The organism is Amycolatopsis sp. NPDC001319, from assembly GCF_042896185.1.
GTDB lineage: Bacteria > Actinomycetota > Actinomycetes > Mycobacteriales > Pseudonocardiaceae > Amycolatopsis.
The window spans coordinates 334,729-389,323 of the sequence record NZ_JBIAWY010000002.1; the positions used below are offsets into that span (position 1 = coordinate 334,729).

Here is a 54,595-nt window from a genome sequence, read left to right on the forward strand (position 1 = left end):
GCGAAGGAGGATTGAGAGGAGGCCGGCCGGCACGTGGTGTCCGGCCGGCCCGTTGTGCTGCCCGGTGTCCGGGCGGTGCGGGCACACCCCGCCGCCTGCCCGCACCGCCCGGAGGTCAGGGGGTCACGGGTGCCGCAGCAGGGCGGCAAACCCGCCCGCCAGGTCGAGTCGTTCGTCCATCACCACGACGTCGGCGCCGACGGCTACAGCGGCGTACGGGAGGGCCTCGTCGGCGCGGTGTGGTGCGGTTTCGGTCGCGCCGAGAGCGGCCAGCCGCGGCGCGGCGACGCCGACCTGGGTGGGCTCGGGGCCGGTCAGGACCTCGGCGTCGCCGGGGTCGCCGACGAGCAGGGTGGCGACGTTGGACTCGGACAGCGCCGCGGTGACGGCCTCCAGGCCGCTGACGGCGAGGCCGGATCCGCGGCCGGTCTCGGCGCGGAAGCGGTCGGCGAGGTCGTCCAGCTCGCGAAGGTGGCGGCCGGCCAGCAGTTCGTGGACGTGCTCGTCCAGCTCGGCGCGGTCGGCGCCGGCCGCGCGGCCCCCGGCGCCGGTCTCCTCGGCGATCGCGCGCACGGGCTCCGGCAGCAGGCCCAGCAGCTCGGCGCGGGCCTGCACCTCGCCGGCCAGCACGACCAGGCGGGCATCGGTGCGTTCGACCGTCTTGGCCACGGCCGTCGCGACGTCCTCGAGGTTGTGCCGCACGGCTTCCTCCGTGCGGTGCTGCAGGTCCCGGTGCGCCGAGCCGCCGGTGCGGGCCTTGTGCACGTCGTCCTCGGCGCCCTGCACGGTGTCGTCGCGCACCGTGCCGCCGCGGTGGTGCACCTCGACGTCCGCGCCGTGGCGGTCGACGAGCACCACCACGTACTCGGGCGCGTCGTCGGCGTGGGTCACCACCGGCAGGAAGTACGGCAGGTCCGAATACCGCGCCTCCTGCGCGGTGGGCGGCGCGGCGAGCCGGCGGTCGGCCACGATCTCGCCGTGCGCGGCGATCAGGCTCCGGCCGGCCGGCCCGACGGGCGGGGGAGCGGCTTCGACCGCGGCGACGATCGCGTCGACCGTCTCCGGATCGGCGTCCTGTTCGGACAGCGCCGCCTTGATCTCCCTGAGCCGCAGCTCGAGCTGTTTTGCTGCGTCCTCCGTGTCGTGCGACTGGTCGAAGTGGACCGAGGCGAACGGTCCGGTCGTGGTCGTCAGGGGACGCAGGTCGTGGGTGTCCACAAGGGACTCCTTTCTGGTGCGCGGAATCAGGTGCGCGTCGGCAGGAGCTCCTGGACCTTTGTCTTGAGGCCCTGGGCGACGAGGTGCCACGCGTCCGGGTCACCCCTGAGCACCGCTTCGGTCATGGACTTGATCTGCTCGAACGTGGCGTGCGGCGGGATCGGCGGGACCTCCGGATCGCAGCGCACGTCGAGCACGGTGGGGACGTCGGCGTCGAGCGCCGTCGTCCAGGCGTCGCCGAGCCGCTCGGGGTCGTCGACCGCGATGCCGCCCAGCCCGATGCCGCGGGCGAAGTCCGCATAGGACACTTCGGGCAGCGACTGCGAGGGCTCGAACTTGGGCGCGCCGCCCATCGCCCGCAGCTCCCAGGTGACCTGGTTGAGGTCACCGTTGTGGAAGACGCAGATCACGCAGCGCTGGTCGGGCCAGAGCTCGCGGTAGCGCGCGAGGGTGAGCAGCTCGGCCATGCCGTTCATCTGCATGGCCCCGTCGCCCACGAGCGCGACGACCGGGCGGTCGGGGTGTGCGAACTTGGCGCCGATCGCGTACGGCACGCTCGGGCCCATCGTCGCCAGCGTCCCCGAGAGCGAGCCGCGCATCCTGCCGCGCATGCGCAGGTTGCGGGCGTACCAGTTGGCGGTCGAGCCGGCGTCGGCGGTGACGATGGCGTCTTCCGGGATCCGCTCGGAGAGCTCGTGGACGATCCGCATCGGGTTGATCGGGTCCGCCGCCAGCATGGCCTGGCGGGTGACGGTGTCCGTCCAGTCGGCCACGTTCTTCTCGATCCGCTCCCGCCACCCGCGTTCGGTCTTGCGTTCCAGCAACGGGATGAGCTGTGCCAACGTGGACTTGGCGTCGCCGAGGAGGGTGACCTCGGTGGGGTAGCGCAGGCCCAGGAAGCGCGCGTCGAGGTCGATCTGCACGGCACGTGCCTGGCCGAACGGCGGCAGGAACTGGCTGTACGGGAAGCCGGAGCCGATGATCAGCAGCGTGTCGCAGTCGTTCATGAGCTCGTAGCTCGGACGCGTGCCCAGCAGGCCGATCGCGCCGGTGACGTACGGCAAGTCGTCGGGCAGCACGTCCTTGCCCAGCAACGCTTTCGCCACTCCGGCGCCCGTCAGCTCGGCGACCTCGCGGACCTCGGTCACGGCGTTGCGCGCACCCTGGCCGACCAGGATCGCGACCTTCTCACCGGCGTTGAGGACCTCCGCCGCCCGCGTCAGCTCCTCGGCCGGCGGCACGACCTTCGCGCGCGGGTGGCCGGGCGGGCTGGAGGGCACGTGCTTGAACGCGTGCTCGGGCGGCGAGTACGGCAGTTCCTGGACGTCCGCCGGGATGATCAGGGCCGTGGGGGCGCGCTGCGCGAGCGCGGTGCGGATGGCGCGGTCGAGCGCGTTGGGCAGCTGCTCGGGCACGTTGACCTCGACGAGGTACTCGCTCGCGACGTCCTTGAACAGCGACTGTAGGTCGACTTCCTGCTGGTAGCTGCCGCCCATCGCGCTGCGCGCGGTCTGGCCGACGATCGCCACCACGGGCACGTGGTCGAGCTTGGCGTCGTAGAGGCCGTTGAGCAGGTGGATCGCGCCGGGCCCGGAGGTCGCCGCGCACACGCCGACGCGCCCGCTGAACTTCGCGTAGCCGACGGCCTCGAACGCCGCCATCTCCTCGTGTCGTGCCTGCACGAACCGCGGCTCGTTCCCGGCGGTGCCGAACGCGGTGACGAGGCCGTTGATGCCGTCCCCGGGATAGCCGAACACCTGCTCGACGTCCCATTCGCGCAGCCTCTGCACCACGTAGTCCGCAACGGTTGTGGTCATGCCGCCCGGGTACCGCCGGGCGGCGGCGGGCAAACATCCGTGGCGCGCCTGAACGACAACGCGCCGGTCAGTGTTCGTCGTGCGAGCGCCGGCGCAGGATGAGCCGCAGCACGACGATCAGGCCGAGCACGCTCGCGAACACCGGCACCGGGTTGGCGCGCACGGTTTCGGCGCCCTGGCGGAACTTCTTGGCCGTCGGTTCGCCGACGACCGTGCCGACCTTCGCCTCGGCCTGGTCGAGCCGGTCGTCGAGGCCCTGCTTGATCTTCGGGCGCACGTCGAGCTTCTGCTCGAGGGTCTCCAGCGTCTGCGCCAGCTCGGCGCGCGTGGCGTCGCGGTCGATGCGGACCTCGTCCGGGGTCTCGGGGAACTCGCGGTTCACGAGCGCACCTCCTGCCGCACGACCTCGACGTCCTCGCGGACGCCTTCGATGGCTTCCCGCGGCACCGGCGGTGTCGCGTTCTTGATCTGCGTGCGCCCGACCAGCGCCGAAATGCCAGCGACCACGAACAACACACCCGCGACGACCAGCGCCGACGCCCATCCCGGCAGCACCAGCGCGAGCGCCATGATCGCGGCGGCCACCAGCGCCCCCGCACCGAACAACGCGACGAGCCCCGCGGCGCCGAACAACCCGGCACCCACACCCATCCTCGTGCTCTTTTGCTTCAGCTCCAGAACCCCGAGCCGGACCTCGTCGCGCACCAGCCGTTTCACCTGGTCGCCGAGGTCGGCGACGAGTTCGCCGAACGAGCGTTCCTTCGGTGGAATCGGCTGCACCTCTTCGGTCACCACCGCACCTCCATCGTCACGTCACGGTCCGGCGCGGGCCGCCGGGTGGTCCCCGGGTTCCCGCTCCCGCGTCGGCTCAACCTTCGGCGGGCGCGGTTCGCTTCGGCCACTGTCCACTTCGGCCGGTCGGCGGGGCGAGCGCCGGATCAGCCGACGACGACGGTGTGCTCGCCGGCCGCCACGAGCTCGCCGATCACCGGGTAGCCCGGGACCTCGCCGGCGATCAGGAGGCCGCCCGAGGTCTGGGCGTCGGCCAGGAGCAAGGCCTCGTCCTCGGGGATACGGGAAAGGTCGGTGTGGGGGCGGACCCAGTCGAGGTTGCGGCGCGTCCCGCCGCTGACGTGGCCGGCGGCGAGGGCCTCGCGGGCGCCGTCGAGGTAGGGGACGGCGGCCGGGTCGAGGCGGGCGGTGACGTGGCTGGCGCGGGCGAGCTTGTGCAGGTGGCCGAGCAGCCCGAAGCCGGTGACGTCGGTCGCGCAGGTGGCGCCGGCGGCCAGGGCGGCGCGGGAGGCGTCGGCGTTGAGCGTGGTCATGGTGGCGATGGCGTGGTCGAAGCGTTCACCGGTGGCCTTGTGGCGCGAGTTGAGCACGCCGATGCCGAGCGGTTTCGTGAGGGTGAGGGGCACGCCCGGGCGGCCGGAGTCGTTGCGCAGCAGGCGGTCCGGGTCGGCGATGCCGGTCACGGCGAGGCCGTACTTCGGCTCGGGGTCGTCGACGCTGTGCCCGCCCGCGAGGTGGCAGCCGGCCGGTCCGCAGACGTCGAGGCCGCCGCGCAGGACCTCCGTGGCGAGCTCGAACGGCAGCACTCCGCGCGGCCAGCAGAGCAGGTTCACGGCGACCACGGGGGTGCCGCCCATCGCGTACACGTCGGACAGGGCGTTGGCGGCGGCGATGCGGCCCCAGTCGTACGGGTCGTCGACGACGGGGGTGAAAAAGTCGGTCGTGGCGATGAGGGCCGTGCCGCCGGAGATGCGCACGGCGGCCGCGTCGTCGCCGTCGTCGAGGCCGACCAGCAGCTCGCCGGGCGGGTCGACGGGCGACTTGCCGGTCAGGCCGCGGACCACGTCCTCGAGCTCGCCGGGCGGGATCTTGCACGCACAACCGCCGCCGTGCGCGTACTGCGTCAGCCGGTGTTCCACGCGCCCCATCGTGCCCGGGCTGCGGACGCGGCGCGACCTTGGCAGGATGGCGGGATGCTCCAGGGAGGCGTCTCCGGCCTGGTGGCCGGCGCGGTCTTCAAAACCGTCGGGCGGCAGACGCTGTCGCCGGCGGGTTCGATTCCCGTCCGCCTCCGCCGGGAGCGCCGCGGGTGACCGATCCGCGCCGGGCCGTGCCCCGCACCGACGCGCTGCTCGCCGACCCCCGCATCGCGAAGGCCGCCGAGCCGCTCGGTCGTGAGCTGGTGAAGTCCGTCGTGACCGCCGCGCAACAACGGATCCGCGAAGGCCTGATCCCGCCCGAGACGATCGTGGACGACGTCCTCGCCCACTTGCCCGGGCACGCCACTTCGCTGCGGCCCGTCGTCAACGCCACCGGCGTTGTCGTGCACACCAACCTCGGCCGGGCGCCGTTGTCACCGGCGGCGGTGGACGCGGTCGCCGCGGCCGCGGGAGCCACGGACGTCGAGTTCGACCTCGCCACGGGCCGGCGCGCCCGCCGGGGCCGCGGTGCGCTCGCGGCCCTGGCCGACGCCGTCCCGGCCGCCGGCGGCGTGCACGTGGTGAACAACAACGCCGCCGCGCTGCTGCTGTGCGCCCTCGCGCTCGCGCCGGGCCGCGAGATCGTGGTCAGCCGCGGTGAGCTGGTCGAGATCGGCGACGGCTTCCGGATCCCCGACCTGCTGGCCTCGACCGGCTCGCGGCTGCGCGAGGTCGGGACGACGAACCGCACGCACCTCGCCGACTACGCCGCCGCGCTCGGCCCCGGAACCGGATTCGTGCTCAAGGTCCACCCGTCCAACTACCGCGTCACCGGCTTCACGGCGGAAGCCTCCGTGGCGGACCTGGCCGGGCTCGGGGTGCCGCTGGTCGTGGACATCGGCTCGGGGCTGCTCGCGCCGCACCCGCTGCTGCCGGACGAACCCGACGCGGCCACGGTCCTGGCCCAGGGCGCGCACCTGGTGACCGCGAGTGGCGACAAGCTCCTCGGCGGCCCGCAGGCCGGCCTCCTGCTCGGCGACGCGGCGCTGGTGGAGCGGCTGCGCCGGCACCCGGCGGCGCGGGCGCTGCGCGTGGACAAGCTGACGCTGGCGGCACTCGAGGCGACCTTGCGCGGCCCGCTGCCCCCGGTGCGGGAAGCGCTGCGGATCCCGCTGCCGGAGTTGCGCGGCCGTGCGGAGGAGCTGTGCGCGACGCTGCGTGCGGCCGGAGTCGACGCCGAGGTCGTCGAGTCGACCGTTGCCGTCGGGGGCGGGGGCGCGCCCGGGGTCGAGCTGCCGAGCGTGGCCGTCGCGTTGCCCGCGCCCTACGCCGAGGCGCTGCGGGCCGGGCAGCCACCCGTCGTCGGCCGCGTGGTCCGCGACCGCTGCCTGCTGGACCTGCGGACCGTCCCGCCCGGCGACGACGCCACGATCGCGGCCGCGGTGCTGGGGTCCGGGTGATCCGGTGCGGGTGATCGCCACCGCCGGCCACGTGGACCACGGCAAGTCCACGCTGGTGCGGCGGCTCACCGGGATGGAACCCGACCGCTGGGCCGAGGAACGCCGCCGCGGCCTCACGATCGACCTCGGCTTCGCGTGGACGCGCCTCGGCGAGGAGGACGTGGCGTTCGTCGACGTGCCCGGCCACGAGCGGTTCGTGCCCACCATGCTCGCGGGCGCCGGGCCGGCGCCCGCCGTGGCGTTCGTGGTCGCGGCCGACGAGGGCTGGAAACCGCAGTCGGCCGAGCACCTGGCCGCGCTCGACGCGTTCGGCGTGGACCGCGGGCTGCTCGTGGTGACCAAGGCGGACCGCGCCGACCCCGGGCCCGCCACGGCGTCCGCGCTGCACGAGATCTCCGCGACGTCGCTGGGTGCGGTGCCCTCGGTCGCGGTCAGCGGCACGACCGGCGCCGGGTTCGCCGAGCTGAGGGCCGCGCTGGGTGCGCTCGTCGCCGGGTTGCCCGCCCCGGACACCGGCGCGGACGTGCGCCTGTGGCTCGACCGGGCGTTCACGATCCGCGGCGCGGGCACCGTCGTGACCGGGACCCTCGCGGCGGGCACCATCACGACCGGTGACGAGCTGGACCTCGGAGGTGCCACCGTCACGGTCAGGGGGATCGAAGCGCTGGGGGAGCCCCGCGACCGGGTCACCGGCGTCGCGCGGGTGGCGCTGAACCTCCGCGGGGTCGCCCGCGAACAGGCCCGGCGCGGCCACGCCCTGCTCACACCCGGGGCGTGGCTGACGACGAGCGAGGTGGACGTCCGCCTGCGCGGCACCCGGTCCGCGGACCTGCACCAGTCGCTGGTGCTGCACCTGGGCACCGCGGCCGTCGCGGCCCGGGTCCGTCCACTCGGGACGGACACCGCACGGCTGACGCTGCGGACTCCGCTGCCCCTGCGCGTCGGCGACCGGGGCTTGGTCCGCGACCCGGGCGCCCACCTCATCCCGGCCGGGGTCGAAGTGCTCGACGTCCGGCCGCCCGAGCTGAGGCGCCGGGGCGCCGCCCGCGCGCGAGGAGACGAGCTGACGCGCGAGCCGGCGCCGGCCCACCTGGCACGGCGCGGTTTCGTCAAGGCGGCGGAGTTCCGCGCGATGGGCTTCGCGCCGACCGGCGAGCACGCGGGCGAGTGGCTGGTGGATCCCGGCCGGTTCGCCCACCTCAAGGCGCTGGTCCGGGAGGAGGTCGCCGCCTGGACCCACGACCACCCCGTCGCCGCGGGTATGCCCGAAGAGACGCTCCGGCAAAGGCTGGAGCTGCCCGCGCCGGAGCTCCTGCCGCCGCTGCTCACCGGTCTGGAAACCCGCGCCGGGCTGGTGCGGCTGCCCGGCACCGGCCTCGAACCGCGCGTCGCCGAGGCCGTCGCCGAACTGGACAAGGAGTTCGCCGAACACCCCTTCCGCGCCCCTGAGACCGATCATCTCCGTGAGCTGGGGCTGGGCCGGCGAGAACTGGCCGCCGCCGTCCGCCACGGCCGCCTCACGGTGCTGGCCGAGGGCGTCTACGTCGCGCCGGGCACGGAGGAACGGGCGGCGGAGGTCCTGGCCGGCGTCGCCCGGCCGTTCACGGTCGCCGACGCCCGCCGCGCCCTCGACACGACCCGCCGCGTGATGGTGCCGTTGCTCGAACACCTCGACGCGGCGGGCGTCACCGAGCCCCTCGGCGACGGCACCCGCCGGCTGCGGTGACCGGGTCCGGCCGCCGGGAGCAGCGGCCCCCGCACGGGTGAGTGACCTGCGCCGGGCGCGCGAAGGCATTAGGTTGGCGGGCATGGGTGTCCGGCGGTGGATCGAGGGCTGGCCCGTGTACCGGCAGCTGACCGGTCCCGACCGGCTGGCTCGTGGTGCCGCGGCGAAGTCGAGCGGCTCCGAGGCCTGGCACGCGCGCACCCAGGACGCGGACCGCGTCGTGAAGTCGGTGTGCCCGTACTGCGCGGTCGGCTGCGGGCAGAAGGTCTACGTCAAGGACGAGCGCGTCACCCAGATCGAGGGCGACCCCGACTCGCCCATCTCACGGGGCCGGCTGTGCCCCAAGGGCTCGGCCAGCAAACAGCTCGTGACGAGCCCCAACCGGGTCACCGAAGTGCTCTACCGGCGCCCGTACGGCACCGGCTGGGAGCGCCTGCCGCTCGACGAGGCGATGGAGATGATCGCCGAGCGGGTCCTGCGCACGCGCGCCGAGACGTGGGAGGAATCCGACGCAAAGGGCGTGCCGCTCAAGCGCACCCTCGGGTTGGCCAGCCTCGGCGGCGCGACGCTGGACAACGAAGAGAACTACCTGATGAAGAAGCTCTACACCGCGCTCGGCGCGATCCAGATCGAGAACCAGGCCCGTATTTGACACTCCGCCACGGTTCCCGGTCTGGGGACCTCCTTCGGTCGTGGAGGCGCCACGACGTTCCAGCAGGACCTGGTCAACGCCGACTGCATCGTGATCCAGGGCTCCAACATGGCGGAGGCCCACCCCGTGGGGTTCCAGTGGGTGATGGAGGCGAAGGCCCGCGGGGCGAAGATCATCCACGTCGACCCGCGCTTCACGCGCACTAGCGCGGTCGCGCACACCCACGCGGCGCTGCGCGCGGGCTCGGACATCGCGTTCCTCGGCGGCCTGATCAAGTACGTCCTGGACCACGAGCTCGACTTCCGCGAGTACGTGCTGGCGTACACCAACGCCGCCGCGATCCTGCGTGAGGACTTCCGCGACACCGAGGACCTCGACGGGGTCTTCTCCGGCTATGACCCCGAGGGCAAGCAGTACGACGTGTCCACCTGGGCCTACGAGGGTGTCGACACCCTCCCGGCTGCCGGCAGCGGCGAGGCCGAGCTGCCGGGCGAGCAGCACCACGGCGGGGAGGGCCACCAGAAGGCCGCGCGGGCCGAGTCCTACGGCAGCGGTGGCGCCGCGGTGGGCGGGAAACCGCACCTGGACGAGACACTGCAGCACCCGCGGTGCGTCTACCAGGTCCTCAAGCGCCACTTCTCGCGGTACACACCGGAGGTCGTGGCGGACATCTGCGGCATCCCGGTGCGGCAGTTCCTGGAGATCGCCGAAGCGGTCACGGAGAACTCGGGCCGCGAGCGCACCACGGCGTGGGTCTACTCGGTGGGCTGGACGCAGCACACGGTCGGCGCGCAGTACATCCGCACCGCGTCGATCCTGCAGACGCTGCTGGGCAACATCGGCCGACCCGGCGGCGGCATCCTGGCGCTGCGCGGGCACGCGAGCATCCAGGGCTCCACCGACATCCCGACGCTGTACAACATCCTGCCCGGATACCTGCCGATGCCCCACGCGCACCAGCACTTCAGCCTCGACGACTACGTGGCCACCGACGCCGGCGCCACCGGCTTCTGGGGCAACATGGACGCCTACATGGTGAGCCTGCTCAAGGCGTACTGGGGCGACGCCGCCCAGCCGCACAACGACTTCCGCTTCGCCCACCTGCCGCGCCTGACCGGCGACCACGGCACGTACGCCACGGTGCGCAACCAGATCGAGGGCACGTGCAAGGGCTACTTCCTCGTCGGCGAGAACCCCGCCGTCGGTTCGGCCAACGGGAAGATGCAGCGACTGGGGCTGGCGAACCTCGACTGGCTCGTGGTGCGCGACCTGCAGATGATCGAGTCGGCGACGTTCTGGAAGGACGGGCCGGAGATCGAGACGGGGGAGCTGGCGAGCACGGAGATCGGCACCGAGGTGTTCTTCCTGCCCGCCGCCGCCCACACCGAGAAGGACGGCAGCTTCACCAACACGCAGCGGCTGCTGCAGTGGCACCACAAAGCCGTTGAACCGCCGGGAGAAGCGCGCAGCGACCTGTGGTTCTACTACCACCTGGGCCGGCTCATCCGGGAGAAGCTGGCCGGCAGCAGGGATCCGCGGGACCTGCCGGTGCAGGAGCTGACCTGGAGCTACCCGACCGAAGGGCCGCTCGACGACCCGTCGGCCGAGTCGGTGCTGGCCGAGATCAACGGCCACGGCCCCGAAGGCCCGCTGTCGGCGTACACGCAGCTCAAGGACGACGGGTCCACCTCCTGCGGCTGCTGGATCTACTGCGGCGTGCGCGCCGGCGGCCACAACCACGCCGCGAACCGGAAACCCGGGTCCGAACAGGACTGGGTGGCCGCCGAATGGGCGTGGGCGTGGCCGGCGAACCGGCGCATCCTCTACAACCGCGCGTCGGCCGATCCGGCCGGGAAACCGTGGAGCGAGCGCAAGAAGTACCTCTACTGGGACGAGGACCAGGGCCGCTGGGCCGGACCCGACGTCGCCGACTTCGAGCCGACCAAACGCCCGGACTACGTGCCGCCCGAGGGCGCCAAGAGGCAGGACGCCATCGGCGGTGCCGACCCGTTCATCATGCAGACCGACGGGCGCGCCTGGCTCTACGTGCCCGCCGGGCTCGCCGACGGTCCGCTGCCCACGCACTACGAGCCGTTCGAGTCCCCTGTGGACAATCCGCTGTACGCCCAGCAGGACAACCCGGCGCGCCAGACGCTGGTCACGCCGTCGAACCCGTACAACCCCGCCCGCAGCACGGTGTTCCCCTACGTGTTCACGACCTACCGGCTCACCGAGCACCACACCGCGGGCGGGATGAGCCGCACGCTGCCGTACCTGGCGGAGCTGCAGCCGGAGTTCTTCTGCGAGGTCTCGCCGGAGCTCGCGGCCGAGCGCGGGCTGGAGAACGGGGGCTGGGCGACGATCGTCTCGGCCCGCACGGCGATCGAGGCGCGGGTGCTGGTCACGGCGCGGATGAAACCGCTCAAGGTGCGCGGCCGCACGATCCACCAGGTCGGACTGCCCTACCACTGGGGCCCGAACGGGCTTTCCCGTGGTGACGCGGCCAACGACCTGCTCAGCGTGGTGATGGACCCGAACGTGCACATCCAGGAGGCGAAGGCGGCCACGTGCGACATCGTGCCCGGCCGGCGCCCGCGAGGCCCGGCGTTGCCGGCCTTCGTGCAGGAATACCGCAGGAGGGCGGATGGCTGAGTACGGCACGCAACCGCGGATGGGATTCTTCACCGACACGTCGGTGTGCATCGGCTGCAAGGCGTGCGAGGTGGCGTGCAAGGAGTGGAACGACGTGCCCGGCCGGGACCTCGATCTGCTCGGCACGTCGTACGACAACACCGGCGATCTCGGGGCGAACGCGTGGCGGCACGTCGCTTTCGTGGAGCAGGTGGTGCCGGCGGCGCCGCCCGCGGTGGATCTCGGGATGCCGACGGTGGGCGCGCCGGTGCAGGACGGCGAAGAACCCGGCGTGCGCTGGCTGATGTCGAGCGACGTGTGCAAGCACTGCACCCACGCCGGTTGCCTCGACGTCTGCCCTACCGGGGCGTTGTTCCGCACCGAGTTCGACACCGTCGTGGTGCAGCAGGACATCTGCAACGGCTGCGGCTACTGCGTGCCCGCCTGCCCGTACGGCGTGATCGAGCGGCGCGAGAGCGACGGCCGCGCGTTCAAGTGCACCCTCTGCTACGACCGTCTCGGCGCCGGCCTGGAGCCGGCGTGCGCCAAGGCGTGTCCCACGGACTCCATCCAGTTCGGCGTGCTCGACGAGCTGCGCGAACGCGCCGACGAGCGGGTGCGGGACCTGCACGGCTCCGGCGTGCCCGAGGCCCGGCTCTACGGCCGCGACCCGGACGACGGCGTCGGCGGCGACGGCGCGTTTTTCCTGCTGCTGGACGAACCGGAGGTCTACGGCTTCCCGCCGGACCCCGTCGTGCCGACGAAACACCTGCCGCAGATGTGGAAACGCACGGCGGCCGCGGCGCTCGGCGTGGCGGGCACGCTCGTCGTCTCGTTCCTGGGGCGGCGTCGATGAGCCCGCGCCGCGAACCGACGATGGTCGACCCGGTCGAGTTCACCTCGTACTACGGGCGGCCGATCCTCAAGGAACCGGCGTGGAAGCAGCCGGACGTGCCGCTGTACCTGTTCCTGGGCGGGGCTGCGGGCTCGTCCGCGACGATGGCGAGCCTGGCGACGCTCACGGGGCGGCCGGGCCTCGCGCGCGTCGGCCGCCTGGTCGCGGCGGCCGGCGCGAGCGCGAGTGTCGTCGCGCTGGTCCACGACCTCGGCCGGCCGGCGCGGTTCCTGCACATGCTCAGGGTGCTCAAGCCGACGTCGCCGCTTTCGGTGGGTTCGTGGATCCTGGCGCCGTTCTCGGGGCTGGCCGCGGTGTCGGCCGGCTCGGCGGAGACCGGCCTGCTGCGTCCGGTCGGCAAGCTCGCCGGCGCCGCGGCGGGCGTGCTGGGGCCGGCGATGTGCACCTACACCGCGGTGCTGCTCGCCGACACCGCCACGCCGTCGTGGCACGAGGCGCGGCGGCACCTGCCGGTGCTGTTCGCGGGCAGCGCGATGACGAGCGGCGCGGGGGCCGCGTTGCTGGCGGCACCCCGGGACGAGCTCGGGCCGGTGGTGCGCGCGGGTCTCGTCGGAGCGGCGGCCGAGCTCGCGGTGGCGCGGCACCTGGAACACGGCCTCGGGATCGTGTCGGAGCCGTACCGGACCGGCCGGGCGGGCAAGCTGATGAAGGCGGCCCGTGGCCTGACGGCCGCGGGTGCCGCGTTGTCCCTCGCGGCCCGGCGCAGCCGAGCGGCGGCGGTGGCGAGCGGTGCGGCCTACCTCGCGGCCGGCCTGTGCACGCGGTTCGGCGTCTACCAGGCCGGGGTCGCGTCGGCGCAGGACCCGAAGTACGTCGTGATCCCGCAACGCGAACGGCTGGCGGAGACGCGCGGCGACTGACCGGTGATTGGCACGCGATCGCGGCCGCCCTCCTCCATTCGGGTGACCCACTTGGCCGTAGTCGCATCGCCTGGCCTGGCGATATGCCCGGGTGGGCGTGCTGCACTTCCCGGCCGGCGTAGACCGTCCCGGCCCCGCACCCATAAGACCTCCACGTGACGACGGCCATGCGCCCCGAGCACGACGGATTCATCATGAAAAGCGACGACATTCTTTCAGCGGATCCAGAGCTGTCGGCGGCCCAACGGGCAGCCGAGGCGCGCTCCACCCTTGTCGAGGCGGCTGGGCGGCTGCGACACGCGATCGATGCGGGCCAGGTGCCGGCGCGCAGCGCGGCGGCACAGCTCGCGGCATATTAGGACACCTTGATGGGGCAGGTCGCCGTCCCTGGGGCCCCCGGCAGCATGGAGCCGCCTTCTGAGCAGGACTACTCAGGTCAAGCTTGAGTAGGCTCTCACGCTGCGGGTAGGTAGGCGGCCCTGGCTGTGCCGAGGTTGTGGAATCCGCTGCTCCTGGTCCCGTAGCCTGTGACGGAACGATCACGGGGAGGGGTCGCAAGTGGGCTTCACGGCGGTAGTCGACACACTGCGGGCGGCGGGCAAATCCGCTGGTGAGAATTTGGTCGGCCTGCGGAGCGCGGACTGCGCGGAACCGGTGGGGCAGGTGGCCGGGGCGGTGCCGGGCGGGCAAGCGGCGGCGGCTGGCCGGTTCCGCGAGGCCTGGGCCGCGACGTTCACCGAGCGGTGTGCGGAGGCTCAGCGATTCGCTGAGGGACTGATCACCGCAGCTGATCGGTACCAGCACGGCGACCAGGCGGCGGCCGGAGTGTTCCCGGCCGCCGCGCCGCCGATGCGGGGGCCGCGCTGATGGTGTCGCTGGCTGACATCCGACAGTGGAACCCGGGCGCGCTGGATGAAATTTTCTCAGTCCTGCAGATCCGGACCCAAATCCTGGTCCATTCCGGGGATGATTACGGCAAGACACTGCCGGTCGAGGGGTGGAGCGGACCCGCAGCCGATAACGCCGCTGCTCAGCACGATGCCCTGATGCGTGGTCTGGACACGATCGCCGCTGGTGTGTCCATCCTGGGAAAGACGGTCGGCCAGGCCTCCGACGCGATCACTGGCGTTCGGCACGCGTTGGCCGATGTTGAGGAACTGGCCCGCAAGTACGGCTACGAGATCACCGACGCCGGGGGCATCGTCGACACCTTCGCGGGCCGACAGGTGCCGCCTGCCCTGCACCCGGAAGACCGGGAACGGGTGCATGCGCAACTGACGGACGACGTCGCGCAGATCCTGCGCACTGCGAACGACATCGACGCTGATCTGGCGTCGGTGCTGGATCGGGCAGCGGCAGGCCAGTTCGGCACCGGTGACGAATCCACCGTCACCGCTGCCGCCGCCGACGGGGTGAAAGACCCCGGCCTCACCCTGCCCGAGCCGCCACCGAACGCGACCCCATCGCAAAACGCCGCGTGGTGGGCGACCCTGTCCAACGCCGGCCGGGACATCCTGATCCGGGACCGCCCCGGCGCGATCGGCGCGATGGACGGACTGCCTGCCACCGATCGGGACCGTGCGAACCGGGTCGTGCTCAACCGAGACTATGCCGACCTGCAACACCAACGCGCCTACCTGCTCGGCATCAACCCCGCTAACTCCGGACAGGCCATCGTCGCCATCGGCAATCCCGACACCGCCGTCAACGTCGCTACATATGTTCCCGGCACCACCGCCGGACTCAACGACGGCATGTCCACGGATATTTACCGATCAGATTCGATGATGCATATGGCGACCCAAATGGGGTCGCCGTCTACATCGGTGATCACCTGGGTGGGGTATGACGCACCGCAGAGCATCATCCCGGACGCGGCCAGCACCAGTTTCGCCGACAAAGCCGAACCCTCGCTCCGGAACTTCCAAGACGGGCTCGGGGCCGCGCACCAGGGGCCGATGAACGCCACCGTTATCGGCCACAGCTACGGAACCACCGTCGTCGGGCAAACCGCCCGCGACCTCGGCCTGCCCGCCAGCAACGTCGTCATGGTCGCCAGCCCCGGCGTCGGCGTCGAACATGCCAACCAACTCCACCTCGACGGCACGCCACAAGACCAGGTCGGACAACACATCTACTCGACCAAAGCACCCACCGACCCCATCCCTATCGCCACCAACTTCGACAACCCCATGGCAGACGGAATCGACCCCCTCGGACCCGACCCCGCCACCGGATGGTTCGGCGGACAGCGATTCGATTCCAACCCCAGCAACCCTCTCACCTCCCACAGTGACTACTGGAACAGAGACTCAGACTCACTCGCCGCCATGGGCAACATCATCGCCGGGAACAAACCATGATGAATATGACCGTGCGAAAATCTTCACGGTGGTTCTTGTTCGCGGTCTTTGGAGTGTTGCTGTTCACTACGATTTCCTGCGGAGGCGCACCCATGCAACCGACCCTGTCGGCCGAGCAAGCCCAGCAAAGCGTGCTGAATTATGTGCATGCAGCAGCGGCGGCCTCCTTTCCCCTGGGATATAAGCTAACTGAGCTGCCGCTCCAGCCGATGCCATGCACGGACAATTTCGATCATGAGACCGGCCAGTTCAGCGTCGGAATAACCTACTGGGTTGACGGGCCGGATCGTGCGCACAATAACGACTACTATAGGAAGCTTATGAAATGGTGGGCCGACAACGGTTGGTCAGTCCACACCGACACCTGGCTAAACAAGCATTTCGTCAACGCGAGTAGCAAAGACGGCTATCTTATGAGCCTTACCGCCACGACGACTGGGAACGTCCTCGGTCGCCTGAGTATCGGAGCCAGCTCTCCCTGCGTATGGCCTCACGGAACGCCTGAACCTAAATCCTGACATCCCAAAATAGCGTCTACTTGAAAAGTATCGATCGCATTGCTGGATGGTCCGCAGTGTGCGTCCGCAAGCGTCCTGACCAGGTGGGCGGCAGCCAGGCGGTGGTTACGTCTTCATTACAACTGACCTCGGGCACGGGCTGGAACAGCAGCGACGCCCGGCCGGGCGCCTTGAGCTCGACGTAGGTGAGCCCGTGGTGGTCGGTCCAGCGTTCGGTGGCCGGGTAGTCCAGGGCCTCGCGCCAGAACTCGGCGAGTGCCTCGGCGTTGCGGCAGTCGATGGCGACGGCGATCAGCCGGCTGCTCACGGGTGCCTCCCTCGTCAGGAGAACGGTCCACAGTGGACGCGCCGATCCCGTCGGCAGGGGGCTGCCGACGGGATCGGGCCCGGGCCGACAGTCAGCGGCCCAGGGCTTTCTGAAGTTCCTTCTTCGTCATGTTCGAGCGGCCCTTGATGTTGCGCTGCTTGGCCTCGTTGTAGAGCTGGTCCTTGGTCGGCCCGCCCGGCCCGAGGCCGCGGCCGCTGCGTTCCCCGCCGCGCTGCTGCGGGCTCTTGTCCCGGAGCGAGGTCTTGCTGGCGGAGCGGGACTCGCCGGAACGGGCGCGGTTCTTGTTCACGGTGCGGGCGGCGATCTCCTGCGCCCGGGAGGTACTGGCGCCGCGGTCCTGCTGCTCCGACTTGATGTGCTCGTACTGACGCTCGCGCTTGTCGCTCCAAGTTTCCTGAGGCACGGCTCCTCCTCCTTCGCTCGTGAGCGGCGGATACCCGTTGCGGTGCGGGCCCAACCCGTCAGGAGCCCGACTGCGGGTCGGTGTCGTCGTGCGGGTCCCCCGAGGTGCCCTGTTCGCCGCGGACGGTCTCGCGCTGCTCCTCGGCGGACTCGCCGTAGGGGTCGTCGCGTCCTTCGGGCTTGTCGGGGTCGCTCATGGTGAATCCTCCTCGCGCTCGCCGGAATCCGCCGCTCCGGAACCGCCGCCTCCCGGACGCGAGTCGCGGGCTTCCTGGGCGGCGTCCTTGGCCTCGCTGATCGCGTGGCGCACTTCTTCGAGCTGCTCGTCCATCTGCTTCTCGTCGGCAGTCATGGGTGGCTCCCTTCCTGGGCGCCGGTTACCACCGCGGGCGGGTGGCGAAACCGGGTCAGCCCTGCGGCGGGGGAGCGACGTCACCGCGCCACGTGCCGGTTTCGCGGCCGTCGCGGTGCTCGATGAACGTCTTGAACCGCTGCATGTCCTCCTTGACCCGCCGGTCGAGGATGCCGAGCTTGTCGGCCGCGGTCTCGGCGAAACCGTCGGGGTCGAGCTCCATCTGGGCGGTCACCCGGGTGGTCCGGTCGTCGAGCCGGTGGAACGTGATCACGCCCGCGTGCGTCGGCCCGGAGTCCGACGCCCACGCCACGCGCTCGTCGGGGTGCTGCTCGGTGATCGTCGCGTCGAACTCCCGCGTGACCCCGCCCAGCGCGATCTTCCAGTGCGTGTGCGTGTCGTCGAGCTGGCGCACTTCCTCCACGCCGTCCATGAAGCGCGGGAACGACTCGAACTGCGTCCACTGGTTGTACGCCGCGGAAACCGGCGCGTGCACGTCGACGAACTCGGTGATGGTGCTCATGGGACTCCCTTCGTCTTGTTCGGTCCTTCGCGGCCTACCCGGTGCGCGAGGATCGAAACGAACGCGCGGGGCTGCTCCCGGACGGCACCCTCGCCGGCACCGACGCGGAAGCACAAGCGCGGCAGATCTTCGCGAACATCGAGGCGCTGCTCGCCGCGCACGGGGCGCGCCCCGAGCACCTGGTGAAGCTCCTGACGTTCGTCGCGGGCACCGAACACCTCGCCGGCTACCGGGCGGCCAGGCAGAGGCCTTCGCGCACTGGTTCCCGGCGGGTGACTTCCCGGCCCAATCCCTGGTGGTCGTGGCGGCACTGGCCGGCCCGGACTACGCAGCCGAAGTGGAGGCGATCGCCGCTGTGCCAGTGGCCTAGGGCCATGGCCTGCGGGTTGTTCAGATTCGGGCCCGCCGGCTTCCTTTGTGGGTTCACTCTTTCGAGTGTTACGTCGGAAGCCTGTGCGTCACAGTTCGATTTGTGGTCTGATGTGCCTCGCTATCCGGTATGACGCAGTGGGGGACGGATGAAAAGCGTGGTTTGGTGGTCGATCGGGCTGCTGTTCGGGCTGGGGCTGGTGGCGCTCGGCCTGTTCGGCAGCGGGGAGCCGAGCACCAAGGTGGTGTGCGGCGGCGAGGAGATGCGGCCGGGGGAGACCTGTGAAACGACCCAGTACGGCCTGAAGTCCAGCAAGACCTACGAGGAGAAGCTGCAGGAGTCGGTCGACAGCGCGAAGTCCTTCGAGGGCGGTGGCCGGTGGGTCACGTTCGGGATCGGCGCGGGGATCGCGGCCTTGTGCGGCTGGCGGCTGGTGGTCGCGGTGCGGCGACGGGCCGGCCGGGGATCCGGCCCGGTTTCCGAGCCCGGGCACCAGCCGGGCTTCGCGCCGCCGCCGGGATTCCCTCCGGCTCCGGTGTTTCCGCAGTCTCCGCCGCAGGGATACCAGCAGCAGCCTGGATTCCACCAGCAGCCCGAGTACCACCAGCAGCCGGGATTCGCGTCACCGCAAGGGTTTCAGCAACCTCCGCCGCCGGAATACCAGCAGCCGCGTCCGCCGTATCAGCAGTAGCGGGTCAGGCCGTCGTGGGCAGGAAGTCCTGCAGGGCTTCGGCCAAGCGGTCCGGCTGGTCTTCCGGGATGAGAGTCCACGAGTCGGCGATTTCGACGAGCCGCCCGGCCGGGAAGAGTTCCGCCAGGCGGCGGCCGTGGGAGGTGGGCATCATGCGGTCTTCCGGGGCCCACACGACGAGGACCGGCCGGTCGAAGTCCGAGAGGCGGGCGGTCCAGCGCAGCAGCACGTCGCGGCGCGGGGTGGAGACGGCGAACTTGGCGAGGTCGCGGCGGATGGCGCGGTCGCGGGTGGCCGGGGCGAACCAGTCGTCGAGCACGATGTCGGGGATGCCGTGATTGGCGAGGCCGCCATACGTCTTTTCGTTGTGGCGGAGAAACTTCGTGCGCAGCAGGCGCATGAGGAGCCAGACGCCGCCGGGCAGTTTGGCCAGCCGGGCCAGTGGCCGGGCGGGTGGTGGCGGGAAGTTGTCGAACGCCTCGCACGCGACGAGCACCAGCCGGCCGACGCGGCCGGCGCGGCCTTCGGACACGAGGAACTGCGGGCCGCCCCAGTCGTTGAGGACGAGGGTGACGTCGGTGAGGCCGAGGCGCTCCAGGAACTCGCCGAGCAGCAGCGCCTGGCCGAACTGCGAGAGGTCCGCGTCGCGGTGCATCGGAGTGCGGTGGGCGCCGAGGTGGAGCGTCGGCAGCACGCAGCGATAGCCGGTCAACCGGGGCACGACCTTGCGCCACTGCGTTTCGTTCATCGGAAAGCCGTGCGTGAACACGACCACCGGCCCGGGGCCGCCGGTGTCGACGTAGTCGATCGGCCCGGCGGACAGTTCGAGCGTCGGCATGGCACCTCCCGCTAGAGCGATCGCTCTAGTCAGGCTAGGGGCGCGCCGCGGTCCTGTCGAGCGCGGGCGCCTCGCCGATCTGCTCCTCGTCGGCCGCCTTCAGCACGGCGTCCAGGAGGCCGGGAAACCGCTGGTCCAGGGCCCCGCGACGGAGGGTGACGAAACAGCGGGTGCCGTCTTCGCGGGTTTCGGTGACGCCGGCGCCGCGGAGGGTCTTGAGGTGGTGGCTGAGCGTGGATTTGGCGACGGGCGCGCGCAGGTCGCCCCACTTGCGTTCGGCGCCGTCGGCGAGCTGGCGCACCAGGCCGAGGCGGACGGAGTCGCTCAATGCGGTGAGCACCTCCGCCAGCTTCATGTCCTCGGGCGCCGGCGGGGGCGTCGGGTGCCTCATGCGGATCCGTTCGTCGGGGGCGGGCCGACCGTCATTCTACGACGGCCGAACAACGTGCTACGTTCGACGTTCGCAGAACATCGAATGAAGGAGCGAGCCGTGGACCCGACGTCGAGCGACCTGTCCGGACGCGTCGTGATCGTCACCGGCGCCGGATCGGGCATCGGCCGGGCGAGTGCGGAGGCGTTCGCGGACGCGGGCGCGAAAGTCCTCGTCGTCGGCCGGCGTGCCGATGCCCTAGCCGAGACCGCCGCCCGGCACCCGGCGATCGAGGTCCACGCGGCCGACCTGGCGCGACCCGGGGCCGCGGAGTCCGTTGTGGACTCGGCGCTGCGGCACTGGGGCCGGCTCGACGTGCTGGTCAACAACGCCGGCATCTTCACCGGGATGCCGCTGGCCGACACCACCGCCGAGGGTGTCGAGCGCCTGTTCGCCGTCAACGTCGTCGCGCCGAGCCTGCTCGCGCGGGCCGCGCTGAAGCCGTTGCGGGAAAGCCGGGGCGCGATCGTCAACGTCTCCAGCACCTTCGGCCACCGCCCGCTGGCCGGCGCGGCCCACTACGGCGCTTCGAAAGCAGCCGTCGAATCCCTCACCCGCAGCTGGGCGCTCGAGCTGGCGCCCGAAGGAGTGCGCGTGAACGCCGTCGCCCCGGGACCGACGGAGAGCGAGGCGCTCGTGTCGGCGGGCCTGTCGCCGGAGGAAGTCGACCGCGTCAAGGCCGACGAGGCCCAGCGCATCCCGCTGGGCCGCCGCGGTCGTCCCGCCGACGTCGCCGCGTGGATCGTCCGGCTGGCCGACCCGCACGCGGCGTGGCTCACCGGCCAGGTCCTCGCCGTGGACGGCGGGCTGGCCCTGGCCGCCTGAGTTCACCCAGTCCGAAGAGCCCGACGGCTCCGGCCGGATGGTCGCGGCACCCGGCCGGGGACGTCGCCGCTTCAGGATCTAGCGCGTCGCGTACAGCGCCCGCTCGAAGTTCTCGTAGAGCTTGATGAACGGCGGCGGCACGAACGGCAGCGACTGGCTGTAGATCGCGCCGGTCACGCGGTTCACCGGGTCGACCCAGAAGAACGAGTTGCACAGCCCGGCCCACGTCCCGCTGCCCGCCGCGCGCATGCCCGGCCGCTGCTCGCTGTTGAGCACCAGCCCCAGGCCCCACTTGTGACCCGGCCCCGCGGCGAAGTCGTACGACGACGTCGGGTCCGCGGTCGGGATGCGCGCCGGGAAGTCCAGGTCGCCGATCTGGTTGGTGAACGCGGCGTCCACAGTGGAGCGTTCCAGCACCTTCGTGCCGTCGAGCGTGCCGCCGCCCAGCAGCATCCGCTGGAACTTGAGGTAGTCGCGCGGCGTGGAGTACAGGCCGTGGCCGCCCGCCCAGTACTCGGGCTGCTCGGGGATGTTGATGTCGGTGGCCACCCACTTGCCGTCCTCGCCCAGGACGTGGATCGGGGCCAGGTTGTCGCGCTGCGAGCCGCTCGGGGCGAACGACGTCTCGGTCATCCCCAGCGGTCCGGTGATGTGCTCCTTGAAGAACACGTCGAGCGTCACGCCCGCGACGGCCTCGACCACCTGGCCCAGCCAGTCGGTGTTGGTGCCGTACTCGACCTTGGTCCCGGGGTCGGCGACCATCGGGGCGGTCAGCACGATCTTCTGGCCCGACAGCACGTTGGGGATGCCGGTGGCCTTCTCCCACTTCACGATGTCGTCGTTCCAGAACCAGTAGCTCAGGCCCGAGGTGTGCGTCATGAGCTGCCGCACGGTGGCCTGCGAGGCCGGCGCCCGCAGCTTCGGCTGGTCGCCGTCGAAGCCTTCGAGCACCTTCATCTCGGCGAACTCGGGCCGGTACCGCTCGACCGGGGCGTCGAGGTCGAGCTGCCCTTGGTCGGCCAGCTTCAACGCGGCGGTGGTCGTGACCATCTTGGTCATCGACATGATGCGGAAGTGCGTGTCCGCGGACGCCGGGCCGGCACTGCCGGCGGCGCGCGGGCCGGCGGCGCCTTCGTAGATGATGCCGTTGTCGTCGGCGGCGATGGCCACGACGTTGGGCACGTCGCCGGCGTCGACGGCGTCGCTCAGGATCTTGTCGATCGGGGCGGTCGAACTCATCGTTGAGTCCCTTTCGGATGTGTGGGTGGGTTGTGCTCGGCCCGGCGCAGGCGCCGGCCCCATTCCCGGGCTTTCGCCGCGAGAGTGGCTGCGAGGAGAGTCAGTGCGCCCGGCGGCTTCTTCGCCGTCGTGCGCACCCCGGACACCGCGGTCTCCTCCACGGCCGCGGCGAACTGTTCGAACATGCGCCGGCTGACGTCGCCGGCCAGCGCCCGGCCGAACTGCGCGATCCGGCCGGTCAGGTACACCTGCGCGGTCGCCCGCAGCCGCGTGCCGGCTTCGGTTTCCTCTGCGACGAGCAGGATATCGGCCTGGGTGCGCCCGCCGCCGGCGTCCTCGCCCTGGCCGATCACCCGCAGGCGGTGGGCCTCCGCGTCGCGTTCGGTGACCTGCGCGAGCCCCGCGAACGACAGCCGGATCGGCCCGACGGCGACCCGCGCCCGGCCGCGGTAGCGGTCTTCGCCGAGGTGCCCGGTGATCTCCGCCCCGGGCAGGCACGCGGCGACGAGGTCGATGTCGTCGAGCACGGCCCACGTCTTCTCCGGCGACGCGGCGAGCTCCTGGGTGACCTCGACGGTGAACGTCGGATCCCCTTGCGGCAGCTCGATCTCCCGGACACCTGCCGCTTCGGCCACGGCCTTGCCGCCCGGCTTGGCGGCGGTGTGGCCCATCAGCACGTGCTGCCCGCAGTTGCGCGGCTCGGGGATCCCGTCGCGGTGCGCACCGGCCACTTCGGACACCGCGGAGACGATGTTGCGGTAGCCGGTGCACCGGCACAGCACACCGGACAGCTCCACGGGCAGGTCCTCTTCGGCGACGTCCGGCTTGTGCGCCAGCAGGTCGTAGGAGCTGAGCAGGAACCCCGGTGTGCAGAACCCGCACTGCAGCGCGTGGTGCGCGCCGAACGCCTCCTGCAACGGGTGCAGGTCGTCCGGGCGGCCGAGGCCCTCGACCGTCACGATGTCCGCGCCGTCGAGCTGGCAGGCGAACAGCAGGCACGCGCGGGCGGCGGAGCCGTCGACCAGCACCGTGCACATCCCGCACACGCCGTGCTCGCAGCCCAGGTGCGTGCCGGTGAGTCCGAGGTGGTCGCGCAGCGCGTCGGCGAGCGTCACGCGCGCGGGCAGCGACAGCGACACCTCCGTGCCGTTCACGGTCATCGTCACGTCGAGGGGCTCGCCGGCCTCCGCCCGAACCGGCCGTGGCAGCGTCATGCCGACCCTCCTTCCGGCGCTCGGCGGGCCCGGGCCAGCTCGCGCACGGCCAGCGCCGCCACGAGCCGCTGCCGGTACTCGCGCGAGCCGTGGGTGTCGCCCGCGGTGTCCACGAGACCGCAGGCCAGCTCGGCGACCTCGTCGTCGCCGAGGCCGGTGACGACGCGCGTGACCGGCCGGTCCGACACCCCGAACGCGGTCAGCACGGCTTCGCCGTCCCCGGCCCGGAACCGCGTGGCCACCCCGGCCAGCGCGAAATCCCCGTGCCGGCGCGCGATCTCGGCGAACCCGAAACCCTCGTCCGGGCGGGCCACGGGGAAGCGCACCGCGGCCAGCACGTCCTCGGCGCCGACCGAGGTGGCCATGGCGCCGTGGAAGAACTCGGCCGCGGGCACGGTGCGCCGGCCGCGCGGACCGGCGATCTCCAGCGACGCGTCCAGGCAGCAGGCCACGGCGGGCAGCTCGGCGGCGGGGTCGGCGTGCGCGATGCTGCCGCACACCGTGCCCCGGCTGCGCAGCTCGCGGTGCCCGATCCACGGCAGCGCCAGGCGCAGCAGGGGTACGGCCGAGGCGAGCGGGTGCCCTTCGAGCGTCCGCTGGCGCACCAGGGCCCCGATCACGAGCTCGTCGCCCTCGCGGCGCACGAAGTCCAGTTCGGACAGCGACCCGATGTCGACCACAGTGGACGGACGCGCCAGCCGCATCGCCAGGATCGGCACCAGCGACTGGCCGCCCGCGAGCACCTTGCCCTCACCGGCGCTGCGCACGAGCTCGGCGACGGCGTCGTCGAGCGTCGCGGGCCGGACGTAGGCGAACGGTGCGGCTTTCACGGCTCAGCGCCCCTGGAACTTCGCGGGCCGCTTCTCGGTGAACGCGGCCACGCCCTCGGCGAAGTCGTGGCTCGCGCGCAGCATCGCGTAGGCCTTGCGTTCCAGCTCGATGCCGGTGTACAGCGGCCCGTCGACGCCCTTGTCGAGCACCTCCTTCGCGGTGCGCGCGGCCATCGGCGAGTAGCCCAGCAGGGTCTCGACGACCTTGTCGGTCTCCGCGTACAGCTCGTCGCGGTCGGCCGCGAGCTTGGCCACCAGGCCCCAGTCGAGCGCCTGCTCGCCGGTGATCCGCTCGGCGGTGAGGATGTGGAACTTGGCGCGCGAGAGGCCGATCAGCCGCGCGAGCCGCTGCGTGCCGCCGCTGCCGGGGATCATGCCGAGCTTCATCTCCGGCAGCGCGAACCGGCTGCGCGGCGTGGCCAGCCGGATGTCCGTGGACAGCACGAGCTCCAGGCCCACGCCGAAGCAGTAGCCGTCGACCGCCGCGACCACGATCTTCTTGCTCCGCGCGGGCGCGGTGACGTTGTGGCCGAGGTCGGTGAAGTCCACCGGCTCGACCTCCATGAAGCCGGGGATGTCGCCGCCCGAGGAGAAGTGCTCGCCGTCGGACTTCAGCACCACCACGCGCACGTCGTCGTCGGCGTCGATCTCGGCGAACAGCTCCGCCATCCGCTGCCGCATCTCCCACGTGATGATCGTGAAGCGGCCGTGGGAGAGCGTCAGCTCGGCGACCTGCCCGTCGTGGGTGCGGCCGAGCCGGATCTCGCCTCCGGTGAGCGCCATCAGGCCTTCCTTTCCAGTAGTTCGTGCACGACGTTGCCGTGCAGGGGCAGGGTCGTCACCTCGATGCCGAGCGCGTCGGTGACCGCGTTGGCGATCGCCACCGGCAGGCTCATGCTCGAACCCTCGCCGCAGCCTTTCGCGCCGAGCGTGGTGAACGGCGAGGGCGTCTCGAGGTGGTCGCTGATCAGCGGGTAGCCGGCCTCCGCGCTGGTGGGGCAGAGGTAGTCCATGAAGGTCGCCGACGTGGGCTGGCCCGAGTCGGCGTAGCGGAGTTCTTCGTACAGCGCGCCGCCGAGCGCGTGCGCGAGCGCCCCGTGCACCTGGCCCTCCAGCAGCTTCGGGTTCAGGATCGTCCCGGCGTCGTGCACCGTGGACACCAGCTCGATCTCCACGGCGAGGCTCACCGGGTCGATGCGCACGGCGACCAGCTCCGCGACGAAGCCGTAGCACAGGCTGGAGTTGATCTGGTCCCCTGTGGACGGTGCCTTGGCCTGCGGCGGGTTGAACGCGGCCTCCTCGTAGAGCCGCGCCGGCACCCCTTCGGGCAGCGACCCGGGGTCCCAGTGCACCAGCCCGGCGGCGTGCCGGAACGCCACGCGCTCCTCGGGGGCGTCGCGTTTGCGCACGAACCCGTCGGCGAGCTCCAGCCCGGCGGGGTCCGTGTCGAGCAGCACCCCGGCCGCCGCCCGGATCGTCTCGGCGATCTTGTCGGCCGCGGCGACGAGCGCGCTGGTGAGCAGCGGCGCGAAGCGCGAGGAGTAGCTGCCGGAGGTGATGGTCCACGGTGTGGTGGCCGTGTCCATCTCGACCACCGGCCGCACGGATTCCTGCGGCAGCCCCAGCCGCTGCGCCACGAGCTGGCGCGCGACCGTGGCGTGTCCCTGGCCCTGCGGCACGGTGCCCAGCAGCACCGACACCACCCCCTGCGGGTCGACGCTGATCCGGACGTGCTCCGTGCTGCCCGACTTGCCGCGTCCGGTCGCGCGCTGCTCGGCCGGCGTGGCGAGGCCGACGTAGCCGATGTTGGTCGCCGACGGGTCGACGATCGTCGCCATGCCGATGCCGAAGTACTCGCCGGCCTCGCGCGCCTGGCGCTGGCGCACGCGCAGCTTCTCGTAGTCGGCGTTGCGCAGGGCCAGCTCGAACGCCCTCGGGTAGTCGCCCGAGTCGTACACGCCGCCGCTGGGCGTGTGGTACGGGAACGCGCCGGCCTGGATCAGGTTGCGGCGCCGGATCTCCGCCGCGTCGAGGTCGAGCTCACGGGCGACGCGGTCCATGATCCGCTCGAGCCCGAAGTAGAGCTGCTGGCCGCCGAAACCGCGGTTGAGGCCGGTGGGGGTTTTGTTCGTGACCACCGCCCGGGCCCGGATCGCCACCGCGCCGATGCCGTACGCACCGGTGATGTTGCCGAAGCAGCGGTAGAGCGTGCTGGGCTCGGGCGGGCGCAGGTACGCGCCGACGTTGTCGACGAGGTCCGCGCGCAGGGCCTCGACCTTGCCGTCGGCGTCGACGGCGGCCTCGAACCGCATCCACCGGTCCGAGCCGGCCGAGCTCGACAGCAGGTGCTCCACACGGTCCTCGGTCCAGCGCACCGGCCGGCCGCAATGCTTGCTGGCCAAGGCCATCAGCGCGACGTAGGGGTAGATGCCGGACTTGATGCCGAAGCTGCCGCCGATGTCCGCGGGCACGCGCAGCCGCACCCGCGACGTCGGCAGCCCGAGGCCCGCCGCGAGCACCGGCACCATCGAGAACGGCCCGTGGAAGTTGGCCCACGCGGTGACGCCCGGCCCGTCGACGTCCTCCAGCCACTCCGCGACGACCGAGTAGCACTCCATGGGCGCCGAGGTGTAGCGCGGGAACCGGTATTCGCCGGTGACCACGTGCGCGGCTCCGGCGAAGAGCTCGTCGACGGGGCCGAAGCTGAACGTCCGGTCGGTGGCGACGTTGCTGCCGAGCTCCTCGTGCAGCAGCGGGGCGTCCTCGGCGATCGCGCGCGTGGAGTCGACCACGGGCGGCAGCGGCTCGTAGTCCACTTCGACCAGTTCCGCCGCGTCCTCGGCCGTGTAGCGGTCCGTCGCGACGACGACGGCCACGGGCTCGCCGACGAACCGCACCTTGTCGGTCCCGGTGGGGTAGTAGCGGATCGGCGTCTTGAGCGAGAGCGGGAACGGCTTCAGGGCCGCGAGCACGTCGTCCGGCCCTAGGACCGCCGCGACGCCGGGGTGGGCGCGGGCGCGGGACAGCTCGACGGACCGGATGCGCGCGTGCGGGTGCGGGCTGCGCACGACCGCCGCGACCAGCGAGCCGCGCATCGGGTCGAGGTCGTCGAGGAACTTCCCCTTGCCGCACAGCAAGGGGACGTCTTCGATGCGGGCCGCCGTCATGCGTGCTCCTTGCCCGGCACGAGCTGTGCCAGCCGGCGGTAGTGGCCCGCGGTCAGCTCACGGCGCAGGATCTTGCCGACGGCGGACTTGGGGATGCCGGCCACGGCCAGGTAGCGCTTGGGCCGTTTCAGCGACGGCAGTCCCGAGTGCTCTCGCGCGTAGGACTCCAGCTGTGCCAGCGTTTCCTCGGGCCGGTGCCCGGCCGAGGGCACCACGAAGGCGGTGACCGCGCTGCCCCAGCGGTCGTCGGGGAGCCCGGCGACCACGATCTCGGCGACGGCCGGGCAGCGCACGAGGGCGTCTTCGATGTCCTCGGGGTAGATGTTCTCGCCACCGGAGTTGATCATGTCGTCGACGCGGCCCGCGACCCACAGGTCGCCGTCCTCGTCCTCGGTCGCGAGGTCACCGGTGAAGTACCAGCCGGCGCGCAACGACTTCGCGTCGGCGTCGGGCCGGTGCCAGTACCCGCGGAACGCCTCCGGGCTCTCCAGCGACACCGCGACCTGGCCCGGTTCGCCCGGCGCCACGACGTCGTCCGGGGTCGCGCCCTCGGCCGGGCTGACCAGGCGGACGCGGGAGAAGACCCCGGCGCGCCCGGCACAGCCCGGTTTGCGGCGCACGTCGGGCCCGATCGTGAAGGTGTAGATCTCCGTGCTGCCGAAGTGGTTGACGAACACCTCCGGGTGCAGCTCGGCGTCGAGCCGCTCGGCGAGCGCCGGTGTCATCGACGCGCCCGCGTAGGCCAGCCGGCGCACGGACTTCGCCTCGGCCAGCCGTCCTGTGTGGACCAGCGACCAGTACGCGGTGGGCACCAGGTAGAGCGCGCTCACCTCCTCCTCGGTGATGAGCTCCAGCGACTCCTCGGCGTCGAACTTCACCTGCGGCACCCAGGTACCCGCCGCGACGATGCTCGCCAGCAGCGCCCGCATGCCCATCGTGTGGAACATCGGCATCACGCCGAGGGCGACCTCACCGGTGCGGTGCTGCGTCTGGATCAGGTGCGCCACCGCGGCCGCGTGCTCGGCGGAGTGCCGGCGCGGCACGCCTTTCGGCCGGCCCGTGGTGCCGGACGTGTAGAGCATGACGCTCGTGTCGTCCTCGGCCGGCTGGTGCTTCGGCGCGGGCGAGTCCAGCAGCCGCGCCAGCGGCGTCACCCGCTCGGGTGCGTCCAGCGCCGCTCCGGAGTGCGCGCGGGCCGGCAGTTCGGCGATGCCGGCGACGGTCGGGTCGGTGGTGCTGTCGGTGATCAGGAGCGTGGGGGAGCAGTCGCGCAGGCAGTAGGCCACGTCGTCGGCGCTGAAGCGCGTGGACAGCGGAACGGAGATCGCGCCGGTCTTCTGCACGGCCAGGTGCAGGCTCGCCAGGGGCTCACCACCGGCGAGCAGGAGGGCGACGTGGTCGCCCGGGCGCACGCCCAGCCGGGTCAGCGCGCCGGCCAGCCGGTCGGTGCGTTCGTCCCACTGCGCGTAGGTCATCGGGTGCCGGCCGCCCACGGCCCGGCGATGCGGATAGCGCTCCGCCGTCCAGCGGAACGATCTCACCAAGTCCATCGTCGCACTCCCGGAGATCGATGGTCCGATTCGAATGATCTGTTTCGGACCATGGGCGAAATTACGGTAGGGTCGAGGGCATGTCAAGCGGACGGTTGAGCACGACTTCGTACGTCGTGCTGGGGACGATCGGGCTGCGTGGCCCGTCCACGCCGTACGACCTCAAGCGCGCCGTCGGGCACTCGGTGGGGTACTTCTGGTCCTTCCCCCACGCGCAGCTGTACTCCGAGCCGGAGCGGCTGGAGCGCATGGGGCTGCTGGAGGTCGAGACCGAGCAGACCGGGCGGCGCCGCAAGGTCTACAGCATCACCGACGAAGGCCGCGATGCCGTGCGCGCCTGGCTGGCCGCGCCCACGCACGAGCACTTCGAGATGCGCGACATCGCCGAGATGAAGCTGTTTTTCAACGAGCTGGGCGACACCGGCAACATCGTGAACCTGGCGCGCGAGCAGATCAAGCAGCACGAGGAACGCATCTCGGTGTACGAGGACATGCAGCGCCGCTTCGGTGCCGAGCCGAAGTACGCGCGCCGCATGATCCCGCTGCGGCTGGGGCTGGAGATGGAACGGGCGGCGCTGCGGTTCTGGTCGTCGATCGCCGAGGAGTTCTGAGCCGCCCGTCGGTTCGGCCGGGACCGAAGCGCGGCGACCCTAGCGTGGGCGCTCGTGAACGATCATGTCGCGATAACCCCCAGCATCCTCTACTTCGGCACACCGGTCGCCTTGCTGACGACGGAAAACGCCGACGGCTCCCCGAACATCACGCCGATGTCCTCGGCCTGGGCGCTCGGTGAGGTCGTGGTGCTCGGCCTGGCCCGCAGCGGCCACGGCGCGCGCAACCTCACCTCGCGTCCCGACCTCGTGGTCAACCTGCCCGGCCCCGGCCAGTGGGCGGCGGTGGAGCGGCTCGCCCCGCTGACGGGAGCGGACCCGGTGCCCGAGCACAAACGGGACCGCTTCCGGTACGAGCCGGACAAGTTCGCCGCGGCCGGGCTACGGCCGCGCCCCGCCGAGCTGGTCCGGCCGCCGCGCATCGCCGAATGCCCGCTGCAGCTGGAAGCGCGCGCGGCGGCCGTCCGCGAGCGCGCCGGGTTCCTCGTCATCGAGGCCGACGTGCTGCGGGTGCACTGCGCGCCGGAGCTGGTCGTGCCCGGCACGCAGCACGTGGATCCCGCGAAGTGGAGCCCGCTGATCTACAACTTCCGCCACTACTTCGGCCTCGGCGAGCAGCTCGGGCACAGCTTCCGGTCCGAGACGCCCGCCGTCGCCTCAGGCAGCCGCGGGCAGCGCCCGGCGCCGGTGCCGGACCAGCCCGGCCGCCTGCGCGCCGACGGCGAGGACGACGTACGCGATCAGCCACGGCGCGAAGCCGGGCGGCTGACGGTTGGTCGTGGCGAGGTCGGCGAGTACCGGTAGCGCGTAGAACGCCGGCAGCGCCAAGACGGGCTCGGTGCGGCGCAGGATCCCGTCGACGGAACGGGAGAGCTCGTCGTCGGCGAGCACCGGGCGGGTCAGCACGCCGAGCAGCACCGCCGCCACCACGACCGCGCCCAGCGCCAGCAGCCCGAGCCACAGCAGCGCCCACACGCTGCCCGACGACACGACCATCGTCACGGCCAAGGCCGCGCCACCGCCGAAGGTGACCACGAGGGCCGCGACGGACCACCCGTTCAGCACCCCGCGCCACGGAGGTCGCTGCGCGGGTGCCGTCGGGCCGAGCCAGGCCGCGGTGCGCCGGTCGGCCCACCGCACGGGCAACCAGAGGACGAGCTGCAGCCCGGCGAAGAGGCAGAAGAAGGAGCGGCCCTCGGGCAGGTCGTCGTGGTCCAGTCCGGGCAGCAGCGACAGGAACTGCACCGCGAACGAGCCGAACGCGATCAGCAGCAGACCGGCGAGCATTCCGGTCCACGTCGGCCCGGGTCGCGCGCCCGCGCGCACGCCGAGCCGCCGGACGAGCAGCGGCGTGAGCCGGCTCGCCGGGACGTCGTGTTTTTCCAGCCATCGGCCGGCCGCCTTGAACTCGGCTTCGGTCGGGTCGGTCATCGGTTCCCCCTCGGTTCGAGAGGTATACGTGCGAAGGGCGATTCGCGTTGCCCGGTCGGCCGGGGAATTCTGCCCGGCGGAGCCTCGGCCGGGCGGTGGTGCGGTCGTAGCGTGGTCGTGCCGTTCACCGCCCGCCAGAGCCGAAGGGGGCCGGCCATCACCGACGTGTTCACGCCAGGACCGGGACGGACGGTGTTCAGCCTCCGGCCGCCACCGTCCGTTGTGGACCGGTTTCGCGCGGAAGGCTTCTGGCGGGACGGAAATCCGCTGCGGGATCTCGCGCGGTGGCGTGCCGAGACACCGGACGCGACCGCGCTCATCGCGCTTCGGACGGCGACCGGCGAGACGACCCGGCTGACCTATCGCGAGTACGCGCGGTGCGCCGAGCGCTACGCCGGGGCGCTGACCGAGCTGGGCGTGGGGCCGGGGCAGGTCGTGGCCGCGCAGCTGCCGAACGTGTGGCAGGTCGATCCGCTGCTGCTGGCCTGTTTCCGGGTCGGCGCTCTGGTGGCGCCCGTGATGCCGACGATCCGGTCACGCGAGCTGGAGCGCGTGCTCGCCCGGGTGGGGGCGTCGGTGTGCGTGACGGCCGACGTCTGGGACGGCCACGACCACGCGGCGGCTCTGGCCGGGATGGCCCCGAGGCTGCCGAAGCTGCGGTACCGGGTCGTGCTGGGCTCGCGGGTGTCGGCGGACGAGGTCGATTTCACGCGGCACTTCGAGCAACCGTGGGAAACGCGGCACGCCGTCGCCCTCGACGACGCCCGGCCGGACCCCGACCAGGTCAGCCTCGTGCTGTTCACCTCCGGCACGACCGGCCGGCCGAAAGGCGCGCTGCACACACTGAACACCGAGTACGCCACCGCCGCCGCGCACATCACGGCCGACGACCAGGGGCCGGCCGAGCGGTTCTTCACCCCGCACTCCCTCACGCACACCGGCGGCATCTTCCACTGCCTCATGCGCCCGTTGCTCACGGGCGGCTGCGCGGTCGTCGCAGACCGCTGGGAACCCGAGGTCGTCGGCGCGTACCTCGAAGAGACGGCCGTGACACAGCTGCTGATCGCGCCTGCGTTCCTGGCCGGGCTGCTGCCGTACGCGCGGCCCGGCCGGCTGCGGACCGTGACCACGCTCGGCACCGCGACTCCCGCCGCGCTCGTCGCCGACGTCGCCCGCGTGCTGGGTGTGCCGCTGCGCACGTGCTGGGGCATGACCGAGTGCGGCGGCACCCTCATGCGCGCCGACGACCCGCCGGACTGGGCGCTGCACAGCGTCGGCCGGATCTCCCGCGGCAGTGACCTCGATCTGCGGTCCGACCTGGGCGAAATCACCGCCGAACGGCCCGGCCGGCTCTACATCCGGGGCGCCACCGTCTGCCTGGCCACCGTCGACCGCGACACCGGTGAGCTCACCGTGGCGGCCGACCACGACGACGGCTGGTACGACACCGGTGACCTCGCGATCCCCGACGGCCGCGGCGGCATCCGCCTTCTGGGCCGCGACGCCGACCGCATCGGCGGCGTCCTGATGATCCCGGCCGCCGACGTGGAGTCCGCGTTGCTCGATCACCCGGCCGTCCGCGACGTCGCGCTCGTCGGCTACCCCGACGCCGCGGACGGCGAGCTGCCCGCGGCCGTCGTCGTGCCCGCCGCCGAGCCGCCGACGCTCGCCGGCCTGCGTGAGCACCTCGCCGCGCTCGGCATGACCGAGTGGTACTGGCCCACCCGCTTGGAGCTGGTACCGGAGCTGCCGCGCAACGCGATGGGCAAGGTGCGCAAGGACGTCCTCGCCCGCGGCCTCACGTGCTGACGCGCGGGCCGCGTCCGTCCACAGTGGAGTGATCCGCCGGGCTGATCCGGAGCGTCGCGGCTCGTGCCTCGGCGTTGGTGACGAGCGAAGCGGCTCCGTACTTGGCCCGGTACGCCTCGTCGATCTCGGCCGAGCGTTCGCCGTCGGCGGCGAACGCGACGGCACGGCTCAGCGAGCCGACCCGCACGCGGCCCCGGCGGTGGTTCGCGGCGGACTGGAACCACCGCGACCCCGGACCCCGGAACGCACGCACGAACAGCGTCCCGTCGATGAGGACGAAACCGACTTCCACCCAGGCGTCGCCGGGTCCGGCGCTGAGCTCCAGCGACGCCGAAGCCGAAAGTGCCGCCAGTTCCGGAGCGGTCCACGTCATCGCTTGGCCGCCGAGTGCTCGGCGTGCCAGGACAACAGGATGTCCAGCGCTTCGCGCGAAGGCGTGCCGGGCTCGGCGGTGAGGACCATCAGGCGCTGGCCGGAGTCGTCGGGGCTCAGCCACGTGTCGCAGTCCAGCGTGAGGTCGCCGACGAGCGGGTGCCGGTAGTTCTTGGTGCCGAACCCCGCGCTGGTGACCCGGTGTTCGGCCCACCACGTGCGGAAGTCCCCGTCCTGCACGGAAAGCTCGCCGACGAGGTGCGCCAGGTCCGGGTCCTTGGGATCGCCGGCCGCCTCCATGCGCAGCGCGGACACGGCCACGCGCGCGTCCTGCTGCCAGTGCGGGTGCAGGGCGCGGAACGCCGGCTCGGTGAACATGAGGTGCACGTAGTTGCGCCGCGCGGGCGTGACCTGCGCGAAGTCGACGTACAGCGCGGTCGCAGCGGTGTTCCAGCCGAGGATGTCGAGGCGTTTGCCCAGCACGATCGCCGGGGTCTCGGTGAGCTGGTCGAGCAGCCGGCGGATGGCGGGCCGCACGCGCTGCACGGCGCGACGGCGGCGCGGGCGCGCGTCGGCCTTGCCGGCGAGGTCGTAGAGGTAGGTCTGCTGGTCGTCGTCCAGCCGCAGGGCGCGCGCGAGCGTGGCCAGGACCGTCGCCGACGCCTGCACGCGGCCCTGTTCGAGCCGCGTGTAGTACTCGACGCTGATGGCCGCCAGCTGGGCGACCTCGGTGCGGCGCAGTCCGGCGACCTTGCGGCGGGTGCCGGTCTCGGGCAGGCCGACGTCGCGGGGGGTCAGCTGGGCGCGGCGCGCCTTGAGGAAGTCGCCGAGCCGCGCGGAGCCGGACGGAGTGGTCATGGGTTCATTCTGCGCCCGGCCGGGCGCGCGCAAGAGGGCCAGGATCCTGACCACCCCGAAACCCGGCTCTGGTGGTGTCGCGGCTGCGGCCGGATCGTGGAGTCAGGGCCCGGTATCCCGCCGGGTGCAAGATCATCGAGGAGTATCCCGTGCCGAAGATCGACGTCACCTTCGACAGCGCCGGCGTCCGGCTCGCCGGCCACCTCTACGTCCTGGACGGGGCCGCCGGCCCGGGCCCGGCCGTGGTCGTCGGCCACCCCGGCAGTGGCGTGAAGGAGCAGGCCGCCGGCCTCTACGCGGCGCGGCTGGCCGAACGCGGGTTCGTGACGCTCGCGTTCGACGCCGCCTACCAGGGCGAGAGCGGCGGCGAGCCGCGTGGCCTCGAAGACCCCGCCCAGCGCGTGGAGGACTTCAAGGCGGCCGTCTCGTTCCTGACCACCCGTTCCGAAGTGGACGCGGGCCGCATCGGCGAGCTCGGCATTTGCGCGTCGGGCGGCTACGTGCTGTCGGCCACGGGCGGCGACCGCCGCGTGAAGGCCGTCGCCACGGTCAGCGGCGCCGACATCGCCCGTCAATTCCGCTTCGGCGCCGACGGCACGCAGGACCCGGCCGTGTTCGAAGGCATGCTCGACGCCGCAGCCCACGCCCGCACCGCGGCGGCGGCCGGTGAGAAGCCCGCGCCGCTCACCCTGTTCCCCGAGACCGTCGAACAGGCGCGTGCCCTCGGCGGGGAGCACGGCGCGGAGGGATTCGAGTACTACCGCACCGAGCGCGGGCACCACCCGCGCTCGGCCGAGGCCTTCGACTGGACGAGCGTCGACAGGTTCGCCACGTTCGACGCCTTCACCGCGGTCCCGCTGATCGGCTCGCGGCCGCTGCTGATGATCGTCGGGACGCGCGCGATCACCGCGTGGATGAGCGTCGAGGCGTTCCAGAAGGCCACCGGTCCCAAGGAACTGCACCACGTGGAAGGCGCCAGCCACGTCGACCTCTACGACAAGGAGCAGTACGTGGGCCCGGCGGTGGACAAGCTGGCGCGGTTCTTCGGCCGGAACCTCTGAGCGAAGAGTCCACAGTGGATGATCAGTGTTGGCGTGAGGTCAAATACCGTGAAGTCAAGAACATCACCTGAACGTTCTACTGTGGACAGTAAAATCGACTGCGCGGTGAAACAATCACGCGATACAGGGGGAGAGGGTTGCCCCGCGCGGCTTCTTCACTCAATCGGCCGCAGCCGTTTCTCGGTTGTCCACGGCCAGCCGGGTAGGGCATGCTCGACCGGGTGAAGATCGATCCGCCGAGACCGCTCACCGTGCAGGAACGGGCGATCCTCGCCCTCGTCCTTTCGCCCGACTTCGCCGGCGCGGCGGAACTTCGACAGCAGTCGACGTCCGCCGTCGTCGACGGGTGCTGCGGCTGTGGTTGCCCCTCGGTCAGCTTACGGACGGACGACTCCGCGCCGATGGCCTCTCTGAGTTCGAGACTTGTGCCGATCGAGCTCGAAGTCCTGGCCTCCGATGACGAGTCCCCGGGCCAAGTCCTCCTCTTCGCCGACGACGGCAGGCTGAGCTACGTGGAGTATGTGTGCTTCGGCGAGCCGTCCACCGACTGGCCCGATCTGAGCCGGGTGCGGGTGGTCGGCCCGTGAACGTCGAACGGCAGCCGAACTCGGCCGAGATCGAGGCACACTTCACTGCGGTTCTCGACGGGAGAACTGCACGGCAATGGCCAGGTGCAGTTGGCTGGCTGAGGTCAGGAGCCGGCGAGCAGGGTGACTTGCTGCTTTAGAGGCGGCACAGTGATTCCAGCCGTTTTATCGGTGCTCGCCGTCGGACATCTCCTCGAACACATCCCGCAGCTCCTCGGCGTGCGCGAACGAGCCGCTGAAACTGTTGCGCACCAAGGTGGTCACCTCGGCTTCGGTCAGGCCGAGCGCATCGGTGACGGCCTCGTAATTCTCGTTGACGTAGCCGCCGAAATACGCCGGATCGTCGGAGTTGACGGTCACCGGGACGCCGGCGTCCAGCAGCCGCTTCAGCGGGTACGTCGTGAGGTCGTCCGTCACGTGCAGGCGCAGGTTCGAGAGCGGGCACATCGTCAGCGTGACCTGCTCGTCGGCCAGCCGCGCGACGAGGTCGGGATTCTCGGCCGCCGCGTAACCGTGGTCGATGCGCTCGACGTGACACGCGTCCAGCGCCTCGGTGACGTAGGCGGCCGGCCCCTCCTCCCCGGCGTGGCACGTGGTGCGGTAACCCTCCGCACGCGCCGCATCGAAGTAACGCGCGAACTTCGCCGGCGGGTTCCCCCGCTCGGCTCCACCGAGGCCGATCCCGAGCACCCGCTCCCGCCACGGCCGGACCAGCTCGAGCAGCTCCAGCGCGTCGCCCTCACTGCGGTGGCGGTGCGCGCTGACCAGGAGCGCGCCGTCGATGCCATGTGTTTCGCGGACTTCGTCGATGCCGTCGACGATCCCGCCGACCTGCTCGCCGATCGGGATGCCGCGGTCGAGGAACGCCTGCGGCCCGAACAACATCTCCGCCCGCCGCACGCCCTGGCCGGCGGCGCGCTGCAGATACGCGACCGTCAGCTCGCGGAAATCCTCGCGCGTGCACAGCACCCGGCAGCCCTGGAAGTACACCGACAGGAAGTTCTCCAGCCCGGTGAACGCGTACGCGGCCCGCAGCTCCTCCGGGCTGCGCCACGGCAGCTCCACGCCGTTGCGGGCGGCGAACCGAACCATGTCCTCGGGCTCGAGCGTGCCCTCGAGGTGAACGTGCAGCTCAGCCTTCGGCAGCGCGGTCAAGAGTTCCTCCCGGGTCCCGTAGAAGTGAACTGATCGATTCACTTCCGTGGGGAGTCTACCTACCCGGGCAACAGCGCCGCGACGGCCCGCTCATGCGCCGCGTCAACCTCGGCCGGCGGCGTCCCGCAGATGAGCAGCATCTGCAGCCCCCGCCACAACGCCACGATCGCCATCGCGGTGTCGTCAGGCCGCACGACGGTTGCGTCCCCCCGAAGCGCCCCCGCCACGACCTCGACCCACCGCTCGCGCGTCTGCGCGAGAAACTCCGGATGCCGGCCCGGCACGTCGGCCGCCATGCCGAACCGCGCGAAGAACAGCTGCAGATGCGGCCGCCGCGCCGGGTCCGCAATGTGCCGCCACGCCGCCGCGACCCGCTCGGCCGTCGTCCCCTCGCCGGTGAGCAGCTCGCCGAACCGATCGAGCAGCGCGGTCCCGCCGAGAATCTCGTCCACCGCGGCCGCAAGCAACCCGTCGAGCGACCCGAAGTGGTAGAGCAACATCCGATTGTTGGACCCGATACCCCGCGCGAGCTCACTCAGGGACAGATCGACCACCCCACGGCCGAGCACGAACTCGCACGTCTCACGCAGAAGCCTCGCGCGCTCGACCGGTCCACTCGCCACGCCGCGATCGTAGGGCAACGCCCTGACCTGCCCACTCCGAGTAACCGCCCGGCCTGCTCACCCCACCACCGTGTTTCCGACGGCCCGCAGCAGATCGCTGAGCCAGACCAGGTGGTAGGCAACCGGAGGCCGCTCGCCCTCCACCAGCTGCCGAACATGCTGTTCACACTCCGACAACTGGCCGATGGTGAGCCCTGGGGGCTCTCGTGAGACGTCGTAGAGCGCGTCGGGCGGGATGGCCCAGAAGTAGTCGGCATCCACCTCCACGGTGTCCCCGTGGACCTCCCTCACATGCTCGAACAGCCTCTCGGCCGCCGCGGCCAACTGGTCAAGCCGGATGACGTTTGCAGTGGTCACTCGATCTGCCTTCCTGGGGGGCGCATCCGCTTGATCGTATTGGTCTCTTCGCGTTATGTCGCTTCGTTTTCCTTTGCGGCATGACCAAAGGCGTCCGCTGGCGGCAGTTCTTCCTTCTTGTCCGTCCGGCAGGTGCTGGGGCCCGCCGACGTGTCGCTGACGCTGGACACCCACGGCCCGAGCCCGCTCGCGGCGTCACCCTCCGTTGCCGAAGTTCCCGCAGGTCAGACCATAAATGTGGGCCTCCCTGCAACCCCCCGATCGCGACCCGCTACAGTACTCACATCGCGCTTCACGGAGCACCTCCGGGGAGCACGGGTCCGGGCTGTGGCGCAGTTTGGTAGCGCACTTGACTGGGGGTCAAGGGGTCGCAGGTTCGAATCCTGTCAGCCCGACCGGATCGGCCACGTTCACGCAGGTGGACGTGGCTTTTTTCATGCTCGGCCGGCTCCGGAAACGTCGGAAGCCCCGGAGCATGCCACATTCATGTCACATGCTCTGGGGCTACCGGTCAGGCCGCCATGCGTTCGAGCGTCTGCTTTCGGCGCAGGTCGAGGACGTCCGCCACCTCGTCGAGGCGGTCCGGCCACAAGTGCCCGTAGGTGTTGAGCGTCATCGATGCGTCCGCGTGCCCGAGCATCTGCTGCACGACCTTCACGTCCGCGCCGGCGCTGATCGCCAGTGAGGCCGCGGTGTGGCGCAGCTTGTGCGGGGTGAGGCCGGCGACGTTCAGCTCGGCTGCCTGCACGGCGGCGTTGAACTCCCGGGTCCGCCAGTTGTGCGACCGCAGCGAATCGCCCCGGCGCGTGGTGAACAGCAACTCGGTGTCTCCCTTCCCGCGGGTAAGCGGTTCGAGCTGTCTCACGAGCGACGCCGGAATCGCCACGGTGCGCGCCTTGCCCGTCTTCGGAAGGCCCTCGTGCTGCACTCCTCCGACCTCGGAGAACGTCACTGCGATCCGGACGCGGCGCCTTTTCAGATCAACGCGTCCAACCCGGAGCGCCGCCGCTTCACCCCACCGCATCCCGGTGTAGGCCAGCAGGAGGATCAGAGGCTGGTTAATCGGTGCGCAGGCGGTGACTTGGTCATACTTCGTGCGCAGGTTCGCTGACGCCTCAGCGAGCCTTTCCACCTGGTCGTAGGTCAGGTACACGTGCTCGGCTTCGACCGGGATCGGCGCCTTGACCCCGCGGGCCGGGTTGCGCGGGATTCGCGTCGGCACGCACCATTCAAGCACCATCGCGAGCACCCGGTAGGCGTGGCGCGCCTGCGACGGTCCGAGCCCCGAGCCTCCGTCCGAGGCTGCCCTCACAAGGTTGGCCACCCACACGGCGATGTCCTCACCGAGCATTGCGTTGAGGTTCGTGGTTCCCCACTTCGGCACGACGTGGTTGTCGAGAAGGCCGCGGTACTTCCACCACGTGCTGGGCTTCAAATCGTGACGGGAAGCCAGCCACTTCTCCGCCATTTCCCCGACCGTCACTTTGGACAGGTTCGGGTCCACATAGGTCCCGCCGGCGAGCGAGTCCGCGAGCTTGTCCCGACGTGATTCCGCCGGAGCCTTGGTGGTGAACGCCTCCGACCGGAGCTTTCCCGCCCGGTCGTAATAGCGGACCAGCCATCGCCCCGGAGGCGTGCGTCCAGCCGCTTTCGCCTTGCGCACCGAATCCTCGTACCCCTTCGTCTTGGCACGGTCATAGATCCACGCGCGTGCCATCAGCACACCCCCTGGTCATCGATCCAGGCGTCGACCTCGTCGGCCCGGAACCGGACGTACTTGCCGATCTTGTAGCCCTTGGGGCCCTTCCCGGTCTTGCGCCACTGGTAGATCGTGTTGACGGGAACGGCGAGGTAGCCGGCGAGGTCATCCACGCTGAGCAGTTTCCTGTCCATGGTCGTTTTCCTTGCTGTATTTGAGTTTGCGGTCGTCTCGGATGCGTTCGGCGATGCCGGCGGCGAGTTCGCGTTCGGCGTCGTCGCGGTAGCCGGCGCCGTCGAAGTCCCACGCGTTGATCACGGCGATGGAGCCGGCACGGTCGGCCAGGCCGAGGCGGTCGAGGGTTTCCTCGAGCCGGTAGCGGCGACGGTCACCGCGAATGTCCTTGAAGGTGGTCGAGTAGGCGCGGGACTTGGTGAGGAAGTGGCCCCGGAACCCGAGCATGTGGGCCCAGCGGCGCAGGTTGAGGTCCTCGTAGGCGAGCAGGTCACCGAGATCCCACGCGGTTTGGATCATGCGGCGGTGGTGCTCGCTCACCCGCAGGAACTCGATGTCCCGCTCGGAGCGGATGGGGCGGTCGGCCGCTTCGCTCTTGCCCGTGCCCTTGGTCGCGTACTTGGCGATGTAGGCGGCGAGGCGGCCCTCACTGATCCGGCCGGCGTCGTCCTCCAGTTCAGCCGCGCCGATCGGTTCGATGCGGCGGACGTCGACCTGTTCGCCCCACACGACGGTGAGCGGGGTTCCGTCGGGGTAGTGGGTGCTCACGTAGGCGGCCCCAGCGGCGGCGTAGACGGCGTCGTCGAGCAGGTCCGGGTGTGCCCACTCGGGGGCCGGGCTGGTGGCGCCGTCGGGGCCGTCGAGGCGGACGACGGCGTGGAAGTGCACGAGTCCGCGCCGCTGATACTCAGCGACCTTGGAGTAGGAGAGGCGGGCCTGTTCGGTGAACTCGCGGACCTTTAGCCCGGCGCGTTTGGCGATCTCGCGGCGCAGGCGGGTGGTGAAGCGCTGCCACAGCGCGCCGGCGTGGGCCTGCCAGAGCACCGAGCCGGTGTAGTCGTAGGTCTCGGGGTCGACCGGGGTTCCGACGCGGGTGTCGGCGTCGTGGTGGTACTCCCCGCAGCCGCACGGGATGCGCTTGCCCCGGGCGCTGGTGCGGGCGTGGTGCACCGTGCCGAACGAGGGGGCGGTGAGGGTGACGAAGGCGCGGGGGCGGTCGGTGACGGTCTCGGGGACGCCCTTGTGCCCGCCGATGAGGCCGGCGCGGATGAGGTGGAACGCGTCGGCGGCGTAGCGGTCGGAGCAGGAGGGGCACACCGATTCGCGGCGGTTGCCGCACGGGGCGAAGATGTCGCCGCCGTGGTGGTGCAGCACCTGTCCGGTGGCCGCGTCCTGGAGCTGGTGGGCGCCGGCGAGCCGGATGGGGCGGGCGCAGCCGTTGACGGCGTGGACCTTGGCGCGCCAGGTGTCGTAGTCGAGGGCCTGCACGCGGGCGGCGAGGCGGTCTTCGAGCGTGTGCATCGGGAGCCCTTTCGTTCTGTGGGCATGGAAAAGGCGCGGGAGCCGGGCCGTGGTGGCAGCCGACTCCCGCGCCCATGAAGGCAAGCCGCGGGGAAGGCGGATCAGGTGGTGACGGGGTGTCCGTTGTGGCTGGTCAGGTCCGCGAGGACCCGGTTGGCCATGGCCTCCGGCAGGCGGGCAACGCGTCGGATGTCGTCGGTGGTGAGGGTGCGACCCTCGTCGCGTGCGGCGGTGGCGGCGGCGTGGATACGGGCGGCGACCTCGGGCGGGAGCTTGAACGACGGTGCCGGAGTTGGTATCGGTGCCGACGTGGTTGCGGCCGGAGCGGCCGGAGCGGTCGGGACTGCCGGGGCAGCCGGTCCGGGTTCCGGGTCACGAGGGACGGTGACGAGTGCTTGTTCGCGAACGCGGGTGCAGGTCTGCTGGATGATCGGCATGACCTCGGCGAGCAGGAACACGACCAGCGGGATGACGAGGTGGAAGAAGACCATGCCCTTGGAGATCCCGCCGTGCGCGGGCGCGAGCCCGGCCCACACGTTGGCCACGAGCGTCGCCGCGAGCAGGAGCCGTTTGAGGTAGCGGACGGGTTTGGCGTCGGTGGCGACGCCGTGGGAGAGCATGGCGGCTTCCCAGCGCAGCAGGGTCACGAGGATGCCGGCGAGCGCGGGTTCGGCGAGCCAGGCGCCCCACCACAGCGGGTCGGTGATGGGGCGGTCGCCGGCGAGGAAGTCGTGGACGCCGGTGGTGGTGAACCCGAGTCCGACCGCGAGGAAGACCCACATGGTGCGGGTCACCGAGCCACGGAAGCGATCGGCGGTGACCGCCGCGAGCATCGGGTGGTTGGACAGCCGGTGCACGTCGCGGGCCTCGTCGAGCTGTTCGGCCAGGAGGCGGACGCGGCGCGAGGGGGCCGGGTCTTCCCCGGCGGTGGACTTGGGTTTGCCGAACACGGGTGATCCCTCCTTTCAGGAGTGTGTTGGTGGTGTGTCCCTTCAGGACTTGAAGCCGACCAGGCTGCTCCAGCGCTGGAGCATGTCCCGGCCTCGGGGCGTGAGCTTGAGCGGTGTCACCGGCCGGCGGACGGCGCCGTGGTAGGCGGTGACGGTGTCGCGGTTGGCGCCCCTGCGGACGTACTCAATGGACATCAGGTGCATCACGATGTCCTCCTCCAGCGCCAGCCGGACGCGGTCGGTGTCCTCGAACACCATCACGCGGTCGGTGTCGTCGAGGAGGGCGAAGCGTCCCTCGCGGACTTCGGCGAGCACATCCTTGGCGACGAGCGGGTTGCCCACGTGTCCGGCCGGTTTGCGTCCGGGGGGTTTCGCCGGCGGGCACTGACGACGCGACGTCGGGGCCGGTGCCCGGTCCACGGTGCCGAAGAGGCCCATCTGTCCGGGATCCTCGGTCTGCCGAATCATCGGACACGCTCCCGACCGACCGGGCCGAACTCCTGGTTCCGGAATGCCGTCAGTGCGATTCCGACCCCCAGGGCAATGCAGCCGAACACGACCAGGGCGCTCCAGAACAGCCCGGACGCGCCTTGAGCGAGGTAGATCAGGAACAGCACGAGCAGGGCGGGGGCGGCGAGTTTGACCCACAGCCAGGTCCGCCACACGTAGAAACCGATACGCCACATGGTCAGTTCTCCTTGTCGGATGCGTGGATGGGGCAGAACACCTGTTCCTCCGAGGTGGCCACCCAGCCGGGAAAGCCTCGGATGTCGTCGAGCACGTAGTCCCACTCCCGGAACGGCGGGTCGGTGGTTGGGTCGTCGTGCCAGGGGCCTTCCCCGCAGACGACGCAGCGCGCGACGTAGATCGGGCAGCAACGCTCGAAGGTGACGTCCTCGTCGCCGTAGCGTTCTGCGAGGACGGCGTACTCAGCGCGGGCGGCGGTCTCGTCGCTGCCGGACGAGATCACGAGCGTGGCTTCCTCGCGGTCCGGGCTGGTGCCGGTCAGCATGACGAACCAGCGGACCTCGTTGAGGACGCACGGGTAGTTCTCGTTCATCGCCCCTCGATCTCGGGGTTGTGATTGGGGCAGAACACGAGCTGCTCCGAGGTGGCGATCCAGCCCGGGAAGCAGCCGACCTCGTCGACCACGGCCTCCCAGGTGCGGAAGGGCAGGAGCATCGGGTCGAAGTTGGATCCCGTTCCCTCACCGCAGGTCACGCAGCGGGAGACGAACACCGGCGAGCAACGCTGCAGCTCCACGTCCTGCCCGCGCTCCCGGCATCGCTCGTAAAACACCCGGGCCGGGCCTTCGGCGTTCGAGTTGTAGGCGACGATCTGCGTGTCGTTGTCGGCGGTGTCGATGTAGTTCGAGAGCACGTACCAGTGGGCTTCGTTGAGGACGCAGGGGTAGTTCTCGGTCACGAGGCCACCACTGTCAGGGCCGGGGAGCCGGTCACGCCGCGCGTGATGAAGGCGACCATGTCGTCGATCTCGCGGTCGGAGACGTAGGCGGAGCGCACGCGCTGCGGGACGCGGGAGCGCGGGCGGATGACGAACCCGATGCCGGCGGTTTCCTCGCCCTCGGGGATCTCGTCGGCGAGTGCGCCACGGAGGCGGGCGCCTTCCCCGAGCACCATGTCCACATGCGACTGCGTGGTGACGCGCAGGCAAATGCGGATCGGGAACAGGTCACGCACCGGGACGGTGTCCTTGGTGGGCTCCTGGACCAGTGCGACGGTGCCGTGGCCGGTGGCGCGGCCCTGGGAGACACCCACCGCGAGGTCCTTGCGGATCGTGCGGGCGATCGTGCCGTCGCCGTAGGCGAGCAGGGCCCCGATCTCGTCGATGATCAGCAGGTTGAGCGGGGTCTCCCGCGACATCGTGATCTTGCGCTGCCCGGTGGCGGCGAAGTCGCGCTGTACCCGGCGGATGTCCTCGATGTAGTCGTGGATCAGCTCCGCGCAGGCGGCTTCCTCGTCGGCGTAGCGGTGGGCGATGCCGGCAAGCTTGCGGAACTCCATCTGCTTGGGGTCGCAGATCCACAGCCGCACGAGCCCGTCCCGGATGAGCGGGGCGAGGCCACGCAGCAGCGACAGCGGGATCGAGTTCTTGCCCGCACCGGTGGCGCCGGCGATGAAGAGTTGCTTGCCGAGGATGGACTGCCGCCACTCGGCGCCGTACTCGGTTTCGCCGATATAGATGTCGCCCGGGTCGGCGCCAGCCGCGTCGTCGGGCATGTCCGGGGCGGGGATGGTCTCGGTGAACGGTTCGTGCCGCTCGATGACCAGCGCGACCCGGCCGGGCTTGACCCGCTCCAGGGCGATGCGCTCCACCCGCAGGGCGTCGGCGAGGATTTCGAGGCGGTCCTCGAACGCGCGGCGGCCCATGCCGGCCGGGATCTCCAAGGTGACCGTGTCCACCGAGGGCGAGTGCGAGCGCACCTTGACCACGCGAGGGAACCGGATCTCGTCGGAGCGGCGGTCGACCACGTAGAGGTCACACGCGCGCAGGGCCCGGTTGAAGCGCGGCCCGAAGTAGGTGGACCAGCGGCGACGCCAGGCCCGCATCCGGGGAGCGGCGTAGTGGTCGAAGGTGTCGGGGTGGGCACGGTACCAGGCGCACAGCCCGAGCGTGGTGCCCCCGATGACGCCGCCGGTGGCGGTCCAGCCCAGTTCGAGCCCGGAGGCCACGAGGCCGGCGGGGGCGAGCACGGAGCCCGGGTGGCGGGCGGTCCACTTGAGACCCTTGAACTCGGTCCCGGTCTTACGGTTCGACTTGGGGTGCCTCATGACGTGTAGTCCTTCCGGTAGCACGAAAACGGCCCCGGCTCCTCCGGTCGTGGAGGGCGGGGCCGATCTCGTCGAGTGGTGGGGTGGGGCGGGTTGATCAGGGCTTGAGGGCAGGGCGGGCGTCGGTCAGCTCGGTCGTGAGGACACCGAACGCGCGGGCGGCCCGGTCGTGCGCGGCCTTGAACCCGTTCTGGTTGACCGGCATCCCGCGCATGGCGTCCTTGAGCTGACGGAGGCAGGAGTCGAGGTCGTCGACGGCGCGGTCGATCTGGTGTGCCATGTCAGAGCCTCCAGGTCCGCGAGACGAGTTCCGCCTCATGCTTCTTGCCCAGCGTGCGCAGGTGGTCGAGCTGGTCGAACGCGGTCGTGCGGTGTGCCTTGAGCTCGTCCTTCGTGGCGATGGTCCACGAGCCGCTCATGGCGTCCTCGTCGTAGGTGTCGATGATCCGGTCGACGTTGCGCAGCACGTCAGCGATCAGGTCCAAGGTGGACACGAACGTCCCGTACCGCTCCTGTGCTCGCCGGTTGATGAATCCGATCTGCATCGGCGTTACCCTTCGCGAGTAGTGGCGGTCAGCTCGGCCGCCGAGGTGAGGTCTGCGGTCAGGAACTTGACCGCGTTGCCGACCGCGATGTGGATGTCGCGGTCCGGGTTGGACTCGGTGAACTTGCGGTAGGCCACGTTCGCGGCCTGGATGATGGCCAGGATCTCCGGCATCCTCAGCTCTCCTTCCGGATGACGTGCTGGGCGTAGCGCAGGCCCTCGCAGTAGCCGGCCTGCCAAGCCATGTCGTCGACCGGTTCGGTCAGTGCTTCGGCGCGCTCACGCTCCAGGCGGGCGGCGAGCATCCGGATCACCACGCCGACGCGGACGGGGCGGCTCATCGCTTCCTCCCCGCCACCATCACCGTGACCGCCGCCGCGATGGTCAGCCCGGCCATGATCGGTGACGCCACCGCGAGGCAGCCCACGATCACCAGCCAGAACACGAACGGACTCCATTCAGCCACCATCGTTTTCAATCCTCCCTATTCGAAGTAGTGCCACTGCCGCGTACACACGGTGCACGTGGCAATTCCAGTAGGCGAAAGCCAGAAATTCGCGGTACAGACGTGGTCAGGCATCACGCCACCCGCTTCGGCCCGTACGGGTCAAACGTCGACAACCCGTCCCGACCAGGGGAAATAATGCTCATGTCGTACTCCTCTCTATACTCGATTGTTTCTGGTGAAACCCCAGGAATCCCGCACGTAAATCGGGCGGGAATCGAGGCGCGCCACCACAAACAGGCGCGTTTTTGGCATGGATCGGCTCACTGTGTAATTCTCAATCAACAGAAAGCGCCCTTGCCCGACTCGAAAACGGGCAGCCAACCGACTTGGGAAGGGCTCCAGGGTGTTGTGTGCGCTCACGGCCGGGGAGGTAGCCGCAACGTGACCGGTCACCCGCCGGTCATGAGCCGGAACTAGGCAGCGTCGCGAACCGCGCCCGAGCCGGCAGGCTTGATCCCCTGAGCCTTGAACCACAGGCCCGAACCCGTGATGCGGCCCTCGTCGTTCGTCGTCTGGTACGTGTTGAGCACCGGGTCGATCAACTCCACGTAGGTGCCCTCGTCGAACCCATCACCCGGGTCCGTCGCCAGCGTCACCTTGATCTCCTCGCCCTTGCCGATCCGGCCGTTCCGACCCGGCTGCTTCGCCTTCGCGAACAGCATCACCACGAACGCGGTCGTGTCCGTCTCCTTGTCGATGACCGGGACGAGTTCCTTGTTCTTGTTCTCCCTCATCTTCATGGTCGGAGCCTCCGTGACCATGAGCTTGAACTGACCGCTGTACCACGAGATGTCCTGCATGTTGACCCTCCAGGTGTGGGCGAAGCTGGTATCGTGTTGCATACCTAGTATGCGTCGCCATACCTGGTATGTCAAAACATACCTGCCTGATCACCCGAATGGACTAAGGACACCGCCAGATGACCAGCAACGACCGAAGTCAGCAGAAGGCGCTACCGCAGTACACGCAGATCGCCGAGGACGTCCGGAACAAGATCCGTGAAGGCCTGCTGCAGGTCGACGACCCCGTCCCCAGCGCGTCCGCCCTGTGCGAGCAGTACGGCGTCAGCATGATCACGAGTAAGAAGGCGCTCCAGGTCCTCCAGAGCGAGGGCCTGGTCTACTCGGTGCCCGGCAAGGGGACGTACGTCGCGGAGATGAACGTGATGCTCCGGACCATGCCGTACCGGCACTTCGAGCAGGACGAACGAACCTACGTCCGAGAGGCTGGCCGTGCCGGCAGGACGTCGCATGCCGAGCACGCCACTCACACCGAGAAGGCGTCCGACTGGGTGGCCCAACGGCTCGATATCGAAGCCGGCGAGGAAGTCACCGCCACCACGTACAAGATCTCCGCCGACGACCGGCCGATGAGCATGTCCGTGTCTTGGGAGCCACTCCGAATCACCGGCGGGACCGTGATTGAGCATCCCCACGAGGGCCCACACGGGAATCACGGCCTGAACGCGCGGTTCCGCGAGATCGGCTGGACCGTGAGCCAGATAGAGGAACGCCTCATCGTTCGCCAGCCCACCACGTCGGAGGCCGCCGAGCTCTCGATCCCGCCAGGCGTGCCCGTCATGGAGATCCGGCAGACTGTGCGGGCAACGGAAGGTGATTCGGACGACCTCGTGCCCATCGAGGCGGCCGACATCATCTTCCCCACGGACAGGTACGAGTTCGTGTACATGATGGACCGACCGAAGTAGGAGCACGGCTCGATGTCGCACCACCCCGAAGAGGACGACGCGCCCACCGAGATCCGGCCCGATGGCACCGTGGATCACGAGCACCCCTACGGCCCAGACGCGCCCCGGGTCTTCACCGACTTCGGCGAAGTAGCACCCGCCAGGCTCCACGGCTGTCCGAATTGCGGCAATACGGACGTGGCCTACGACGCCGGCCGATGCTTCCGCTGTGGCGCCACGTTCACTCCGGCATCGGACCTTCCGCCGCGCCAGGTGTGACCTCCGTGTTCAGAGTTTCTTTTCTTGTTCAAGGCGGCCCCTCCGGGGCCGCGCCGCTATCGGCCGGCACGCGCGGGGCCCGCCTCCGGCACCCACGCGACCGGCCGGCGGCTGCACCGAGGGCCGACGACAAGAAGAAAGAACATGTCCTCGCCGGACGGGCAGGTCTCCGAGATGGGTGGCAGAGCGGGCACGTCACGTTCGTGAGTGTCCTGCCGCCATCTCGCCGACCTCCACAAGGGCTATCACGCCGCGTCAAGGGGGCAGTCGTGCCGGCACGCTTTAGACCGCTCGAACGTGCCCCCTTGACACGACGTGATCGGGCTACGCCAGGTCGACGAGATGGCGGAGAGGCCACCCACTTGTAGTCAATTCAGGAACAACAAGAATCCGCAACAGCTTTAAGTGCAGTAATCCAATTCGAAAACCGCTCCACGCCGCCAGAGGATTTTGACCAAAGATACAACGTAACATGCCCATTTGGTACAAATCCCGACAGGCGCTGAACTTCCGCCATCTTTGATTTTGTCTTATGAGCTATGTAATTTCTGACGAGTCGAACGTCTTCAATAGGATTTGATATTGAGCCTGACGCTCCAAGACTTATGCTGCTCGCGCCAATTGATCCGACGATTTGTGAGGCATTTTGCAAACCTAAGCCAGACGCAATCGACGCTAGTTGCTTTACGTTATACCAATTTGGCTCTCCGTCAATTAGTCTAACCCCGAGCTGCTTCTTATTGGCGGCAAGGAAGGCCAGGACCCCGTTCTCACTGAGCACAGTAGACGGCTGGTATGCGACTTTCGAATAGCCGGATATTTTGCCAGCCGCACTTGCCATGACAACTGCCCGAAGGAACCTATTCCAAGCATCCCAGAGGGATACAACACAACCATCAACATGTGGGGCGTACTGCATCGAAAACTGAGTTACATGGTCACAGGAATTCGACGATGCAAAGGCGATCTCAATCTCATCAACCTCGCGGCGGAACGCATCGCTAATGTCCCCAAGATGCGGCACTTTACCGCTCACATGCTGTTCTGCGCAGCTGGAAGACCGGCAAGTGCTCGCGAGAAATACTCGAATCGAACTTGCCGACTGCGCATGCGCTGAGTAGAAGTCTTGGCTTCAACCAAAGCAGCGTACTGAGTTGCAATCTCCTCAGACTCGCCGGATAGAGCCACATTGAGCTCACCAAGACGCGCCACGGCTGCGTCGCGATCCAAAAGTAACGCCTGAGGTTCCGGCACACCATCAAAGCTCAGTCGCCCTGTCGGCAGATAGCCCCGAGAATACATAATACACGCCGTCAGAATCAGAAAGTGCGGCCTCGAGACAATCGGTTCCTTGGGAAATTCTGTGAGCAATTCAGTGGTTTCTCTGATTACCGACGCAACATTTTCAGGTTCAGGAAATTCCTCCCTATGCATCTTCGCCATGGTCTCGTAGATCTTATTTATTCGGTTCTCATCGCCATCTTGCACGCCATCCATAAAGAATCCGAAAACCTCGGCAACGACAGCCTGGTCGAGCATTCGAACCCGGTCCCGCTTCGCTAGAACTCCTAGTTCCCATGTAGGCTTAGCATGGAAGACAATCGATTTCACAATATCAGTAAAGTCATTGTCGAAGCGCGCATTTCGCAACTCGGACGCATTGACGGGGACTGCGTACGAGTTGATCCTCAAAAATGTCTCTAAGACGTCTTCATCGCTTGCGTTGATTAGCTGCTCACATGTCAGCTTATACGAAAGGAATCCGTCCTTCTCCTCATCCTCAAGGTCTGCATATCGCTTACCTTGATACTCTCCCGCCTTAGCACCAAGCACTAGCTTGTTGTTTGCGAACTCAATAATCGTACGCATTCGCTGCTGACCATCAACAACATCACGAATTGTTCGCCTGCTGTCACGATCGACAGAAGTTCGAATAAGAAGCTTGGGAATTGGATACCCGCGTAAGATGGAATCGATCAAGTATGATCGAGCTGGCGAAGCCCACACTGGACCTCGCTGAAATTTCGGATTGAGCTCAAGCTCTTTGTCATCGTCCCATTTTAGGAACTCGGCAATTGTGTATGTCTGCGGAGTACTACCTTGCATTCGCCACTCTCTCCATTGCGCGAGGTTGCCTGCGTAAGCTTATCGCCACGACCGGTGGAGCCGTCAGGCAAACCACTACCAGAGCCTCGTGTTACCAAGTGCGACATGCATGTTACTCTTAGTAGTCGACTAGTCGCTGAAGATGACCGAGACATGATCGACCGCGTGCTCTCGCATGCCACATGCATGCCATATGGCACCACTCAAGGCCTACCGGCAACCACCAACGATGACCGAGATTTCGCAGGTCAGCCGCCCGTTCTGGGTCCATAGCGGGTGGTCCCTACGGTGCCGAATAAGGTCAAGGGGTCGCAGGTTCGAATCCTGTCAGCCCGACCGGAGATTCAAAGAGCCCGTGGGCAGCAAACTCGCTGCTCACGGGCTCTTTTGCTGACTGCGCTGACTTGTGCCGTTGATCTACGCGTGCGCGTCAGCGTGGACCAGTTGTGGACCAGCCAAGTAGGCCACACTGTCTCGACCTGTGTTCGTGTCGTGCTTCGCGCCGCTATTGGACGGATCGCGCCGTGGCCCGCCTCGCGCATTCACTCGACTGGCCCGCTACAGGCAAGGTCCGCTGCCGGCCCCTTGTCGCGCAGTGGCGACCCATTTTGAATCCAGCCCGGAAATGGCCTCTGACCTGCACGGAAGCTGACCTATGGGCTGTGTGGACCGGGCATAGACCGTGCCAGGCCGTGAGTATGCCCGCTGTCCGGTCTTGACCGCGCGAGGTGCGTGACTGATCTCAGCCGCCGCCGAACCTCCATGCACCACGGGAGAGGACCGGACTCACGTCCTGATGAACGCGTCCGCGACCACGGGCGCGGCTTGGTCGAGCCAGGTGTTCAGCGTCTGAGTTCAAGATCGCGGCTGCTTCTTTGAAACTAGACCCACGCCCTCGATCGCGTTCGATTCATCGGCCTCGCGCTTTGCGTGACAGGTTGTTCGTCTCGGGGTAAAGCCCAGCCTTCCGCAATGTGGCGACACCTGTGCGCAGTCGACCGGCTAGGTCGACTTCTATCGTCCGTGTGCCAGTCGATGTTCCTGATCGACGCTGTGCCCGCGAGCCGTTAGTGGACGAGGAGGCCGATCGCGGTCGTCATGCGGCCGAGATACGCCTCCCGGGTCGCCACCTGGTGCTTCAACCCGACCGAGGCGCTGATCAAGGTCTGCGCGACGCCGGCTGCCGACTCCCCGCCCACCGCGGCGACGACGAGTTCTTCGAAACGCTTCGGGGCCGTGTGGGTGATCGGCCCGAGCAGGTCCGGGTTCTGAGCGATGACGTCCGGGATGTCGCGGCTCATCGGTCCGACGTAGCGGCCAGCCCACCGGTCGAACGCGCCGACCAGCCGCTCCCGCAACGGCTTTCCGGCCTCGGCGAGGATCTCCTCTGCCGCAGCGAGGTCCCGCTGAAGCGCCCGGGTGACCGCCGCGCGGAACAGGTCCTGTTTGGACGCGAACAGGAAGTACAGCCCCGGCCGGGAGATCCGGGCCGTGCGCGCGACTTCCTCCATGGAGGTCTTCTGGTACCCGTGCCGGGCGAACGTCAGCAGCGCCGACTCGAGCACCGTGTCACGGCGACTGGCCTCGGTGGCGTCGTGAGCTTCGGAAACGGCCATGCGGCAACTCTACGGGTCCCAATCTGACTATACAAGTTCTGTTTAGTCTGTATAGTTCGCGGCATGACCGCGCGAAAGCTCATCACCACGCCGTTCACCGCCACCAGCACCGCGGACGAAGTGCTGGCGGGCGTCGACCTCACCGGCGTCCGCGCGATCGTCACCGGGGCGTCTTCCGGCATCGGCGCGGAAACTGCTCGCGCGCTGGCCGCGGCGGGAGCCGAGGTGACCCTGGCGGTCCGGAACGCGGCCGCGGCGGTCCTGGGGCCACGTTCGCGTGTCGCCCGGATCGACCTCGCCGACCAGATGTCCGTCCGCCAGTTCGCGCAGGAGTGGGACGGGCCGTTGCACCTCCTGGTGAACAACGCGGGCATCGTCACCGGCGGACCGGCCTACACCGCGCAGGGCTGGGAACTGCAGTTCGCAACGAACCACCTCGGGCACTTCGCCCTGGCCACCGGCCTGCACGCGGCACTCGCCCGCGGCGCCGCAGACCGCGGCGAGGCGCGGATCGTCTCGGTCAGTTCGACGGCGCACATGCGCGCCGGCGTCGACTTCGCAGACCTGCACTTCACACGCCGCGCATACGACCCTCAGATCGCTTACGCCCAATCGAAAACGGCGAACTCGCTGTTTGCGGTGGAAGCAACCCGCCGCTGGACGGCCGACGGGATCTTCGCGAACACCGTCAACCCCGGTGGCGTCGCCACCGGACTGCAGCGGAACTTCACCCCAGCCCAGAAGGAATCCCTCGCCGCGGCCGAAGCCGCGGGCATCTTCACTTACAAGACGGTCGAACAGGGAGCAGCGACGAGCGTCGTCGCTGCGGTCGCCCCGCAGTTCGCCCACACCGGCGGCCACTACCTCGACGACGCGCAAGAGGCCTACACGGTGCCGGACGACGCCGAACTCGCCGACCACCCGCACGGGGTAAAGGAATGGGCCCTCGACCCGGCGACCGCGGAGCGCCTCTGGAGGGTGTCGGCGGACCTGACCCGGGGCTGACCGCGGTCAGCCCGCAGCACCGACATCGTCCACCACGAGGTGAGCAGTGCCCGAAGGAGGCGTTGCTCGCGGTCGGTGCCACCCGGCCGTCGATGACGTGCGAGCAGCCCGTCAGCAGAACGAGCAGGCCTGCGACGATCCCGGCCAGCGCACGCGATTCTCCCCTGGGGGCCGGACTCAAGATCGCCGAACCGAGGGCGGGCGTTACGGCGACCGACGGAAAGAGGCACGGACCCCGCCGGATCCGTACTGTCTCCCCGATCACAACCTCAGCTCGACAAGTGACGCTGCCCTGACACAACACAGCGGTGCGCCTGCCTGATCGTGGAACTCGATCGCTACACCGCGGTCACTTGACCCCCAGGACTCAGACACTCCCCTGACGTGCGAAAACGGCGAAACTTGATGAAGCCCTTGTCGCTCGCGCCCTGCTGTTTTTCCGCCGTCGCTCGACTCGCTGTCCCCGAGTTGTCCCCACGTTTACCTTGTGCCTGATGTCTTGCAGTGCGCCACCTTGTTGAGTCGCCGCGACCGTGCTGGTCTCCACGCGAGGCCGGTTCGAGGCATGCAGCTGCGCGGTGCGTAAGGGCCCGCCGCATCGACTGTTCGCGCGTTGTGACACCAAGTCTTGTTGGTCACGGTCGCGACTCGACGTCCGGGACTGGCGGTCGGCCGCCGATTCGTCGCCAACGATTCCCCCCGAGGTCGCGGAATGTGATCTCTAGTGTCGTGAGTCGTTAATTAGTTGTCAGTATGCGGAGAGGGTTTCCAGGATCTGGTCGGCTGGCTTGGTCCAGGCGAACGGTTTCGGGTCGGCGTTCCATTCGTTGATCCAGCACCGGACGTCGCGTTCGAGTTCGGTGACGCTGCGATGGGCTGAGCGGCGCAGCTTGCGGTTGGTCAGTTCGGCGAACCATCGTTCGACCAGGTTCAGCCAGGAACTGCTGGTCGGTGTGAAGTGCAGGTGGAACCGCGGGTGCCGGATCAGCCATTCCTTGACCTTGGGTGTCTTGTGGGTGGCGTAGTTGTCCAGCACCAGATGCAGGTTCAGGTCTTTCGGGACCGCGGCATCGATCAGCTTCAGGAACCGCAGGAACTCCTGATGGCGATGTCGACGGTAGTGCTGTGCGATCACCGAGCCGCTGGAGATGTCGAAGGCGGCGAACAGGCTGGTGGTGCCGTGCCGGACGTAGTCGTGGGTCATCCGTGCCGGGGTGGGGGGCATGATCGGCAGAATCGGTGCGGTGCGATCGATCGCCTGCATCTGGGATTTCTCGTCGACCGCGAGGACCAGCGCGTTCTCGGGTGGGCTCATGTAGAGGCCGACGACATCGCGGACCTTGTCCACGAATTGCGGGTCTGTGGACAGTTTCCAGGTCTCGATCGCGTGCGGTTTGAGCCCGAATGCCCGCCAGATCCGCGAGATCGCTGACTGCGACATCCCCGTGGCCGAGGCCATCGAGCGAGTCGACCAGTGCGTGTCCTGGCCCGGCGTTTCCTCCAGCGTCTTGGTGATCACCACGTCCACCCGCTCGTCAGTGATCAGGCGCGGCCGGCCAGGGCGAGGCTCATCCGACAAACCCTCCAGCCGGTCTTCGGCAAACCGCGACCGCCATTTCGACACCGTGTTCCGTGAGACACCCACATCCCCGGCGACCTCGCCGATCGACCCGCCCTCGGCGCAGCGCAACACAATCCGGGCTCGCAACGCCAGCGCCTGCGCGGTCTTGCGGCGACGCGCCCACCCGGTCAACACCGACCGTTCCTCATCAGAGAGCACCACGGGGTCAAGCTTCGGGCTCGGCATCACCACACCCTACAGCTGCCCACGAACTACCGACTCAGGACACTAGTTACCCCGAACTAGTACTGCAACGGCAGTTAGGTGAGTGGGTAGCCGCGTCGTTTGTAGTGGCTGAGCCGTGCTTGGTGTTGTCGTCGGCGGCGGAAGCGGGACCATGCCCAGATGTGGTCGGCGGCGTTGGTGACGCGCAAGACCAGCTTGGTGAGCAGGCGCCGGATTTCCGGTATCGTGAATCCGATCATGCCTGGCTCGGTGGTACCGGTTCCCCTTTTATGGCAAGGGATCGGGAGACGGCGAGCCAGGCGTGGGCGAGCATGGACAGGGTGATGTGGGCATACCAGGCCCGCCAGGACC

At 69.6% G+C, this 54,595-nt stretch carries 63 protein-coding genes and 2 tRNA genes (2 of these 65 running past the window's edge); 22 read left to right on the forward strand and 43 right to left on the reverse strand.

Annotated elements, in window-relative coordinates; all coding sequences use genetic code 11:
* Positions 1-15 carry the final stretch of an NADP-dependent malic enzyme gene (locus tag ACFY1H_RS07265; protein WP_386945238.1) on the forward strand. The gene continues 1,107 nt to the left of window position 1, outside the view, so the window shows 15 of its 1,122 coding nt (coding positions 1,108-1,122); its start codon lies beyond the left edge, outside the window; the stop codon is at positions 13-15.
* Between the two features lie 108 nt (positions 16-123).
* Here the strand turns inward: ACFY1H_RS07265 and ACFY1H_RS07270 are convergent, their stop codons facing one another.
* The 5 genes from ACFY1H_RS07270 to selD all read right to left on the reverse strand — a co-directional run bounded on the left by ACFY1H_RS07270 (position 124) and on the right by selD (position 4,975).
* A complete protein-coding gene (locus tag ACFY1H_RS07270; RefSeq protein ID WP_386945240.1) occupies positions 124-1,218 on the reverse strand; it encodes a Vms1/Ankzf1 family peptidyl-tRNA hydrolase in 1,095 nt (364 codons plus the stop codon).
* A 26-nt stretch (positions 1,219-1,244) separates the two neighbouring features.
* Complete coding sequence (locus ACFY1H_RS07275; protein WP_366576469.1) at positions 1,245-3,035, reverse strand: thiamine pyrophosphate-requiring protein; 1,791 nt, start codon at positions 3,033-3,035, stop codon at positions 1,245-1,247.
* Between the two features lie 67 nt (positions 3,036-3,102).
* Complete coding sequence (locus ACFY1H_RS07280) at positions 3,103-3,417, reverse strand: DUF3618 domain-containing protein (protein ID WP_366576467.1); 315 nt, start codon at positions 3,415-3,417, stop codon at positions 3,103-3,105.
* On the reverse strand, positions 3,414-3,827 hold the full coding sequence (locus tag ACFY1H_RS07285) for a phage holin family protein (RefSeq protein WP_366576465.1): 414 nt from the start codon (positions 3,825-3,827) through the stop codon (positions 3,414-3,416). The genes ACFY1H_RS07280 and ACFY1H_RS07285 overlap by 4 nt, the downstream gene beginning before the upstream one ends.
* 146 nt (positions 3,828-3,973) lie before the next feature.
* Entirely contained in the window at positions 3,974-4,975 is a 1,002-nt protein-coding gene (selD, locus tag ACFY1H_RS07290) for a selenide, water dikinase SelD (RefSeq protein ID WP_386945243.1), read from the reverse strand.
* Positions 4,976-5,029: 54 nt separating this feature from the next.
* Between selD and ACFY1H_RS07295 the strand changes: the two genes are divergently transcribed.
* From ACFY1H_RS07295 to ACFY1H_RS07340, 10 genes are all read left to right on the forward strand, one after another.
* Positions 5,030-5,121: transfer RNA gene (locus tag ACFY1H_RS07295), tRNA-Sec, on the forward strand.
* 15 nt (positions 5,122-5,136) lie between these two features.
* A complete protein-coding gene (selA, locus tag ACFY1H_RS07300; protein WP_386945245.1) occupies positions 5,137-6,426 on the forward strand; it encodes an L-seryl-tRNA(Sec) selenium transferase in 1,290 nt (429 codons plus the stop codon).
* Between the two features lie 4 nt (positions 6,427-6,430).
* Positions 6,431-8,152: a selenocysteine-specific translation elongation factor gene (gene selB, locus ACFY1H_RS07305; RefSeq protein WP_386945246.1), complete on the forward strand. Its 1,722-nt coding sequence runs from the start codon at positions 6,431-6,433 to the stop codon at positions 8,150-8,152.
* 82 nt (positions 8,153-8,234) lie between these two features.
* The gene (fdh, locus tag ACFY1H_RS07310; RefSeq protein ID WP_386945248.1) at positions 8,235-11,456 is read left to right on the forward strand and encodes a formate dehydrogenase; all 3,222 of its coding nucleotides are present in this window, start codon (positions 8,235-8,237) and stop codon (positions 11,454-11,456) included.
* The gene (locus ACFY1H_RS07315; protein WP_386945250.1) at positions 11,449-12,291 is read left to right on the forward strand and encodes a 4Fe-4S dicluster domain-containing protein; all 843 of its coding nucleotides are present in this window, start codon (positions 11,449-11,451) and stop codon (positions 12,289-12,291) included. The genes fdh and ACFY1H_RS07315 overlap by 8 nt, the downstream gene beginning before the upstream one ends.
* Complete coding sequence (gene nrfD / locus ACFY1H_RS07320) at positions 12,288-13,211, forward strand: NrfD/PsrC family molybdoenzyme membrane anchor subunit (RefSeq protein WP_366576454.1); 924 nt, start codon at positions 12,288-12,290, stop codon at positions 13,209-13,211. Before ACFY1H_RS07315 ends, nrfD begins: the two co-directional genes overlap by 4 nt.
* Positions 13,212-13,366: 155 nt before the next feature.
* Positions 13,367-13,570 (forward strand): hypothetical protein, encoded by a 204-nt coding sequence (locus ACFY1H_RS07325; RefSeq protein WP_366576452.1) that lies wholly within the window; start codon positions 13,367-13,369, stop codon positions 13,568-13,570.
* 199 nt (positions 13,571-13,769) lie between these two features.
* A complete protein-coding gene (locus ACFY1H_RS07330; RefSeq protein ID WP_386945252.1) occupies positions 13,770-14,078 on the forward strand; it encodes a hypothetical protein in 309 nt (102 codons plus the stop codon).
* Positions 14,078-15,574: an alpha/beta hydrolase gene (locus ACFY1H_RS07335; RefSeq protein WP_386945254.1), complete on the forward strand. Its 1,497-nt coding sequence runs from the start codon at positions 14,078-14,080 to the stop codon at positions 15,572-15,574. The genes ACFY1H_RS07330 and ACFY1H_RS07335 overlap by 1 nt, the downstream gene beginning before the upstream one ends.
* Positions 15,575-15,666: 92 nt before the next feature.
* Positions 15,667-16,092: a hypothetical protein gene (locus ACFY1H_RS07340; protein ID WP_366576446.1), complete on the forward strand. Its 426-nt coding sequence runs from the start codon at positions 15,667-15,669 to the stop codon at positions 16,090-16,092.
* A 16-nt stretch (positions 16,093-16,108) separates the two neighbouring features.
* On the opposite strand, the gene ACFY1H_RS07345 is transcribed toward ACFY1H_RS07340, so the two are convergent.
* From ACFY1H_RS07345 to ACFY1H_RS07365, 5 genes are all read right to left on the reverse strand, one after another.
* Positions 16,109-16,399 (reverse strand): VOC family protein, encoded by a 291-nt coding sequence (locus tag ACFY1H_RS07345; protein ID WP_386945256.1) that lies wholly within the window; start codon positions 16,397-16,399, stop codon positions 16,109-16,111.
* Between the two features lie 91 nt (positions 16,400-16,490).
* The gene (locus ACFY1H_RS07350; RefSeq protein WP_386945258.1) at positions 16,491-16,823 is read right to left on the reverse strand and encodes a plasmid stabilization protein; all 333 of its coding nucleotides are present in this window, start codon (positions 16,821-16,823) and stop codon (positions 16,491-16,493) included.
* Between the two features lie 58 nt (positions 16,824-16,881).
* Positions 16,882-17,019: a hypothetical protein gene (locus ACFY1H_RS07355; RefSeq protein WP_366576440.1), complete on the reverse strand. Its 138-nt coding sequence runs from the start codon at positions 17,017-17,019 to the stop codon at positions 16,882-16,884.
* Entirely contained in the window at positions 17,016-17,174 is a 159-nt protein-coding gene (locus ACFY1H_RS07360) for a hypothetical protein (RefSeq protein WP_366576438.1), read from the reverse strand. The genes ACFY1H_RS07355 and ACFY1H_RS07360 overlap by 4 nt, the downstream gene beginning before the upstream one ends.
* Positions 17,175-17,229: 55 nt before the next feature.
* Complete coding sequence (locus ACFY1H_RS07365) at positions 17,230-17,697, reverse strand: SRPBCC family protein (protein WP_366576436.1); 468 nt, start codon at positions 17,695-17,697, stop codon at positions 17,230-17,232.
* Positions 17,698-17,738: 41 nt separating this feature from the next.
* Between ACFY1H_RS07365 and ACFY1H_RS07370 the strand changes: the two genes are divergently transcribed.
* Positions 17,739-18,200, forward strand: a complete 462-nt coding sequence (locus ACFY1H_RS07370) for a RidA family protein (RefSeq protein WP_386945260.1) — start codon at positions 17,739-17,741, stop codon at positions 18,198-18,200.
* A 15-nt stretch (positions 18,201-18,215) separates the two neighbouring features.
* Positions 18,216-18,758, forward strand: a complete 543-nt coding sequence (locus ACFY1H_RS07375) for a hypothetical protein (RefSeq protein ID WP_386945262.1) — start codon at positions 18,216-18,218, stop codon at positions 18,756-18,758.
* 4 nt (positions 18,759-18,762) lie between these two features.
* On the opposite strand, the gene ACFY1H_RS07380 is transcribed toward ACFY1H_RS07375, so the two are convergent.
* The gene (locus ACFY1H_RS07380) at positions 18,763-19,596 is read right to left on the reverse strand and encodes an alpha/beta fold hydrolase (RefSeq protein ID WP_386945264.1); all 834 of its coding nucleotides are present in this window, start codon (positions 19,594-19,596) and stop codon (positions 18,763-18,765) included.
* 34 nt (positions 19,597-19,630) lie between these two features.
* The gene (locus ACFY1H_RS07385) at positions 19,631-19,987 is read right to left on the reverse strand and encodes an ArsR/SmtB family transcription factor (protein ID WP_386945266.1); all 357 of its coding nucleotides are present in this window, start codon (positions 19,985-19,987) and stop codon (positions 19,631-19,633) included.
* A 99-nt stretch (positions 19,988-20,086) separates the two neighbouring features.
* Between ACFY1H_RS07385 and ACFY1H_RS07390 the strand changes: the two genes are divergently transcribed.
* Complete coding sequence (locus ACFY1H_RS07390) at positions 20,087-20,851, forward strand: SDR family NAD(P)-dependent oxidoreductase (RefSeq protein ID WP_386945268.1); 765 nt, start codon at positions 20,087-20,089, stop codon at positions 20,849-20,851.
* A gap of 78 nt (positions 20,852-20,929) precedes the next feature.
* Here ACFY1H_RS07390 and ACFY1H_RS07395 read toward each other — a convergent pair whose 3' ends face one another.
* Genes ACFY1H_RS07395 through ACFY1H_RS07420 form a run of 6 tightly spaced genes read right to left on the reverse strand, consistent with a single transcriptional unit; the run spans position 20,930 to position 28,851 of the window.
* Positions 20,930-22,090, reverse strand: a complete 1,161-nt coding sequence (locus ACFY1H_RS07395) for a serine hydrolase domain-containing protein (RefSeq protein ID WP_366576425.1) — start codon at positions 22,088-22,090, stop codon at positions 20,930-20,932.
* Positions 22,087-23,304 (reverse strand): 2Fe-2S iron-sulfur cluster-binding protein, encoded by a 1,218-nt coding sequence (locus tag ACFY1H_RS07400; protein ID WP_386945270.1) that lies wholly within the window; start codon positions 23,302-23,304, stop codon positions 22,087-22,089. The genes ACFY1H_RS07395 and ACFY1H_RS07400 overlap by 4 nt, the downstream gene beginning before the upstream one ends.
* The gene (locus ACFY1H_RS07405) at positions 23,301-24,134 is read right to left on the reverse strand and encodes an FAD binding domain-containing protein (protein ID WP_386945272.1); all 834 of its coding nucleotides are present in this window, start codon (positions 24,132-24,134) and stop codon (positions 23,301-23,303) included. The genes ACFY1H_RS07400 and ACFY1H_RS07405 overlap by 4 nt, the downstream gene beginning before the upstream one ends.
* Positions 24,135-24,137: 3 nt before the next feature.
* Entirely contained in the window at positions 24,138-24,917 is a 780-nt protein-coding gene (locus ACFY1H_RS07410) for an enoyl-CoA hydratase/isomerase family protein (protein ID WP_366576420.1), read from the reverse strand.
* Positions 24,917-27,301, reverse strand: coding sequence for a xanthine dehydrogenase family protein molybdopterin-binding subunit (locus ACFY1H_RS07415; protein WP_386945274.1), 2,385 nt, complete (start codon positions 27,299-27,301; stop codon positions 24,917-24,919). Before ACFY1H_RS07415 ends, ACFY1H_RS07410 begins: the two co-directional genes overlap by 1 nt.
* Positions 27,298-28,851: an AMP-binding protein gene (locus tag ACFY1H_RS07420; protein WP_366576416.1), complete on the reverse strand. Its 1,554-nt coding sequence runs from the start codon at positions 28,849-28,851 to the stop codon at positions 27,298-27,300. The genes ACFY1H_RS07415 and ACFY1H_RS07420 overlap by 4 nt, the downstream gene beginning before the upstream one ends.
* An 80-nt stretch (positions 28,852-28,931) precedes the next feature.
* On the opposite strand from ACFY1H_RS07420, the gene ACFY1H_RS07425 reads away from it, so the two are divergent.
* From ACFY1H_RS07425 to ACFY1H_RS07435, 3 genes are all read left to right on the forward strand, one after another.
* A complete protein-coding gene (locus ACFY1H_RS07425; protein ID WP_366576414.1) occupies positions 28,932-29,462 on the forward strand; it encodes a PadR family transcriptional regulator in 531 nt (176 codons plus the stop codon).
* A gap of 54 nt (positions 29,463-29,516) precedes the next feature.
* Positions 29,517-30,266: a flavin reductase family protein gene (locus ACFY1H_RS07430; RefSeq protein WP_366576412.1), complete on the forward strand. Its 750-nt coding sequence runs from the start codon at positions 29,517-29,519 to the stop codon at positions 30,264-30,266.
* A 738-nt stretch (positions 30,267-31,004) separates the two neighbouring features.
* Positions 31,005-32,702, forward strand: a complete 1,698-nt coding sequence (locus ACFY1H_RS07435; RefSeq protein ID WP_386945277.1) for an AMP-binding protein — start codon at positions 31,005-31,007, stop codon at positions 32,700-32,702.
* Here the strand turns inward: ACFY1H_RS07435 and ACFY1H_RS07440 are convergent.
* Together ACFY1H_RS07440 and ACFY1H_RS07445 are read right to left on the reverse strand one after the other, a co-directional pair.
* Entirely contained in the window at positions 32,692-33,075 is a 384-nt protein-coding gene (locus tag ACFY1H_RS07440) for a DUF2255 family protein (protein ID WP_386945279.1), read from the reverse strand. The genes ACFY1H_RS07435 and ACFY1H_RS07440 overlap by 11 nt on opposite strands.
* Complete coding sequence (locus ACFY1H_RS07445) at positions 33,072-33,932, reverse strand: helix-turn-helix domain-containing protein (RefSeq protein ID WP_386945281.1); 861 nt, start codon at positions 33,930-33,932, stop codon at positions 33,072-33,074. Before ACFY1H_RS07445 ends, ACFY1H_RS07440 begins: the two co-directional genes overlap by 4 nt.
* Positions 33,933-34,081: 149 nt before the next feature.
* Here ACFY1H_RS07445 and ACFY1H_RS07450 point away from each other — a divergent pair, with 149 nt between their 5' ends.
* Complete coding sequence (locus tag ACFY1H_RS07450) at positions 34,082-34,993, forward strand: alpha/beta hydrolase (RefSeq protein WP_386945282.1); 912 nt, start codon at positions 34,082-34,084, stop codon at positions 34,991-34,993.
* A 221-nt stretch (positions 34,994-35,214) separates the two neighbouring features.
* Positions 35,215-35,580: a hypothetical protein gene (locus ACFY1H_RS07455; RefSeq protein ID WP_366576402.1), complete on the forward strand. Its 366-nt coding sequence runs from the start codon at positions 35,215-35,217 to the stop codon at positions 35,578-35,580.
* A 165-nt stretch (positions 35,581-35,745) separates the two neighbouring features.
* Here the strand turns inward: ACFY1H_RS07455 and ACFY1H_RS07460 are convergent, their stop codons facing one another.
* The 3 genes from ACFY1H_RS07460 to ACFY1H_RS07470 are packed head-to-tail and all read right to left on the reverse strand — an operon-like array spanning position 35,746 to position 37,715.
* Positions 35,746-36,735: an adenosine deaminase gene (locus tag ACFY1H_RS07460; RefSeq protein ID WP_386945284.1), complete on the reverse strand. Its 990-nt coding sequence runs from the start codon at positions 36,733-36,735 to the stop codon at positions 35,746-35,748.
* Positions 36,736-36,794: 59 nt separating this feature from the next.
* On the reverse strand, positions 36,795-37,358 hold the full coding sequence (locus ACFY1H_RS07465; protein WP_386945286.1) for a TetR/AcrR family transcriptional regulator: 564 nt from the start codon (positions 37,356-37,358) through the stop codon (positions 36,795-36,797).
* 57 nt (positions 37,359-37,415) lie between these two features.
* Complete coding sequence (locus ACFY1H_RS07470) at positions 37,416-37,715, reverse strand: hypothetical protein (protein ID WP_366576396.1); 300 nt, start codon at positions 37,713-37,715, stop codon at positions 37,416-37,418.
* Positions 37,716-38,036: 321 nt separating this feature from the next.
* On the opposite strand from ACFY1H_RS07470, the gene ACFY1H_RS07475 reads away from it, so the two are divergent.
* Positions 38,037-38,110: transfer RNA gene (locus ACFY1H_RS07475), tRNA-Pro, on the forward strand.
* Positions 38,111-38,226: 116 nt separating this feature from the next.
* On the opposite strand, the gene ACFY1H_RS07480 is transcribed toward ACFY1H_RS07475, so the two are convergent.
* The 15 genes from ACFY1H_RS07480 to ACFY1H_RS07550 form a co-directional block, all read right to left on the reverse strand.
* Positions 38,227-39,432, reverse strand: a complete 1,206-nt coding sequence (locus tag ACFY1H_RS07480; RefSeq protein ID WP_386945288.1) for a tyrosine-type recombinase/integrase — start codon at positions 39,430-39,432, stop codon at positions 38,227-38,229.
* Positions 39,432-39,608: a helix-turn-helix transcriptional regulator gene (locus tag ACFY1H_RS07485; RefSeq protein WP_386945290.1), complete on the reverse strand. Its 177-nt coding sequence runs from the start codon at positions 39,606-39,608 to the stop codon at positions 39,432-39,434. The genes ACFY1H_RS07480 and ACFY1H_RS07485 overlap by 1 nt, the downstream gene beginning before the upstream one ends.
* On the reverse strand, positions 39,580-40,950 hold the full coding sequence (locus ACFY1H_RS07490; RefSeq protein WP_386945292.1) for a replication initiator: 1,371 nt from the start codon (positions 40,948-40,950) through the stop codon (positions 39,580-39,582). Before ACFY1H_RS07490 ends, ACFY1H_RS07485 begins: the two co-directional genes overlap by 29 nt.
* 101 nt (positions 40,951-41,051) lie before the next feature.
* Positions 41,052-41,900 (reverse strand): hypothetical protein, encoded by an 849-nt coding sequence (locus tag ACFY1H_RS07495; protein ID WP_386945293.1) that lies wholly within the window; start codon positions 41,898-41,900, stop codon positions 41,052-41,054.
* Positions 41,901-41,942: 42 nt separating this feature from the next.
* Entirely contained in the window at positions 41,943-42,368 is a 426-nt protein-coding gene (locus tag ACFY1H_RS07500; protein ID WP_386945295.1) for a hypothetical protein, read from the reverse strand.
* Positions 42,365-42,586, reverse strand: a complete 222-nt coding sequence (locus tag ACFY1H_RS07505) for a hypothetical protein (RefSeq protein WP_366590462.1) — start codon at positions 42,584-42,586, stop codon at positions 42,365-42,367. The genes ACFY1H_RS07500 and ACFY1H_RS07505 overlap by 4 nt, the downstream gene beginning before the upstream one ends.
* Before the next feature lie 2 nt (positions 42,587-42,588).
* Positions 42,589-42,960, reverse strand: coding sequence for a hypothetical protein (locus ACFY1H_RS07510; protein WP_386945297.1), 372 nt, complete (start codon positions 42,958-42,960; stop codon positions 42,589-42,591).
* A complete protein-coding gene (locus ACFY1H_RS07515; RefSeq protein ID WP_386945299.1) occupies positions 42,957-43,325 on the reverse strand; it encodes a hypothetical protein in 369 nt (122 codons plus the stop codon). The genes ACFY1H_RS07510 and ACFY1H_RS07515 overlap by 4 nt, the downstream gene beginning before the upstream one ends.
* A complete protein-coding gene (locus tag ACFY1H_RS07520) occupies positions 43,322-44,692 on the reverse strand; it encodes an FtsK/SpoIIIE domain-containing protein (protein ID WP_386945301.1) in 1,371 nt (456 codons plus the stop codon). The genes ACFY1H_RS07515 and ACFY1H_RS07520 overlap by 4 nt, the downstream gene beginning before the upstream one ends.
* A 97-nt stretch (positions 44,693-44,789) precedes the next feature.
* On the reverse strand, positions 44,790-44,972 hold the full coding sequence (locus ACFY1H_RS07525) for a hypothetical protein (RefSeq protein ID WP_386945303.1): 183 nt from the start codon (positions 44,970-44,972) through the stop codon (positions 44,790-44,792).
* Position 44,973: 1 nt separating this feature from the next.
* Positions 44,974-45,237 (reverse strand): hypothetical protein, encoded by a 264-nt coding sequence (locus ACFY1H_RS07530; protein WP_386945305.1) that lies wholly within the window; start codon positions 45,235-45,237, stop codon positions 44,974-44,976.
* Between the two features lie 5 nt (positions 45,238-45,242).
* The gene (locus ACFY1H_RS07535; protein ID WP_386945307.1) at positions 45,243-45,410 is read right to left on the reverse strand and encodes a hypothetical protein; all 168 of its coding nucleotides are present in this window, start codon (positions 45,408-45,410) and stop codon (positions 45,243-45,245) included.
* Between the two features lie 2 nt (positions 45,411-45,412).
* Positions 45,413-45,577: a hypothetical protein gene (locus tag ACFY1H_RS07540; protein WP_386945309.1), complete on the reverse strand. Its 165-nt coding sequence runs from the start codon at positions 45,575-45,577 to the stop codon at positions 45,413-45,415.
* Entirely contained in the window at positions 45,574-45,705 is a 132-nt protein-coding gene (locus ACFY1H_RS07545) for a hypothetical protein (protein WP_386945311.1), read from the reverse strand. Before ACFY1H_RS07545 ends, ACFY1H_RS07540 begins: the two co-directional genes overlap by 4 nt.
* A 452-nt stretch (positions 45,706-46,157) precedes the next feature.
* On the reverse strand, positions 46,158-46,544 hold the full coding sequence (locus tag ACFY1H_RS07550) for a hypothetical protein (protein WP_386945313.1): 387 nt from the start codon (positions 46,542-46,544) through the stop codon (positions 46,158-46,160).
* A 119-nt stretch (positions 46,545-46,663) separates the two neighbouring features.
* Between ACFY1H_RS07550 and ACFY1H_RS07555 the strand changes: the two genes are divergently transcribed.
* The gene (locus ACFY1H_RS07555; RefSeq protein ID WP_386945315.1) at positions 46,664-47,452 is read left to right on the forward strand and encodes a GntR family transcriptional regulator; all 789 of its coding nucleotides are present in this window, start codon (positions 46,664-46,666) and stop codon (positions 47,450-47,452) included.
* Between the two features lie 631 nt (positions 47,453-48,083).
* On the opposite strand, the gene ACFY1H_RS07560 is transcribed toward ACFY1H_RS07555, so the two are convergent.
* The 3 genes from ACFY1H_RS07560 to ACFY1H_RS07570 all read right to left on the reverse strand — a co-directional run bounded on the left by ACFY1H_RS07560 (position 48,084) and on the right by ACFY1H_RS07570 (position 51,432).
* Positions 48,084-48,746 carry a hypothetical protein gene (locus ACFY1H_RS07560; RefSeq protein ID WP_386945317.1) on the reverse strand — a complete coding sequence of 221 codons (663 nt, stop codon included), beginning with the start codon at positions 48,744-48,746 and terminating at the stop codon, positions 48,084-48,086.
* Positions 48,743-49,816: a DUF262 domain-containing protein gene (locus ACFY1H_RS07565; RefSeq protein WP_386945319.1), complete on the reverse strand. Its 1,074-nt coding sequence runs from the start codon at positions 49,814-49,816 to the stop codon at positions 48,743-48,745. Before ACFY1H_RS07565 ends, ACFY1H_RS07560 begins: the two co-directional genes overlap by 4 nt.
* Before the next feature lie 1,067 nt (positions 49,817-50,883).
* Positions 50,884-51,432, reverse strand: a complete 549-nt coding sequence (locus ACFY1H_RS07570; protein ID WP_386945321.1) for a TetR/AcrR family transcriptional regulator — start codon at positions 51,430-51,432, stop codon at positions 50,884-50,886.
* 63 nt (positions 51,433-51,495) lie between these two features.
* On the opposite strand from ACFY1H_RS07570, the gene ACFY1H_RS07575 reads away from it, so the two are divergent.
* A complete protein-coding gene (locus tag ACFY1H_RS07575; protein ID WP_366576393.1) occupies positions 51,496-52,437 on the forward strand; it encodes an SDR family NAD(P)-dependent oxidoreductase in 942 nt (313 codons plus the stop codon).
* 748 nt (positions 52,438-53,185) lie between these two features.
* On the opposite strand, the gene ACFY1H_RS07580 is transcribed toward ACFY1H_RS07575, so the two are convergent.
* Both ACFY1H_RS07580 and ACFY1H_RS07585 read right to left on the reverse strand, forming a co-directional pair.
* Complete coding sequence (locus ACFY1H_RS07580) at positions 53,186-54,244, reverse strand: IS630 family transposase (RefSeq protein WP_386945323.1); 1,059 nt, start codon at positions 54,242-54,244, stop codon at positions 53,186-53,188.
* Between the two features lie 235 nt (positions 54,245-54,479).
* A protein-coding gene (locus tag ACFY1H_RS07585) for an IS701 family transposase (protein ID WP_386945941.1) crosses the window boundary here: on the reverse strand, positions 54,480-54,595 show its final stretch. It continues 1,012 nt past the right edge of the window; only the last 116 of its 1,128 coding nucleotides appear in the window; the start codon falls outside the window, past its right edge; the stop codon is at positions 54,480-54,482.

Coding starts and splice junctions, on each gene's coding strand:
- ACFY1H_RS07445 (WP_386945281.1), bottom strand. CDS start 33,932: ATGACCACTCCGTCCGGCTCCGCGCGGCTCGGCGACTTCCTCAAGGCG.
- ACFY1H_RS07410 (WP_366576420.1), bottom strand. CDS start 24,917: ATGGCGCTCACCGGAGGCGAGATCCGGCTCGGCCGCACCCACGACGGG.
- ACFY1H_RS07360 (WP_366576438.1), bottom strand. CDS start 17,174: ATGACTGCCGACGAGAAGCAGATGGACGAGCAGCTCGAAGAAGTGCGC.
- ACFY1H_RS07535 (WP_386945307.1), bottom strand. CDS start 45,410: ATGCCGGAGATCCTGGCCATCATCCAGGCCGCGAACGTGGCCTACCGC.
- ACFY1H_RS07275 (WP_366576469.1), bottom strand. CDS start 3,035: ATGACCACAACCGTTGCGGACTACGTGGTGCAGAGGCTGCGCGAATGG.
- ACFY1H_RS07565 (WP_386945319.1), bottom strand. CDS start 49,816: ATGCAAGGTAGTACTCCGCAGACATACACAATTGCCGAGTTCCTAAAA.
- ACFY1H_RS07545 (WP_386945311.1), bottom strand. CDS start 45,705: ATGGTGGCTGAATGGAGTCCGTTCGTGTTCTGGCTGGTGATCGTGGGC.
- ACFY1H_RS07415 (WP_386945274.1), bottom strand. CDS start 27,301: ATGACGGCGGCCCGCATCGAAGACGTCCCCTTGCTGTGCGGCAAGGGG.
- ACFY1H_RS07440 (WP_386945279.1), bottom strand. CDS start 33,075: ATGACGTGGACCGCTCCGGAACTGGCGGCACTTTCGGCTTCGGCGTCG.
- ACFY1H_RS07425 (WP_366576414.1), top strand. CDS start 28,932: ATGTCAAGCGGACGGTTGAGCACGACTTCGTACGTCGTGCTGGGGACG.
- ACFY1H_RS07490 (WP_386945292.1), bottom strand. CDS start 40,950: ATGCACACGCTCGAAGACCGCCTCGCCGCCCGCGTGCAGGCCCTCGAC.
- nrfD (WP_366576454.1), top strand. CDS start 12,288: ATGAGCCCGCGCCGCGAACCGACGATGGTCGACCCGGTCGAGTTCACC.
- ACFY1H_RS07480 (WP_386945288.1), bottom strand. CDS start 39,432: ATGGCACGCGCGTGGATCTATGACCGTGCCAAGACGAAGGGGTACGAG.
- ACFY1H_RS07520 (WP_386945301.1), bottom strand. CDS start 44,692: ATGAGGCACCCCAAGTCGAACCGTAAGACCGGGACCGAGTTCAAGGGT.
- ACFY1H_RS07510 (WP_386945297.1), bottom strand. CDS start 42,960: ATGAACGAGAACTACCCGTGCGTCCTCAACGAGGTCCGCTGGTTCGTC.
- ACFY1H_RS07365 (WP_366576436.1), bottom strand. CDS start 17,697: ATGAGCACCATCACCGAGTTCGTCGACGTGCACGCGCCGGTTTCCGCG.
- ACFY1H_RS07550 (WP_386945313.1), bottom strand. CDS start 46,544: ATGCAGGACATCTCGTGGTACAGCGGTCAGTTCAAGCTCATGGTCACG.
- ACFY1H_RS07500 (WP_386945295.1), bottom strand. CDS start 42,368: ATGATTCGGCAGACCGAGGATCCCGGACAGATGGGCCTCTTCGGCACC.
- ACFY1H_RS07580 (WP_386945323.1), bottom strand. CDS start 54,244: ATGCCGAGCCCGAAGCTTGACCCCGTGGTGCTCTCTGATGAGGAACGG.
- ACFY1H_RS07380 (WP_386945264.1), bottom strand. CDS start 19,596: ATGCCGACGCTCGAACTGTCCGCCGGGCCGATCGACTACGTCGACACC.
- ACFY1H_RS07485 (WP_386945290.1), bottom strand. CDS start 39,608: ATGGACAGGAAACTGCTCAGCGTGGATGACCTCGCCGGCTACCTCGCC.
- ACFY1H_RS07575 (WP_366576393.1), top strand. CDS start 51,496: ATGACCGCGCGAAAGCTCATCACCACGCCGTTCACCGCCACCAGCACC.
- ACFY1H_RS07570 (WP_386945321.1), bottom strand. CDS start 51,432: ATGGCCGTTTCCGAAGCTCACGACGCCACCGAGGCCAGTCGCCGTGAC.
- ACFY1H_RS07340 (WP_366576446.1), top strand. CDS start 15,667: ATGCAACCGACCCTGTCGGCCGAGCAAGCCCAGCAAAGCGTGCTGAAT.
- ACFY1H_RS07315 (WP_386945250.1), top strand. CDS start 11,449: ATGGCTGAGTACGGCACGCAACCGCGGATGGGATTCTTCACCGACACG.
- ACFY1H_RS07335 (WP_386945254.1), top strand. CDS start 14,078: ATGGTGTCGCTGGCTGACATCCGACAGTGGAACCCGGGCGCGCTGGAT.
- ACFY1H_RS07385 (WP_386945266.1), bottom strand. CDS start 19,987: ATGAGGCACCCGACGCCCCCGCCGGCGCCCGAGGACATGAAGCTGGCG.
- ACFY1H_RS07530 (WP_386945305.1), bottom strand. CDS start 45,237: ATGCAGATCGGATTCATCAACCGGCGAGCACAGGAGCGGTACGGGACG.
- ACFY1H_RS07375 (WP_386945262.1), top strand. CDS start 18,216: ATGAAAAGCGTGGTTTGGTGGTCGATCGGGCTGCTGTTCGGGCTGGGG.
- ACFY1H_RS07525 (WP_386945303.1), bottom strand. CDS start 44,972: ATGGCACACCAGATCGACCGCGCCGTCGACGACCTCGACTCCTGCCTC.
- ACFY1H_RS07395 (WP_366576425.1), bottom strand. CDS start 22,090: ATGAGTTCGACCGCCCCGATCGACAAGATCCTGAGCGACGCCGTCGAC.
- ACFY1H_RS07540 (WP_386945309.1), bottom strand. CDS start 45,577: ATGAGCCGCCCCGTCCGCGTCGGCGTGGTGATCCGGATGCTCGCCGCC.
- selD (WP_386945243.1), bottom strand. CDS start 4,975: ATGGGGCGCGTGGAACACCGGCTGACGCAGTACGCGCACGGCGGCGGT.
- ACFY1H_RS07555 (WP_386945315.1), top strand. CDS start 46,664: ATGACCAGCAACGACCGAAGTCAGCAGAAGGCGCTACCGCAGTACACG.
- ACFY1H_RS07400 (WP_386945270.1), bottom strand. CDS start 23,304: ATGACGCTGCCACGGCCGGTTCGGGCGGAGGCCGGCGAGCCCCTCGAC.
- ACFY1H_RS07420 (WP_366576416.1), bottom strand. CDS start 28,851: ATGGACTTGGTGAGATCGTTCCGCTGGACGGCGGAGCGCTATCCGCAT.
- ACFY1H_RS07505 (WP_366590462.1), bottom strand. CDS start 42,586: ATGTGGCGTATCGGTTTCTACGTGTGGCGGACCTGGCTGTGGGTCAAA.
- ACFY1H_RS07355 (WP_366576440.1), bottom strand. CDS start 17,019: ATGAGCGACCCCGACAAGCCCGAAGGACGCGACGACCCCTACGGCGAG.